This window comes from Streptomyces xanthochromogenes, assembly GCF_014650455.1.
Taxonomy (GTDB): domain Bacteria; phylum Actinomycetota; class Actinomycetes; order Streptomycetales; family Streptomycetaceae; genus Streptomyces; species Streptomyces xanthochromogenes.
On the sequence record NZ_BMUZ01000001.1, the window covers coordinates 735107 to 792777 of the forward strand.

53 protein-coding genes (2 of these 53 running past the window's edge) are annotated in these 57671 nt (G+C 70.1%); 11 read left to right on the forward strand and 42 right to left on the reverse strand.

The genetic code is table 11. From position 1 onward, the window contains the following. A protein-coding gene (locus IE267_RS03390; protein WP_229860608.1) for an FAD-dependent oxidoreductase crosses the window boundary here: on the reverse strand, window positions 1-1102 show its 5' portion. It extends 104 nt beyond the left edge of the window; only the first 1102 of its 1206 coding nucleotides appear in the window; its start codon is at window positions 1100-1102; the stop codon falls past the left edge of the window. 44 nt (window positions 1103-1146) lie between these two features. Then, window positions 1147-2382: a carboxylate--amine ligase gene (locus IE267_RS03395; RefSeq protein WP_167159616.1), complete on the reverse strand. Its 1236-nt coding sequence runs from the start codon at window positions 2380-2382 to the stop codon at window positions 1147-1149. 221 nt (window positions 2383-2603) lie between these two features. On the opposite strand from IE267_RS03395, the gene fahA reads away from it, so the two are divergent. Beyond that, on the forward strand, window positions 2604-3830 hold the full coding sequence (fahA, locus tag IE267_RS03400) for a fumarylacetoacetase (protein WP_189762084.1): 1227 nt from the start codon (window positions 2604-2606) through the stop codon (window positions 3828-3830). A gap of 302 nt (window positions 3831-4132) precedes the next feature. Here fahA and recQ read toward each other — a convergent pair whose 3' ends face one another. From recQ to IE267_RS03475, 15 genes are all read right to left on the reverse strand, one after another. Continuing rightward, window positions 4133-5986, reverse strand: a complete 1854-nt coding sequence (gene recQ / locus IE267_RS03405; RefSeq protein ID WP_189762085.1) for a DNA helicase RecQ — start codon at window positions 5984-5986, stop codon at window positions 4133-4135. Window positions 5987-6381: 395 nt separating this feature from the next. Next, window positions 6382-8034, reverse strand: coding sequence for an NADH-quinone oxidoreductase subunit NuoN (gene nuoN / locus IE267_RS03410; RefSeq protein ID WP_189762086.1), 1653 nt, complete (start codon window positions 8032-8034; stop codon window positions 6382-6384). After that, window positions 8031-9626: an NADH-quinone oxidoreductase subunit M gene (locus IE267_RS03415; protein WP_189762087.1), complete on the reverse strand. Its 1596-nt coding sequence runs from the start codon at window positions 9624-9626 to the stop codon at window positions 8031-8033. Before IE267_RS03415 ends, nuoN begins: the two co-directional genes overlap by 4 nt. A 4-nt stretch (window positions 9627-9630) precedes the next feature. Beyond that, a complete protein-coding gene (nuoL, locus tag IE267_RS03420) occupies window positions 9631-11577 on the reverse strand; it encodes an NADH-quinone oxidoreductase subunit L (protein WP_189762088.1) in 1947 nt (648 codons plus the stop codon). Between the two features lie 14 nt (window positions 11578-11591). Then, window positions 11592-11891, reverse strand: a complete 300-nt coding sequence (gene nuoK / locus IE267_RS03425; protein ID WP_100578793.1) for an NADH-quinone oxidoreductase subunit NuoK — start codon at window positions 11889-11891, stop codon at window positions 11592-11594. Then, window positions 11888-12712: an NADH-quinone oxidoreductase subunit J gene (locus tag IE267_RS03430; protein ID WP_161254216.1), complete on the reverse strand. Its 825-nt coding sequence runs from the start codon at window positions 12710-12712 to the stop codon at window positions 11888-11890. Before IE267_RS03430 ends, nuoK begins: the two co-directional genes overlap by 4 nt. Further along, entirely contained in the window at window positions 12709-13392 is a 684-nt protein-coding gene (nuoI, locus tag IE267_RS03435; protein ID WP_167157744.1) for an NADH-quinone oxidoreductase subunit NuoI, read from the reverse strand. The genes IE267_RS03430 and nuoI overlap by 4 nt, the downstream gene beginning before the upstream one ends. Next, window positions 13385-14737 (reverse strand): NADH-quinone oxidoreductase subunit NuoH, encoded by a 1353-nt coding sequence (gene nuoH, locus IE267_RS03440; RefSeq protein WP_373304452.1) that lies wholly within the window; start codon window positions 14735-14737, stop codon window positions 13385-13387. Before nuoH ends, nuoI begins: the two co-directional genes overlap by 8 nt. Then, entirely contained in the window at window positions 14734-17235 is a 2502-nt protein-coding gene (locus IE267_RS03445) for an NADH-quinone oxidoreductase subunit G (protein WP_167157748.1), read from the reverse strand. Before IE267_RS03445 ends, nuoH begins: the two co-directional genes overlap by 4 nt. Further along, window positions 17232-18593: an NADH-quinone oxidoreductase subunit NuoF gene (nuoF, locus tag IE267_RS03450; protein ID WP_161249781.1), complete on the reverse strand. Its 1362-nt coding sequence runs from the start codon at window positions 18591-18593 to the stop codon at window positions 17232-17234. The genes IE267_RS03445 and nuoF overlap by 4 nt, the downstream gene beginning before the upstream one ends. Next, a complete protein-coding gene (gene nuoE, locus IE267_RS03455; protein ID WP_189762168.1) occupies window positions 18593-19420 on the reverse strand; it encodes an NADH-quinone oxidoreductase subunit NuoE in 828 nt (275 codons plus the stop codon). Before nuoE ends, nuoF begins: the two co-directional genes overlap by 1 nt. A gap of 17 nt (window positions 19421-19437) precedes the next feature. Then, window positions 19438-20760 (reverse strand): NADH-quinone oxidoreductase subunit D, encoded by a 1323-nt coding sequence (locus IE267_RS03460; protein ID WP_189762089.1) that lies wholly within the window; start codon window positions 20758-20760, stop codon window positions 19438-19440. Beyond that, window positions 20760-21485, reverse strand: coding sequence for an NADH-quinone oxidoreductase subunit C (locus IE267_RS03465; RefSeq protein WP_167157753.1), 726 nt, complete (start codon window positions 21483-21485; stop codon window positions 20760-20762). Before IE267_RS03465 ends, IE267_RS03460 begins: the two co-directional genes overlap by 1 nt. Then, window positions 21482-22036, reverse strand: coding sequence for a NuoB/complex I 20 kDa subunit family protein (locus IE267_RS03470; RefSeq protein WP_100578785.1), 555 nt, complete (start codon window positions 22034-22036; stop codon window positions 21482-21484). The genes IE267_RS03465 and IE267_RS03470 overlap by 4 nt, the downstream gene beginning before the upstream one ends. A 17-nt stretch (window positions 22037-22053) precedes the next feature. Beyond that, window positions 22054-22413 carry an NADH-quinone oxidoreductase subunit A gene (locus tag IE267_RS03475; RefSeq protein ID WP_030494815.1) on the reverse strand — a complete coding sequence of 120 codons (360 nt, stop codon included), beginning with the start codon at window positions 22411-22413 and terminating at the stop codon, window positions 22054-22056. A 721-nt stretch (window positions 22414-23134) separates the two neighbouring features. Here IE267_RS03475 and IE267_RS03480 point away from each other — a divergent pair. Both IE267_RS03480 and IE267_RS03485 read left to right on the forward strand, forming a co-directional pair. Further along, window positions 23135-23971, forward strand: a complete 837-nt coding sequence (locus IE267_RS03480; protein WP_167157755.1) for a C40 family peptidase — start codon at window positions 23135-23137, stop codon at window positions 23969-23971. Window positions 23972-24117: 146 nt separating this feature from the next. Beyond that, entirely contained in the window at window positions 24118-24660 is a 543-nt protein-coding gene (locus IE267_RS03485; protein WP_167157757.1) for a hypothetical protein, read from the forward strand. Window positions 24661-24734: 74 nt separating this feature from the next. Here the strand turns inward: IE267_RS03485 and IE267_RS03490 are convergent, their stop codons facing one another. After that, window positions 24735-26018, reverse strand: a complete 1284-nt coding sequence (locus IE267_RS03490; protein ID WP_161249771.1) for a geranylgeranyl reductase family protein — start codon at window positions 26016-26018, stop codon at window positions 24735-24737. Between the two features lie 101 nt (window positions 26019-26119). Between IE267_RS03490 and IE267_RS03495 the strand changes: the two genes are divergently transcribed. Then, window positions 26120-26665, forward strand: a complete 546-nt coding sequence (locus tag IE267_RS03495; protein ID WP_161249769.1) for a GNAT family N-acetyltransferase — start codon at window positions 26120-26122, stop codon at window positions 26663-26665. A 39-nt stretch (window positions 26666-26704) separates the two neighbouring features. Here the strand turns inward: IE267_RS03495 and IE267_RS03500 are convergent, their stop codons facing one another. Further along, window positions 26705-27397, reverse strand: a complete 693-nt coding sequence (locus IE267_RS03500; RefSeq protein WP_167157761.1) for a demethylmenaquinone methyltransferase — start codon at window positions 27395-27397, stop codon at window positions 26705-26707. Window positions 27398-27522: 125 nt separating this feature from the next. On the opposite strand from IE267_RS03500, the gene IE267_RS03505 reads away from it, so the two are divergent. Beyond that, window positions 27523-28596, forward strand: coding sequence for a chitinase (locus IE267_RS03505; protein WP_229860609.1), 1074 nt, complete (start codon window positions 27523-27525; stop codon window positions 28594-28596). A 190-nt stretch (window positions 28597-28786) separates the two neighbouring features. Here the strand turns inward: IE267_RS03505 and IE267_RS03510 are convergent, their stop codons facing one another. The 4 genes from IE267_RS03510 to IE267_RS03525 form a co-directional block, all read right to left on the reverse strand. Next, window positions 28787-29422 (reverse strand): imidazolonepropionase-like domain-containing protein, encoded by a 636-nt coding sequence (locus IE267_RS03510; protein ID WP_189762090.1) that lies wholly within the window; start codon window positions 29420-29422, stop codon window positions 28787-28789. A gap of 15 nt (window positions 29423-29437) precedes the next feature. Further along, complete coding sequence (gene mqnC, locus IE267_RS03515) at window positions 29438-30637, reverse strand: cyclic dehypoxanthinyl futalosine synthase (protein WP_189762091.1); 1200 nt, start codon at window positions 30635-30637, stop codon at window positions 29438-29440. Window positions 30638-30731: 94 nt separating this feature from the next. Then, window positions 30732-31472: a prepilin peptidase gene (locus IE267_RS03520; RefSeq protein WP_229860611.1), complete on the reverse strand. Its 741-nt coding sequence runs from the start codon at window positions 31470-31472 to the stop codon at window positions 30732-30734. Window positions 31473-31573: 101 nt separating this feature from the next. After that, the gene (locus tag IE267_RS03525) at window positions 31574-33232 is read right to left on the reverse strand and encodes a serine/threonine-protein kinase (RefSeq protein ID WP_189762170.1); all 1659 of its coding nucleotides are present in this window, start codon (window positions 33230-33232) and stop codon (window positions 31574-31576) included. A 247-nt stretch (window positions 33233-33479) separates the two neighbouring features. Here IE267_RS03525 and IE267_RS03530 point away from each other — a divergent pair, with 247 nt between their 5' ends. Continuing rightward, window positions 33480-34544 (forward strand): alpha/beta hydrolase, encoded by a 1065-nt coding sequence (locus tag IE267_RS03530; RefSeq protein ID WP_167157768.1) that lies wholly within the window; start codon window positions 33480-33482, stop codon window positions 34542-34544. Window positions 34545-34597: 53 nt separating this feature from the next. On the opposite strand, the gene IE267_RS03535 is transcribed toward IE267_RS03530, so the two are convergent. Next, entirely contained in the window at window positions 34598-35464 is an 867-nt protein-coding gene (locus IE267_RS03535; protein ID WP_189762092.1) for a menaquinone biosynthetic enzyme MqnA/MqnD family protein, read from the reverse strand. A gap of 307 nt (window positions 35465-35771) precedes the next feature. On the opposite strand from IE267_RS03535, the gene IE267_RS03540 reads away from it, so the two are divergent. After that, on the forward strand, window positions 35772-35975 hold the full coding sequence (locus tag IE267_RS03540; protein WP_003967102.1) for a cold-shock protein: 204 nt from the start codon (window positions 35772-35774) through the stop codon (window positions 35973-35975). Between the two features lie 159 nt (window positions 35976-36134). Here IE267_RS03540 and IE267_RS03545 read toward each other — a convergent pair whose 3' ends face one another. Then, entirely contained in the window at window positions 36135-37889 is a 1755-nt protein-coding gene (locus IE267_RS03545) for an AMP-dependent synthetase/ligase (protein WP_189762093.1), read from the reverse strand. Between the two features lie 95 nt (window positions 37890-37984). On the opposite strand from IE267_RS03545, the gene IE267_RS03550 reads away from it, so the two are divergent. Continuing rightward, complete coding sequence (locus IE267_RS03550) at window positions 37985-38992, forward strand: AraC family transcriptional regulator (RefSeq protein ID WP_189762094.1); 1008 nt, start codon at window positions 37985-37987, stop codon at window positions 38990-38992. A gap of 178 nt (window positions 38993-39170) precedes the next feature. After that, the gene (locus tag IE267_RS03555; RefSeq protein WP_161252348.1) at window positions 39171-40322 is read left to right on the forward strand and encodes a lipase family protein; all 1152 of its coding nucleotides are present in this window, start codon (window positions 39171-39173) and stop codon (window positions 40320-40322) included. Window positions 40323-40631: 309 nt separating this feature from the next. On the opposite strand, the gene IE267_RS03560 is transcribed toward IE267_RS03555, so the two are convergent. The 8 genes from IE267_RS03560 to IE267_RS03590 all read right to left on the reverse strand — a co-directional run bounded on the left by IE267_RS03560 (window position 40632) and on the right by IE267_RS03590 (window position 47193). Then, window positions 40632-41669, reverse strand: a complete 1038-nt coding sequence (locus IE267_RS03560; RefSeq protein ID WP_189762095.1) for an ALF repeat-containing protein — start codon at window positions 41667-41669, stop codon at window positions 40632-40634. Window positions 41670-41748: 79 nt separating this feature from the next. Further along, entirely contained in the window at window positions 41749-41877 is a 129-nt protein-coding gene (locus tag IE267_RS40070) for a hypothetical protein (protein ID WP_267907221.1), read from the reverse strand. A gap of 165 nt (window positions 41878-42042) precedes the next feature. Then, window positions 42043-42591, reverse strand: a complete 549-nt coding sequence (locus IE267_RS03565; protein ID WP_161252354.1) for a Uma2 family endonuclease — start codon at window positions 42589-42591, stop codon at window positions 42043-42045. Between the two features lie 189 nt (window positions 42592-42780). Then, a complete protein-coding gene (locus tag IE267_RS03570; RefSeq protein WP_189762096.1) occupies window positions 42781-44142 on the reverse strand; it encodes a dicarboxylate/amino acid:cation symporter in 1362 nt (453 codons plus the stop codon). A gap of 461 nt (window positions 44143-44603) precedes the next feature. Beyond that, entirely contained in the window at window positions 44604-44900 is a 297-nt protein-coding gene (locus tag IE267_RS03575) for a DUF4229 domain-containing protein (protein WP_161248467.1), read from the reverse strand. An 89-nt stretch (window positions 44901-44989) separates the two neighbouring features. Then, window positions 44990-45514, reverse strand: a complete 525-nt coding sequence (locus IE267_RS03580; protein ID WP_167157786.1) for a GNAT family N-acetyltransferase — start codon at window positions 45512-45514, stop codon at window positions 44990-44992. Between the two features lie 10 nt (window positions 45515-45524). Beyond that, entirely contained in the window at window positions 45525-46688 is a 1164-nt protein-coding gene (gene mqnE / locus IE267_RS03585) for an aminofutalosine synthase MqnE (protein ID WP_161252338.1), read from the reverse strand. 55 nt (window positions 46689-46743) lie between these two features. After that, window positions 46744-47193, reverse strand: coding sequence for an Lrp/AsnC family transcriptional regulator (locus IE267_RS03590; RefSeq protein WP_100578735.1), 450 nt, complete (start codon window positions 47191-47193; stop codon window positions 46744-46746). Between the two features lie 142 nt (window positions 47194-47335). Between IE267_RS03590 and IE267_RS40075 the strand changes: the two genes are divergently transcribed. Then, window positions 47336-47461, forward strand: coding sequence for a hypothetical protein (locus IE267_RS40075; RefSeq protein ID WP_268251523.1), 126 nt, complete (start codon window positions 47336-47338; stop codon window positions 47459-47461). Here IE267_RS40075 and IE267_RS03595 read toward each other — a convergent pair. From IE267_RS03595 to IE267_RS03605, 3 genes are all read right to left on the reverse strand, one after another. Further along, window positions 47458-48174, reverse strand: coding sequence for a UbiX family flavin prenyltransferase (locus IE267_RS03595; RefSeq protein ID WP_167159623.1), 717 nt, complete (start codon window positions 48172-48174; stop codon window positions 47458-47460). The two genes, IE267_RS40075 and IE267_RS03595, sit on opposite strands and share 4 nt — an antisense overlap. A 76-nt stretch (window positions 48175-48250) precedes the next feature. Continuing rightward, entirely contained in the window at window positions 48251-49153 is a 903-nt protein-coding gene (gene mqnP, locus IE267_RS03600; protein ID WP_189762098.1) for a menaquinone biosynthesis prenyltransferase MqnP, read from the reverse strand. Between the two features lie 82 nt (window positions 49154-49235). Beyond that, window positions 49236-50693 carry a menaquinone biosynthesis decarboxylase gene (locus tag IE267_RS03605; protein ID WP_167157789.1) on the reverse strand — a complete coding sequence of 486 codons (1458 nt, stop codon included), beginning with the start codon at window positions 50691-50693 and terminating at the stop codon, window positions 49236-49238. Between the two features lie 88 nt (window positions 50694-50781). Between IE267_RS03605 and IE267_RS03610 the strand changes: the two genes are divergently transcribed. After that, window positions 50782-51060, forward strand: coding sequence for a PLD nuclease N-terminal domain-containing protein (locus tag IE267_RS03610; protein ID WP_167157791.1), 279 nt, complete (start codon window positions 50782-50784; stop codon window positions 51058-51060). Between the two features lie 306 nt (window positions 51061-51366). Here the strand turns inward: IE267_RS03610 and ccsB are convergent, their stop codons facing one another. The 6 genes from ccsB to IE267_RS03640 form a co-directional block, all read right to left on the reverse strand. Further along, window positions 51367-52458, reverse strand: a complete 1092-nt coding sequence (gene ccsB, locus IE267_RS03615; RefSeq protein WP_189762099.1) for a c-type cytochrome biogenesis protein CcsB — start codon at window positions 52456-52458, stop codon at window positions 51367-51369. Then, entirely contained in the window at window positions 52455-54158 is a 1704-nt protein-coding gene (gene resB / locus IE267_RS03620) for a cytochrome c biogenesis protein ResB (RefSeq protein ID WP_161252310.1), read from the reverse strand. Before resB ends, ccsB begins: the two co-directional genes overlap by 4 nt. 3 nt (window positions 54159-54161) lie before the next feature. Beyond that, the gene (locus IE267_RS03625; protein ID WP_100578729.1) at window positions 54162-54923 is read right to left on the reverse strand and encodes a cytochrome c biogenesis CcdA family protein; all 762 of its coding nucleotides are present in this window, start codon (window positions 54921-54923) and stop codon (window positions 54162-54164) included. 7 nt (window positions 54924-54930) lie between these two features. Further along, window positions 54931-55539, reverse strand: coding sequence for a TlpA family protein disulfide reductase (locus IE267_RS03630; RefSeq protein ID WP_167157798.1), 609 nt, complete (start codon window positions 55537-55539; stop codon window positions 54931-54933). Window positions 55540-55616: 77 nt separating this feature from the next. Next, window positions 55617-56876: a polysaccharide deacetylase family protein gene (locus tag IE267_RS03635; protein WP_167159628.1), complete on the reverse strand. Its 1260-nt coding sequence runs from the start codon at window positions 56874-56876 to the stop codon at window positions 55617-55619. A gap of 406 nt (window positions 56877-57282) precedes the next feature. Continuing rightward, window positions 57283-57671: the 3' portion of a histidine phosphatase family protein gene (locus tag IE267_RS03640; protein ID WP_373304453.1), read on the reverse strand. It continues 319 nt past the right edge of the window; 389 of the gene's 708 nt are visible here — the last part of the coding sequence; its start codon lies off the right edge, out of view; it ends in the stop codon at window positions 57283-57285.

The following is a 57671-nucleotide window of genomic DNA, read 5'->3' on the forward strand; positions in this document are numbered from 1 at the left end:
AGTAGAGCCCCCGCACCGAGGACTGGTAGCCCGCGTCCAGGACCGGCGCCCCCCGGGACGTCAACAGCTGCGTACGCACCCCGTGCCCGAGGAAGCCGAGCGCCGCCACGTCCATGCGATACCCCGTCGCCGCCATGACATGGTCCGCCGAAAGCTCCCGCTGGGCCCCCGCACCCCCGCTCAGCGTGAGCACGGGCCGCCCCCCGACGACCTGGGCCCGCACCACCCGGCGCCCCTCCGTCACCGCCACCCGCCCGGTGAACCGCTCGCGCAACCACCAAGCCCCCAGCGGACCGAGGACGTTGCGGACCAGCTGGTGGCGGGCCGCCGCGGGCAGATGCCGGAAGTGGGTCGCGTGGTACGAGAGGGCGTACAGCGACCAGGCCTTCCCAAAGGGCGAGTTGGGCCTGAAGCGGGGCTGGAGGTCGGGCGCCGAACCGAAGCGGACCGCCCCCGCACCGCGCGCGACGACCCGTACGCTCGCCCCCGCCTCGGCCATCAACACCGCGTTCTCCAGGGCGGATTGGCCCGCTCCGATCACCAGGACCTCACGCCCGGCGAAGCCGGAGAGGTCGTGGTGCTGGGCGGCGTGCGAGACGGGGCCCGTCGCCGAGGGGCCGTCCGGCACGGCCGCGGCCAGCTCGCGCGGCAGCCGGGCCAGGCCCGAGAGCCCGGTGGCCACCACGACCGCCCGCGCCTCGAAGGCCTCCCCGGAGTCCAGCTTCAGCGCGAACGCGCCGCCCGGCACCCGGTCCACCGATACCACCCGGACCTGCTCAAGGTCGGGGAAGAGTTTTTCCGCGAACCACTGCCCGTACGCCGAGAACGCCTCCACCGGGATCAGGTCCCAGTCCGACTCCAGACGCCGCGCACCCGTGTCCGCACAGAAGTCGAGCAGCGAGAGCCCCCGCTGCGGCGCGTCGATGCTGGACGCGGCCGGCGTCGACTTGAGGACCATGCCCACCGGCATGTGCTCGCGCCAGCTCGCCATCAGCGAGCCGAAGACGCGGACCGGTATGCCGCGGGCGCGCAGATGGGCGGCGGTGGACAGGCCGAACGGCCCCGCGCCGATGACCGCCACCGGACGTGTCGCAGTACTCACTCGCATCCCCTTCTCGGATTCTCGGCATACGGCTCGGGGCCGGGTCACTTCGTCACCGCGCGGCGGGAACTCCGCCAGAGCCGGTACAGATGCTGTGCACCGGGGCGCACGAAACGGGCCAGCATCGTGAAGAAGGGGCCCAAATCGTCGCCCGCCGCCCAGGCGAACTCGGTGCCGGCCGGGCGCTCGGGCGCGTGCGGGGTGGTGTAGCCGCTGCGCCGGTAGGCGAGCAGCGCGGGCAGGTCGATGTTCTCCACCACATAGCGGCGCCCGGCGCGCTGTTCACCCTCCGGCACCCGGCGCCCGGTGAGGTGAAGGTGCTGGGCGCGGACGACGTCGACGCCCGCCTCGTTCTCGAACAGGCGGAACTGCGCGCCCATCCGGGGGTTGAAGTCGAGGAGCTTGTAGCGCCCGTCACGCCGGTCGAAGCGCAGATCGAGGTCGACCATGCCGGTGAAGCCGATGCGCTTGACGAACTGCTCGGCCAGCGCGGCCAGTTCGGGGTTGTCGACGACGTACGCGTTCGCCGTCATCCCGGCGTGCGGCGGCCAGGAGCGCACCTTCACCCCGGTGAACAGGGCGAGCGGGATGGAGTTCTCGTCGAAGTACGCATGCACGATCCAGTCCTCGGCCTGCTCGCGCGGCAGGTACTCCTGGAGGATCACCCCGGGCCGCTCGCCCCAGCCGCGGGCGAGCGCGAGCAGGTGCGCCCGGCTCCCGATCCGGGTGGTGCCGGGCACGGCCGGGCTGTGCCGCCGTACGAAGGCCTCCCGGTTCTTGGCCACCACCGGAAAGCGGGCGTGCCGCGCGAAGTCCTCGACATCGGCGTACGTGTCGGGGAAGGCGGCCGCCGGGGACGGCACCCCGTGCTCCACGCAGAGCTCGTGCAGCCCCTGCTTGCTGGCGAGGCGGCGGGGCAACTCCGGTGCCACGGGCGGAAAGAGGAAGAGTTCGCCCAGTTCCTTCTGGTGCTCGGCGATCAGCACCGCGGCCTCTTCGTCGGTGGGTATGAGGACGGCGGGCCGCCCGATCCGACGGCCGATCCCGAGCAGCCCGTCCACCAGCGCGTCCGGCTCCTCGGTGCCGGTCGTCGGCCAGGGGAACGCTCCCGTCAGGAAGCGGGAGTGGGCCGCGGGCGTCCAGCGGTCCTCGGTGATCGCATACATCGGCACCCCGAGCCTGCCGAGGCTGCGGATCGCGCCGACTCCCCCGTGGTGCAGCGGATAGTTCCCGAACTTCACGATCAGTCCCGGTACGTCCCGGTCCGCCCTGAACAGCACGCTACTGCCCGCCACCAGTCCCCCCTCGGGACACGAAGCCCCCACAGTCCCGCGGGGGCACGCGGCCCCCTCGCCTGACGCGCCCCGGCAGAGACGCTAAGGGGCAACACCCGCTCCCGCAGACGGAATTTCCGGACATTACGAACTCTTTAGGCACTGCCGCCCCGAGCACCGCCCACGTAACGTGTGACGCACACCCGTGGAAAGCGAGGCAGGCACCGATGTCCGAGCAGAGCCCGCTCGAACTGGCCGAAGGCGACCCCTTCGGCCCGCACAATCTCCCCTACGGCGTCTTCTCCACGCCGGGCCATCCCGAGGACCGCCGGGTCGGCGTCCGGATCGGCGACCACGTCCTGGACGCGGGGGCGGCGGCGCACGCGCTGGGCTCCCCGTACGCGGCGCTGCTCGCCAAGCCGAGCCTCAACCCGCTGCTCGCCGCGGGGCGCACGGCCTGGCGCGATGTGCGCCGGGCCCTCACCGCCTGGGTGACCGTGCCCGCGCACCGCCCGGTGATAGAGCCACTGCTCCACCCGCTCTCCGACGTCGAGCTGCACCTGCCGTACGAGGTCGCCGACTACGTCGACTTCTACGCCAGCGAGCACCACGCCACCAACGTGGGCCGGATCTTCCGCCCCGACGGAGACGCGCTCACCCCCAACTGGAAGCACCTGCCGATCGGTTACCACGGCCGCTCCGGCACGATCGTGGTGTCCGGCACCGAGGTCGCCCGCCCGCAGGGCCAGCGCAAGGCACCCTCCGACCCGGCGCCGGTCTTCGGTCCGTCGGTGAAGCTGGACATCGAGGCCGAGGTCGGCTTCGTGGTGGGCACCCCGTCCGCGCTGGGCGAGTCCGTGGACCTGGCCTCCTTCGAGGACCACGTCTTCGGCCTGTTCCTGCTCAACGACTGGTCGGCGCGGGACATCCAGGCCTGGGAGTACGTCCCGCTCGGCCCCTTCCTCGGCAAGTCCTTCGCGACGTCCGTCTCGGCGTGGGTCACTCCGCTCGAAGCCCTGACCGCGGCCCGGGTCTCCCCGCCCGCACGGGACTTCCCGCTCCTCCCCTACCTGGACGACTCCGCCGAGGAGGTGCCTGGCGGCTTCGACCTGCGCGTCTCGGTGTCGATCAACGGCACGGTCGTCGCCGAGCCGCCGTTCGCCTCGATGTACTGGACGGCGGCGCAGCAGCTCGCCCACATGACGGTGAACGGGGCGTCGCTGCGTACGGGGGACGTGTACGGTTCCGGCACGGTGAGCGGTCCCGAGCGCGACCAGCGGGGCTCCCTCCTGGAGCTCACCTGGAACGGCTCCGAGCCGCTGGAACTCCCCTCCGGCAAGCGGGCGTTCCTGGAGGACGGCGACGAGGTGACCCTCACGGCCTGGGCCCCCGGCCCCCACGGCATCCCGGTCGGCCTGGGCGAGGTACGGGGCCGCATCACCCCGTCCCCCTGAGCATCCCCCGCCACCCGGGACCGGTCGGTTCCGGCGAAACGGGTTCTAGGGGCGCGAGGAACCGCGCTACCAGCCACACACGGTGGACGGACGAAAACGGGTTGTAGGGGCGCGGGGAACTGCGCACCCAGCCACACACGGTGGACGGACAAAACCGGGTTTTAGGGGCGCGGGGAACTGCGCACCCAGCCACACACGGCCCGCAGCCGAACCGGGGGCCGGGGGCCCGGGGGCCCAGCCCCTGCGCACCCCGGGCCCGCCCCACCCCGTCCCGCTCCGCCCCGCAAGGGGCAACCCCCTCCCTAGGAAAGGGAGTTGAGAACGGACAGCACCCCCTCGCCCCACGTGGCGAGCTTCTTCTCCCCCACTCCCCCAATCGTTCCGAGCTCCTCCAAGGACCCCGGCCGAGCCACCGCGATCTCCCGCAACGTCGCGTCATGGAAGATGACGTACGCCGGAACCCCCGCCTCCTTCGCCTGCGCCCCCCGCCACGCCCGCAGCGCCTCGAAGACCGGAAGCACCTCGGGCGGCAGGTCGGCCGCCACGGCGGACTTCTTCGCCGAGCCACGCGCCGCCCGCGCCGGCTTCTCCGGCTCCGTCCGCATCCGGACCTCGCGCCGGCCGGCCAGGACCTCCCCGCTCGCCTCGGTCAGGACCAGCGTCCCGTACTCACCCTCCACCGCGAGCAGCCCCTGCGCGAGCAACTGCCGTGCCACGCCGCGCCATTGGGGCTCGGACAGGTCCTCGCCGATGCCGAACACGGACAGCTGGTCATGGTCGAACTGGATGATCTTCGCGGTCCTGCGCCCGAGCAGGATGTCGATGATCTGGCCCGCTCCGAACTTCTGTCCCCGCTCGCGCTGCAGCCGCACGACGGTGGAGAGCACCTTCTGCGCTGCCACCGTGCCGTCCCACGTCTGCGGCGGGGTCAGACAGGTGTCGCAGTTGCCGCAGTTCTCCGCCGCGGCCTCCTGGCCGAAGTAGCCGAGCAGCTGGGCCCGTCGGCACGAGGCGGTCTCGCAGAGCGCCAGCATCGCGTCCAGGTGGGCGGCCGCCCGGCGCCGGAACGCCTCGTCCCCCTCGCTGCCCTGGATCAACTTCCGCTGCTGGACGACGTCTTGGAGCCCGTACGCCATCCACGCCGTCGAGGCGAGCCCGTCCCGCCCGGCGCGGCCGGTCTCCTGGTAGTAGCCCTCGACGGACTTGGGCAGGTCGAGGTGGGCCACGAACCGGACGTCCGGCTTGTCGATGCCCATGCCGAACGCGATGGTCGCCACCACCACGAGCCCGTCCTCCCGCAGGAAGCGGGACTGGTTGACCGCACGCGTCCCCGAGTCGAGGCCCGCGTGGTACGGGACGGCCCGCACGCCGTTGTCGCTCAGGTACTGCGCGGTCTTCTCCACGGAGGCCCGCGAGAGGCAGTAGACGATGCCCGCGTCCCCGTCGTGCTCCTCCTTGAGGAAGGAGAGGAGCTGCTTCTTCGGGTCGCTCTTGGGCACGATCCGGTACTGGATGTTGGGCCGGTCGAAGCTCGCCACGAAGTGCCGGGCTTCGGGCATGCCGAGGCGCTGGGTGATCTCGCGGTGGGTGGCGTCCGTGGCGGTGGCGGTGAGCGCGATGCGCGGGACGTCGGGCCAGCGCTCGCCGAGCAGGGAAAGGGCGAGGTAGTCGGGGCGGAAGTCGTGGCCCCACTGCGCGACGCAGTGCGCCTCGTCGATCGCGAAGACGGAGATCTTGGCGCGGGACAGCAGGTCGAGGGTGGCCTCTACGCGCAGCCGCTCGGGTGCCAGGTAGAGCAGGTCGAGCTCGCCGGCGAGGAGCTCGGCCTCGACGGTGCGGCGCTCGTCGAAGTCCTGCGTGGAGTTGATGAACCCGGCACGCACGCCGAGGGCGCGCAGCGCGTCCACCTGGTCCTGCATCAGGGCGATGAGGGGGGAGACGACGACACCGGTACCGGGCCTGACCAGGGCCGGGATCTGGTAGCAGAGCGACTTTCCACCGCCGGTGGGCATGAGCACCACGGCGTCGCCGCCCGCCACGACGTGCTCGATGACCTCGCCCTGGGCACCGCGGAAGCTCTCGTAACCGAAGACCCGATGCAGTGTCGCCAGGGCCTCGGACTCCGTGTCCACCGCCTGCGTGCCGGTTGCGCTCATCGCTCTGTCCCCCGTACTGGTCCGTCGACTGCCTCACCATTCACGCAAGCAACGGTAGCCGCCCCCGCCGACACTCCACGAAGTTATCCACAACCCCGGGGTCTTCCCGACCGGCCCCGGGTGCACGGGGGCTGCGCCCCAGCCCCCGGGTTCGGGCCCTTGGTGGGCTTCCGGGGGGCTGCGCCCCGGGTCCCGTTCGTCCGGGTGCGGATCGTGAGTGGCTGGTCGCGCAGTTCCCCGCGCCCCTGTAGGTTCCCCTGAACGCCTCGGTGCCGGCCCGCACAGGCATCCCCAGCCCGTCCGGCGATTGAGGACGAGCGCCGTCAAGGCGGGGCGGGGAAAAGCAAGGGCCCCGGCGCCACCCACCCGCGCCGAGGCCCCACCGCGACCGTCCGCTACCGGACGAACACGCTCGCGTTGTGTGCCAGATCGAGGAAGTACTGCGGGGCGACGCCCAGCACGAGCGTCACCGCCACCCCCACCCCGATCGCCGCCGTCGTCAGCGCGGACGGCACCGCCACCGTCGGGCCGTCCGCCTTCGGCTCGCTGAAGAACATCAGCACGATCACCCGGATGTAGAAGAACGCCGCGACAGCGGAGGAGATCACACCGACCACGACCAGCGCCCCGGCACCCCCTTCCGCCGCCGCCTTGAACACCGCGAACTTCCCGGAGAAGCCGGACGTCAGCGGGATGCCCGCGAAGGCGAGCAGGAAGACCGCGAACACCGCTGCCACCAGGGGCGAACGGCGGCCGAGGCCGGCCCACTTGGACAGGTGCGTCGCCTCGCCGCCCGCGTCCCGCACCAGCGTGACGACCGCGAACGCGCCGATCGTCACGAATGAGTACGCCCCCAGGTAGAACAGCACCGATGAGATGCCGTCGGCGTTGGTGGCGATGACACCGGCCAGGATGAACCCGGCGTGCGCGATCGAGGAGTACGCGAGCAGCCGCTTGATGTCGGTCTGGGTGATCGCGACGACCGCGCCGCCCAGCATCGTGATGATCGCGACGCCCCACATGACCGGGCGCCAGTCCCAGCTCATGCCGGGCAGCACCACGTACAGGAGGCGGAGCAGCGCGCCGAAGGCCGCGACCTTGGTGGCCGCCGCCATGAAGCCCGTGACCGGGGTGGGCGCACCCTGGTAGACGTCCGGCGTCCACATGTGGAACGGCACCGCGCCGACCTTGAACAGCAGGCCCATCAGAATCATGGCGCCGCCGATGAGCAGCAGCGCGTCGTTGCCCATGGTTCCGGCGAGCGCCGGGTCCACGTTCTGGACCGAGCCGCTGACGACGTCCGCGATCGTGGCGTACGAGACGGAGCCCGCGTAGCCGTACAGGAGCGCGATGCCGAAGAGCAGGAAGGCCGAGGAGAACGCGCCGAGCAGGAAGTACTTGACCGCCGCCTCCTGCGACATGAGCCGCTTGCGGCGGGCCAGGGCGCACAGCAGGTAGAGCGGGAGCGAAAAGACTTCCAGGGCCACGAACAGGGTCAGGAGGTCGTTCGCCGCCGGGAAGACCAGCATCCCGGAGACGGCGAACAGGGCGAGCGGGAAGACCTCTGTGGTGGTGAACCCGGCCTTGACCGCGGCCTGCTCGCTGTCGCTGCCCGGCACGGAGGCGGCCTGGGCGGCGAAGGAGTCCACCCTGTTGCCGTGCGCCTCCGGGTCCAGGCGGCGCTCGGCGAAGGTGAAGACCGCCACCACGGAGGCCAGCAGAATGGTGCCCTGCAGGAAGAGCGCGGGGCCGTCGACGGCGATCGCGCCCATCGCCGCGATGTGCGCCTTGGTGGTCCCGTAGCCGCCGGCCGCGAGGCCGACCACCGCCGCGAAGGCGGCGGCGAGCGCGACCACCGACAGGAACACCTGGACGTAGTAGCGGCTGCGGCGCGGGACGAAGGCCTCGACGAGGACGCCGATCAGCGCCGCGCCGAGCACGATCAGCGTGGGTGCGAGCTGGGCGTACTCGATGTGCGGCGCGGGGATCTTGTCGAGCTTCCCCTCGGCCGCCGTGGTCCACAGGCTGTGGACAGCTGATGAGCTCACTTGGCCGCCTCCACCACCGGGTTGGGGTCCTTCTTCTGTACGTCCGACATGGTCTGGCGGACCGCCGGGTTGACGATGTCGGTCAGCGGCTTCGGGTAGACCCCGAGGAAGATCAGCAGGCCGATCAGCGGGGCGACCACGAGCAGCTCGCGGACCTTGAGGTCGGGCATGCCCTGGACCTCGGCCTTGACCGGCCCGGTCATCGTCCGCTGGTAGAGGACGAGGACGTAGAGCGCGGCCAGGACGATGCCGAGGGTGGCGACCACGCCCGCCGCCGGGTAGCGGCTGAACGTGCCGACCAGGACCAGGAATTCGCTCACGAAGGGAGCGAGGCCCGGCAGGGACAGGGTGGCGAGGCCGCCGATCAGGAAGGTGCCGGCGAGCACCGGGGCGACCTTCTGGACGCCGCCGTAGTCCGAGATGAGCCGGGAGCCGCGCCGCGAGATCAGGAAGCCGGCCACCAGCATCAGTGCGGCCGTCGAGATCCCGTGGTTGACCATGTAGAGCGTGGCGCCGGACTGGCCCTGGCTCGTCATGGCGAAGATGCCCATGATGATGAAGCCGAAGTGCGAGATCGACGCGTACGCCACCAGGCGCTTGATGTCGCGCTGGCCGACGGCCAGCAGTGCCCCGTAGATGATGCTGATCACGGCGAGCACCACGATCACCGGCGTCGCCCACTTGCTGGCCTCGGGGAAGAGCTGGAGGCAGAAGCGCAGCATCGCGAAGGTGCCGACCTTGTCGACGACCGCGGTGATCAGCACGGCGACCGGCGCGGTGGCCTCACCCATCGCGTTGGGCAGCCAGGTGTGCAGCGGCCACAGCGGGGCCTTCACCGCGAAGGCGAAGAAGAAGCCGAGGAACAGCAGGCGCTCGGTGTTGGTCGCCATGTGGAGCGAGCCGCTCGCGCGGGCCGCGGCGATCTCGTTCAGCGAGAACGAGCCCGCCACCACGTACAGACCGATGACGGCGGCCAGCATGATGAGCCCGCCGACCAGGTTGTAGAGCAGGAACTTGACGGCCGCGTACGAGCGTTGGGTCGCCGCCGCCTCGTCGCCCTGGGCGTGCGCCCGGTCGCCGAAGCCGCCGATGAGGAAGTACATCGGGATGAGCATGGCTTCGAACAGGATGTAGAAGAGGAAGACGTCGGTGGCCTCGAAGGAGAGCACCACCATCGCCTCGACGGCGAGGATCAGGGCGAAGAAGCCCTGGGTGGGCCGCCAGCGCCCCGCAGCGAAGCTGCTGTCGGGCCCGGCGCTGGTCTCCAGGGGGTCGGCGTCGTGCCAGCCGGCCGCGATGATGAACGGGATGAGCAGCGCGGTGAGCCCGATGAGGGCAACGCCGATGCCGTCCACGCCCAGTTCGTAGCGGACTCCGAAGTCCTTGATCCAGGCGTGCGACTCGGTCAACTGGTAGCGGGCGCCGCCCGGTTCGAACCGTACGAGCTGGATCGCGGCGAGCACCAGGGTGCCCACCGAGACCAGCAGGGCGAGCCACTTGGCGGCGGTCCGCCGTGCGGCCGGCACGGCCGCGGTGGCGATCGCGCCGAGCGCCGGAAGGGCGGCCGTCGCGGTGAGGAGGGGGAAGGACATTGCTTTACACCGCCCTCATCAGCAGAGTCGCGGCGATGATCACCACAGCACCTCCGAACATCGAGACCGCGTAACTGCGGGCGAAGCCGTTCTGCAGCTTGCGCAGCCGGCCGGAGAGCCCGCCGACCGAGGCGGCGGTTCCATTGACGACTCCGTCGACCAGGCTGTGGTCGAGGTAGACGAGCGAGCGGGTGAGGTGTTCGCCGCCGCGGACCAGGACCACGTGGTTGAAGTCGTCCTGGAGCAGGTCGCGGCGGGCGGCCCGGGTGAGCAGCGAGCCGCGCGGGGCGACGGCCGGAACGGGCTTGCGGCCGTACTGGGCGACCGCGAGGCCCACGCCGATCAGCAGGCAGACGATGGTGGCGGCGGTGACCGTCCACTCCGCCACCGGCGAGTTGCCGTGGTCGAAGGACGTGACCGGCTCCAGCCACTTCACGAACCGGTCGCCGATGCCGAAGATGCCGCCCGCAAAGACCGAGCCGAAGGCCAGGACGATCATGGGGATCGTCATGGACTTCGGGGACTCGTGCGGGTGCGGCTCGTCGTGGGCGCCGTGCGTCTGGGCGGCGGGCTCCACGCCCGGCTGGTCCGGCGCGGGGGTCTTCGCGTGCTTCCAGCGCTCCTCGCCGAAGAACGTCATCACCATCACGCGCGTCATGTAGTACGCGGTGATCGCGGCGCCGAGCAGGGTGACCGCGCCGAGGATCCAGCCCTCGGTGCCGCCCTTGGCGAACGCCGCCTCGATGATCTTGTCCTTGGAGAAGAACCCGGACAGGCCCGGGAAGCCGATGATCGCGAGATAGCCGAGGCCGAAGGTGACGAAGGTGACCGGCATGTACTTGCGCAGGCCGCCGTACCTGCGCATGTCGACCTCGTCGTTCATGCCGTGCATCACCGAGCCGGCGCCGAGGAAGAGCCCGGCCTTGAAGAAGCCGTGCGTCACCAGGTGCATGATCGCGAAGACGTAGCCGATCGGGCCGAGACCGGTGGCCAGGACCATGTAGCCGATCTGCGACATGGTCGAGCCGGCGAGGGCCTTCTTGATGTCGTCCTTGGCGCAACCGACGATCGCACCGAACAGGAGCGTGACCGTGCCGACGATCACGACGACCGTCTGGACGTCGGGCACCGCGTTGAAGATCGCGCCGGAGCGGGTGATCAGGTAGACGCCCGCGGTCACCATGGTCGCCGCGTGGATGAGGGCCGAGACCGGGGTCGGACCCTCCATCGCGTCGCCGAGCCAGGACTGGAGCGGCACCTGCGCCGACTTGCCGCAGGCGGCGAGCAGCAGCATCAGGCCGATGGCCGTGTTGCGGCCCGAGCTCGCACCGCCCGTCTCACCGAGGACGGTGGAGAAGGCGAACGAGCCGAACGTCGTGAACATCACCATGATGGCGATCGAGAGGCCCATGTCGCCGACCCGGTTGACCAGGAAGGCCTTCTTGGCGGCGGTCGCCGCGCTGGGCTTGTGCTGCCAGAAGCCGATGAGCAGGTAGGACGCGAGGCCCACGCCTTCCCAACCGACGTACAGCAGAAGGTAGTTGTCGGCGAGGACCAGGAGCAGCATCGCCGCGAGGAACAGGTTGAGGTAGCCGAAGAAGCGCCGGCGGTTCTCGTCGTGCTCCATGTAGCCGATCGAGTAGATGTGGATCAGCGTGCCCACACCGGTGATCAGCAGGACGAAGGTCATCGACAGCTGGTCGAGCTGGAAGCCGACGTCGGCCTGGAAGCCTTCGACCGGGATCCAGCTGAACAGGTGCTTGGTCACCGTCCGATGGTCGGCCGAGCGGCCCAGCATGTCGACGAAGAGCACCGCGCCGATCACGAAGGACGCGCCGGCGAGCAGCGTGCCCAGCCAGTGGCCGGCCTTGTCCAGTTTCCGTCCGCCGCACAGCAGTACGGCCGCTCCGAGCAGAGGCGCCGCGATGAGCAGCGCGATGAGGTTGTCCACGATTCAGCGACCCCTTACAGCTTCATCAGGCTGGCGTCGTCGACCGAGGCCGAGTGGCGGGAACGGAAGAGCGACACGATGATCGCGAGCCCGACCACGACCTCCGCGGCGGCGACGACCATCGTGAAGAACGCGATGATCTGGCCGTCGAGGTTGCCGTGCAGCCGGGAGAAGCAGACGAACGCGAGGTTGCAGGCGTTGAGCATCAGCTCGACGCACATGAAGACCACGATCGCGTTCCGCCTGATGAGCACTCCGGCGGCGCCGATGGTGAACAACAGGGCCGCCAGATAGAGGTAGTTGACCGGATTCACTTGACCGCCTCCTCGTCCCGGCCGAGCCGTTCCTCGGAGCGCTGCTCCAGGGCCTTGAGGTCGGCGATCGCCTCGCTGGACACGTCCCGGATCTGACCGCGGCCGCGCAGCGTCTGGTTGACGGTGAGCTCGGACGGGGTGCCGTCGGGGAGCAGGCCCGCGATGTCCACCGCGTTGTGCCGGGCGTAGACGCCGGGGGCGGGCAGCGGAGGCAGGTGCTTGCCGCGTACGCGCTCCTCGGACATCTCCCGCTGGGTCTTGGCGCGCTCGGTGCGCTCCCGGTGGGTGAGCACCATCGCGCCGACCGCCGAGGTGATCAGCAGGGCGCCGGTGATCTCGAAGGCGAAGACGTACTTGGTGAAGATGAGGGCGGCGAGCCCTTCCACGTTCCCGTTCGCGTTGGCCGCGCCGAGACCGGTGAAGGTCGTGAGCGAGGCGTTGCCGATGCCCGCGACGAGGAGCACCCCGAAGCCGAGCCCGCAGGCCGCGGCCCACCAGCGCTGGCCCTTGATGGTCTCCTTCAGCGAGTCCGCGGCCGTGACGCCGACCAGCATGACGACGAAGAGGAACAGCATCATGATCGCGCCGGTGTAGACGACGACCTGGACGATGCCCAGGAAGTACGCCCCGTTGGCGAGGTAGAAGATCGCGAGGATGATCATGGTCCCGGCGAGGCAGAGCGCGCTGTGCACGGCCTTCCTCATGAGGATCGTGCACAGGGCGCCGATCACCGCGACCGTGCCGAGCACCCAGAACTGGAAGGCCTCACCGGTGGAGGTGTGCGAAGCGGCCGCGGCGAGCAGCTCGGTGGGCGCGCTCATGCCCCCACCACCTTCCCGGAGGCCGGCTCGTCCTCACCGAAGGTGGAGGCCGCCTCCTGGGGCCGCTCCCCCTTGCTGAGCGCCACTTGGCGGACGGTGCCCGGCGCGGCTTCGGTGACCAGGCCGCGGTAGTAGTCCTGCTCGTCCATGCCCGGGTAGATCGCGTGCGGGCTGTCGACCATGGTGTCGTCGAGCCCGGCGAGCAGCTGCTCCTTGGTGTAGATCAGGTTCTCGCGGGAGGAGTCGGCCAGTTCGAACTCGTTGGTCATCGTCAGCGCCCGGGTGGGGCAGGCCTCGATGCACAGGCCGCACAGGATGCAGCGGGCGTAGTTGATCTGGTAGACGCGGCCGTAGCGCTCGCCCGGCGAGTAGCGCTCCTCGTCCGTGTTGTCGGCGCCCTCCACATAGATGGCGTCGGCGGGACAGGCCCAGGCGCACAGCTCGCAGCCGACGCACTTCTCCAGGCCGTCCGGATGGCGGTTGAGCTGATGGCGGCCGTGGAAGCGCGGCGCGGTGACCTTCTGCTGTTCCGGGTACTGCTCGGTCAGCCGCTTCTTGAACATGGCCTTGAAGGTCACGCCGAAGCCGGCCACGGGATTGAGGAACTTGTCCTCCGACTCCCCCGCCTGGTCCGGCTTCCCCGGCCGGCCCGACTTCCCGGCCGATGACTTGTCAGACACCGTCGTCCTCCCTTCCTTCTCCGTCACTCTGAGTATCCGCCCCACCACTGACAATCAACTCGCGCTCGTGGCGCGGCCGTCGGCGGGGTACGGGCGAAAGGGTCTGACCGGGCAGCGGCGGTACCGGGAAACCGCCGGCCATCGGGTCGAAGGCGGCGGGCGGCGCCTTGTCCTCAGCGTCGTCCTTCTTGCTCCGGAAGATGTCCGCGACGAAGGAGAGCAGCAGCACCGCGACGACCGCGCCGCCGACGTACAGCACGATCTTCGAGAAGTCGTAGCCGTCGTTGCGCAGCGCCCGCACGGTGGCGACCAGCATCAGCCAGACCACCGACACCGGGATGAGGACCTTCCACCCCAGCTTCATCAGCTGGTCGTAGCGGACCCGGGGCAGCGTGCCGCGCAGCCAGATGAAGAAGAAGAGGAGCAGCTGGACCTTGATGACGAACCAGAGCATCGGCCACCAGCCGTGGTTCGCGCCCGCCCAGAAGCCGCTGATGGGCCAGGGGGCGCGCCATCCGCCGAGGAAGAGGGTGGTCGCGACGGCCGAGACGGTGACCATGTTGACGTACTCGGCGAGCATGAACATCGCGAACTTGATCGACGAGTACTCGGTGTTGAAGCCGCCGACCAGGTCGCCCTCGGACTCCGGCATGTCGAACGGCGCCCGGTTGGTCTCGCCGACCATCGTGATGATGTAGATGATGAAGGAGACCGGCAGCAGCACGATGTACCAGCGGTCGCCCTGCGCCTCCACGATCTTCGAGGTCGACATCGACCCCGAGTAGAGGAACACCGAGGCGAACGCCGCGCCCATCGCGATCTCGTACGAGATCATCTGCGCGCAGGAGCGCAGGCCGCCGAGCAGCGGATACGTCGAGCCGGATGACCAGCCCGCGAGCACGATGCCGTAGATGCCGACCGAGGCGATGGCCAGCACGTACAGCATGGCGATCGGCAGGTCGGTGAGCTGCATCGTGGTGCGGTGGCCGAAGATCGACACCTCGTTGCCCGCGGGCCCGAACGGGATCACGGCGATCGCCATGAACGCCGGGATCGCGGCGATGACCGGGGCCAGGACGTAGACGACCTTGTCGGCCCGCTTGACGATGACGTCTTCCTTCAGCATCAGCTTGATGCCGTCGGCGAGCGACTGGAGCATGCCCCACGGGCCGTGCCGGTTGGGGCCGATGCGCAGCTGCATCCAGGCGACGACCTTGCGCTCCCACACGATGGAGAACAGCACGGTCACCATCAGGAACGCGAAGCAGAAGACGGCCTTGACGACGACGAGCCACCAGGGGTCGCGGCCGAACAGGGAGAGGTCCTCCGCAGCGAGCGTGATCACGCCTCCACCACCTCCGTGGGAGCTTCCGTAACGGCCGGGCCGATGCGGACGACCTGTCCGGGGACCGCGCCGGTGTCCGCGGTGACCCCGTCGCCGACGGAGTTCAGCGGCAGCCACACCACCCGGTCGGGCATCTCGCTCACCCGGAGCGGGAGTTGGACGCCGCCGGCCGGCCCGGTGACCCGCAGGAGGTCGCCGTCCTTGATCCCGGCCTCGGCCGCGGTGGCCGCCGAGAGCCGGGCCACGGCCGCGTGCCGGGTGCCGGCCAGGGCCTCGTCGCCGACCTGGAGGCTGCCCTGGTCGAGCAGCATCCGGTGTCCCGCGAGGACCGCCTCGCCCTCGGCGGGCCGGGGCAGTTGCTGCGCCGACTCCAGGGGCTCGCTCGCGCGCGGCCCGTCCCAGGTCCCGAGCCGCGTCATCTCACCGCGTACGGAACGGACGTCGGGCAGCGCGAAGTGGACGTCCAGGACGTCGGCCAGCATGTGCAGCACACGGGCGTCGGTGGGTGCCAGGTTGCGGGTCAGCTGCTCCGGCTTGAGCGCGGCCTCGAACAGGCGCGCCCTGCCTTCCCAGTTGAGGAAGGTGCCGGGCTTCTCGGCGACGGCCGCCACCGGGAAGACCACGTCCGCGTGGGCGGTGACCTCGGTCGGCCGCAGTTCCAGGCTGACCACGAAAGCCTCGGCGAGGGCCTCGCGGGCCCGCGCCGGGTCGGGCAGGTCCGCCGGGTCGACGCCCGCGACCAGCAGCGCGCCCAGTTCGCCGGTGGCCGCGGCCTCGACGATCTGGCCGGTGTCGCGCCCGTAGCGGTGCGGGAGTTCGCGTACGCCCCAGGCCGAGGCGACCTCTTCGCGGGCCCGCGGGTCGGTGGCCGGACGGCCGCCGGGCAGCAGCGACGGGATCGCGCCCGCCTCCACCGCGCCGCGTTCGCCGGCCCGGCGCGGAATCCACACCAGTGCGGCGCCGGTCGCCGAGGCCGCGCGGACCGCGGCGGTCAGCGCGCCGGGCACGCCCGCGAGCCGCTCGCCGACGACGAGGACCGCGCCCGGGGAGCGCAGCGCCTCGGCCGCCTTCGCGCCGTCCGCGTCCAGGCCGACCCCGCCCGCGAGCGCGTCCAGCCACTCCGTCTCGGTGCCGGGCGCGGCGGGCAGCAGTGTGCCGCCCGCCTTGTGCAGGCCGCGGGTCATGTGGGTGGCGAGCGAGAAGGTGCGCTGGCCGTGCTTGCGCCAGGCCTTGCGCAGCCGCAGGAAGACGCCGGGCGCCTCCTCCTCGGACTCGAAGCCGACGAGGAGGACGGCGGGTGCGTTCTCCAGGGAGGTGTAGGTGGTGCCCCGCCCGTCGAGGTCCCGGCCGTGTCCGGCGACCCGGGCGGCCAGGAAGTCGGCCTCCTCCGCGGAGTGCACCCGGGCCCGGAAGTCGACGTCGTTGGTGTCGAGGGCGATCCGGGCGAACTTGGCGTAGGCGTAGGCGTCTTCCACGGTCAGGCGACCGCCGGCCAGCACCCCGGCCCGGCCGCGCGCGGCGGCGAGGCCGGCGGCTGCCGCCTCAAGTGCCTCGGGCCAGCTCGCCGGTTCGAGGACGCCGTCCGCGTTGCGGACCAGCGGAGTGGTGAGGCGGTCGGGCTGCTGCGCGTAGCGGAAGCCGAACCGGCCCTTGTCGCAGAGCCACTCCTCGTTGACCTCGGGGTCGTCGGCGGCCAGGCGCCGCATGACCTTGCCGCGCCGGTGGTCGGTACGGGTCGCGCAGCCGCCCGCGCAGTGCTCGCACACCGACGGCGACGACACGAGGTCGAAGGGCCGGGAGCGGAAGCGGTAGGCGGCCGAGGTCAGCGCGCCGACCGGGCAGATCTGGATGGTGTTCCCGGAGAAGTACGACTCGAACGGGTCGCCCTGTCCGGTGCCGACCTGCTGCAGGGCGCCGCGCTCGATCAGCTCGATCATCGGGTCGCCGGCGATCTGGTTGGAGAAGCGGGTGCAGCGCGCGCACAGCACACAGCGTTCGCGGTCCAGGAGCACCTGGGTGGAGATCGGGACCGGCTTCTCGTAGGTGCGCTTCTTGCCTTCGAAGCGCGAGTCCGTGTCGCCGACCTGCATCGCCTGGTTCTGCAGCGGGCATTCGCCGCCCTTGTCGCAGACCGGGCAGTCCAACGGGTGGTTGATGAGCAGGAGTTCCATGACTCCGCGCTGGGCCTTCTCGGCGACCGGCGAGGAGAGCTGGGACTTGACCACCATGCCGTCGGTGCAGGTGATGGTGCAGGACGCCATCGGCTTGCGCTGGCCCTCCACCTCGACGATGCACTGGCGGCAGGCGCCGGCCGGGTCGAGCAGGGGGTGGTCGCAGAACCGCGGGATCTCGATGCCGAGCTGTTCGGCGGCGCGGATCACCAGGGTGCCCTTGGGGACGCTGATGTCGATGCCGTCGATGGTCAGCGAGACGAGATCCTCCGGCGGCACGGCCGCCTCGCCGCCCCCGGAGGAAGCGCTACTCGTCGTCACAGTCATGCGTTCACCTCCGTGCTGTCGTCCGCCCAGGCGGTGGACCTGGCGGGGTCGAAGGGGCAGCCGTTGCCCGTGATGTGCTGCTCGTACTCGTCACGGAAGTACTTGAGCGAGGAGAAGATCGGCGAGGCCGCGCCGTCGCCGAGCGCGCAGAACGACTTGCCGTTGATGTTGTCGGCGATGTCGTTCAGCTTGTCGAGGTCGCCCATCGAGCCCTTGCCGGCCTCGATGTCGCGGAGCAACTGGACCAGCCAGTACGTCCCTTCACGGCACGGCGTGCACTTGCCGCAGGACTCGTGGGCGTAGAACTCGGTCCAGCGGGTGACCGCCCGCACCACGCAGGTGGTCTCGTCGAAGCACTGGAGCGCCTTGGTGCCGAGCATCGACCCGGCCGCGCCCACGCCTTCGTAGTCCAGCGGCACATCGAGGTGCTCGTCGGTGAACATCGGCGTCGAAGAGCCGCCCGGCGTCCAGAACTTGAGCCGGTGGCCCTTGCGCATGCCGCCGCTCATGTCGAGCAGCTGGCGCAGGGTGATGCCGAGCGGCGCCTCGTACTGGCCGGGGCTGGTGACGTGCCCGCTGAGCGAATACAGCGTGAAACCCGGGGACTTCTCGCTGCCCATCGACTTGAACCAGTCCTTGCCCCGGTTCAGGATCGCGGGAACCGAGGCGATGGATTCGACGTTGTTCACCACAGTGGGGCACGCGTACAGACCGGCGACCGCGGGGAAGGGAGGTCGCAGCCGGGGCTGGCCGCGACGGCCTTCGAGGGAGTCGAGGAGTGCGGTCTCCTCGCCACAGATGTACGCGCCCGCGCCCGCGTGCACGGTGAGTTCGAGGTCCAGGCCGCTGCCCAGGACGTCCTTGCCGAGGAAGCCCGCCTCGTACGCCTCACGCACGGCCTCGTGCAGCCGCCGCAGTACGGGGACGACCTCGCCGCGCAGATAGATGAAGGCGTGCGAGGAGCGGATCGCGTAACAGGCGATCACGATGCCCTCGATGAGGGAGTGCGGGTTGGCGAACAGGAGCGGGATGTCCTTGCAGGTCCCGGGCTCCGACTCGTCGGCGTTGACGACCAGGTAGTGCGGCTTGCCGTCGCCCTGCGGGATGAACTGCCACTTCATTCCGGTCGGGAAGCCGGCGCCGCCGCGGCCGCGAAGGCCGGAGTCCTTGACGTACGCGATGAGGTCGTCCGGGGTCATCGCGAGCGCCTTGCGCAGGCCCTCGTAGCCGTCGTGGCGCCGGTAGGTCTCCAGGGTCCAGGATTCGGGCTGGTCCCAGAAGGCGGAGAGGACCGGCGCGAGCAGCTTCTCCGGGCTGCTGCCGTTGCCGTTTCCGTCGATCTCGGTGGCCAAGGTCATCACTCCCCCTCCTCGGCGGCGGGCCCGGCGGGGTGGGCCGGATCGGACGCTGAGGTCTGCTGCGGTGCGTCGTGCGAGCTCAAGTGCTGGGCGCCCGGCTGGGGTTCGTCCCGCGAGCCTTCGCCGCCGCGGCCCTCGCCGCGCGGGTGCACCACGCGCGCACCCGGGGTCTCGCCCTTGGCGAGCCGGAGCCCGGCGAGCGAGGCGGGTCCGGCGCCGCCGGTCGCGGCGACCGCGCCGGGGCGCTCGTCGGGGAAGCCGGCCAGGATGCGCGCGGTCTCCTTGTAGGTGCACAGCGGCGCACCCCGGGTGGGCTCCACCGGGCGGCCGGCGCGCAGGTCGTCGACGAGGCGCTTGGCGGTGGCGGGCGTCTGGTTGTCGAAGAACTCCCAATTGACCATCACCACCGGAGCGAAGTCGCAGGCCGCGTTGCACTCGATGTGTTCGAGCGTCACCTTGCCGTCGTCGGTGGTCTCGTTGTTGCCGACCGCCAGGTGCTCCTTCAGCTCCTCGAAGATGGCGTCGCCGCCCATCACCGCGCAGAGCGTGTTGGTGCACACGCCGACCTGGTACTCGCCGGAGGGCTTGCGGCGGTACATGGAGTAGAACGTGGCCACGGCCGTGACCTCGGCCGTCGTCAGCTCCAGGAGGTCCGCGCAGAAGGCCATGCCGGTGCGCGTGACGTAACCCTCCTCGGCCTGGACGAGGTGGAGCAGCGGCAGCAGCGCGGAGCGGCTGTCGGGGTAGCGGGCGACGATCTCCTTGCCGTCCGCCTCCAGCCGGGCGCGCACATCGGCCGGGTAGTCGGGCGCGGGCAGTTGAGGCATGCCCAATTGGATGTCTGTCACCGGTCGACGCCTCCCATCACGGGGTCGATGGACGCGACGGCGACGATGACGTCGGCGACCTGGCCGCCCTCGCACATGGCCGCCATGGCCTGCAGATTGGTGAACGACGGGTCGCGGAAGTGGACCCGGTAGGGGCGGGTGCCGCCGTCGGAGACGACGTGCACGCCGAGCTCGCCCTTGGGTGACTCGACGGCCACGTAGGCCTGCCCGGCGGGGACCCGGAAGCCCTCGGTCACCAGCTTGAAGTGGTGGATGAGGGACTCCATGGAGGTGCCCATGATCTTCTTGATGTGGTCGAGGGAGTTGCCGAGCCCGTCCGGGCCGAGCGCGAGCTGCGCGGGCCAGGCGATCTTCTTGTCCTCGACCATGACCGGGCCCGGCTCAAGGCGGTCCAGGCACTGCTCGACGATCCTGAGCGACTGGCGCATCTCCTCCAGGCGGACCAGGAAGCGGCCGTAGGAGTCGCAGGTGTCGGCCGTCGGGATGTCGAAGTCGTAGTTCTCGTAGCCGCAGTACGGGTCGGTCTTGCGCAGGTCGTGCGGGAGACCGGCCGAGCGCAGGATCGGGCCGGTGGCGCCCAGCGCCATGCAGCCGGTCAGGTCGAGATAACCGACGTCCTGCATACGGGCCTTGAAGATGGGGTTGCCGGTGGCGAGCTTGTCGTACTCCGGCAGGTTCTTCCGCATCGTCTTCACGAACTCGCGGAGCTGGTCGACCGCGCCCGCGGGCAGGTCCTGGGCGAGTCCGCCGGGGCGGATGAACGCGTGGTTCATGCGCAGACCGGTGATCAACTCGTAGAGGTCGAGAATGAGTTCACGATCGCGGAAGCCGTAGATCATGATCGTGGTGGCGCCGAGCTCCATGCCGCCGGTGGCGATGCACACCAGGTGCGAGGAGAGCCGGTTGAGCTCCATGAGCAGCACCCGGATGACCGAGGCCCGGTCCGGGATCTGGTCGGTGATGCCGAGGAGCTTCTCGACGCCGAGGCAGTACGCCGTCTCGTTGAAGAACGGCGTCAGGTAGTCCATGCGCGTGACGAAGGTGGTGCCTTGCGTCCAGGTGCGGAATTCGAGGTTCTTCTCGATGCCGGTGTGCAGATAACCGATTCCGCAGCGGGCCTCGGTGACCGTCTCGCCCTCGATCTCCAGGATCAGTCGGAGCACGCCGTGCGTGGAGGGGTGCTGGGGGCCCATGTTGACGACGATGCGCTCGTCGTCGGCCTTGGCCGCGGACTGGACGACCTCGTCCCAGTCGCCGCCGGTGACCGTATATACAGTCCCCTCGGTCGTTTCCCGAGCGGACGCGTGTGAAGTGCTCATCAGCTGTACGACCTCCGCTGGTCCGGAGCCGGGATCTGGGCGCCCTTGTACTCGACCGCGATGCCGCCGAGGGGGTAGTCCTTGCGCTGCGGGAAGCCCTGCCAGTCGTCCGGCATCATGATCCGGGTGAGGGCGGGATGGCCGTCGAAGACGATGCCGAAGAAGTCGTACGCCTCGCGCTCGTGCCAGTCGTTGGTCGGATAGACCTCGACGAGCGAGGGGATGTGCCGATCGCTGTCGGGGGCGCTCACTTCGAGCCGGATCAGCCGGCCGTGGGTCAGGGACCGCAGGTGGTAGACGGCGTGCAGTTCACGCCCCTTGTCACCGAGGAAGTGGACGCCGCTCACGCCCGTACAGAGCTCGAAGCGCAGGGCGGGGTCGTCGCGCAGGGTGCGCGCGACGCGCAGCAGGTGCTCGCGCGCGATGTGGAAGGTGAGCTCGCCGCGGTCGACGACCGTCTTCTCGATGGCGTTCTCGGGAAGCAGGTCCTGCTCCTCAAGGGCCCCTTCGAGTTCGTCGGCCACCTCGTCGAACCAGCCGCCGTACGGCCGTGAGGTGGCGCCGGGCAGCGTGACCGTCCGCACCAGACCGCCGTAGCCGCTGGTGTCACCGCCGTTGTTGGCGCCGAACATGCCCTTGCGTACGCCGATGACCTCGCCGGTGTCCTCGCGCGGGGCGGGGACGCCGCTCTGTTCGGGGGTGTCCGGAGTATGGGGAGAGCTCACCGCAGCAGCCCCTTCATCTCAATGGTGGGGAGCGCCTTGAGGGCCGCCTCCTCCGCCTCGCGGGCCGCCTCCTCCTGGTTGACCCCGAGCTTGGAGCCCTGGATCTTCTGGTGGAGCTTGAGAATGGCGTCGAGCAGCATCTCGGGCCGGGGTGGGCAACCGGGCAGGTAGATATCAACCGGGACAATGTGGTCAACACCCTGAACAATTGCGTAATTATTGAACATTCCGCCCGATGAAGCGCAAACCCCCATGGAGATGACCCACTTGGGGTTGGGCATCTGGTCATAGACCTGTCGCAGCACCGGCGCCATCTTCTGGCTGACCCGGCCGGCCACGATCATCAGGTCGGCCTGGCGCGGGGAGCCGCGGAAGACCTCCATGCCGAACCGGGCCAGGTCGTAGCGGCCCGCGCCCGTCGTCATCATCTCGATGGCACAGCAGGCGAGGCCGAAGGTGGCGGGGAAGACGGACGCCTTGCGCACCCAGCCCGCGGCCTGCTCAACAGTGGTCAGTACGAAGCCGCTAGGCAGTTTCTCTTCGAGTCCCATAGGTGCCCCTCAGCCCCTCAGTCCCATTCCAGGCCGCCGCGCCGCCACACATACGCGTAGGCGACGAAGACGGTGAGCACGAAGAGCAGCATCTCCACGAGCCCGAAAAGCCCCAGGGCGTCGAAGGTGACCGCCCAGGGGTAGAGGAAGACGATCTCGATGTCGAAGACGATGAAGAGCATCGCCGTCAGGTAGTACTTGATGGGGAAGCGGCCGCCGCCGGCCGGCGTGGGAGTGGGTTCGATGCCGCACTCGTACGCCTCAAGTTTCGCCCGGTTGTACCTTTTTGGGCCGATTAGCGTGGCCATGACCACGGAAAAGATCGCAAACCCTGCCCCGAGGGCGCCGAGCACGAGGATGGGCGCGTAGGCATTCACGCTCCTCGCTCCTTCCAGTCGTCCTTGACCGTTGGACCGCACACGGGTCTCGCGAACACCTCGCCACCTCCCACATCTGCGCGAAGATCGCGTACATGTGAGGCAGTTCACAAGCCCGACTGCCCCGCATCCTATGCCCGCCGGTCTGTGATCTGCGACACGGGGTACGCCAACGTCTTTGTGATCTCCACCACCTGACGAAGGATCATGAAGTCGGATGAGCGGTGATCTTCATACGCGAAGCGCCTGAGTGATCACGAGACGTGACATCTTCCGGTGTTACCGCTGGTCGGCGGCGGTCTGGCATTATCAAGACATGTGCGCTACAGGCAAATTGGCAAGGAAAGCGCATCCAGTGATAAGTGGCCCGCCGTCACTCGCGGGAGGGACTTCGGCGTCCCGAAATGGACGCGTGCGCGCATTCACGAGAGCGGCACCACCCCTTCCGTCGACTCGATCTCTCCACACTGTGACCTGCGTCACCCGTCAACGGTCGTGGAATCAACGGGGCTTGGCCATCGACGTGAGGGGATGGTAAGCGCCGGGCAATTCGGGCTTTTCATGGAAAACCCATGATCACAGCCCTGATCGGGCGTGCCAGTTTTGTCCGTTACGGCGTCAATAAGTGCTGGCAAGAAGCGGATTCAGCCCCTCCGGCATCAACTGTGGCGCAGCACACGTTTCTTGAAGGGAACCCCGAACCCCTGATAGCGGTTGTCCCATGTCCCACACCGCTCACATACCCAGCCACCGGAAGCCCCGCCGCAGCGCCTCGAAGGTCTCGCTCCGGGCCGGAGTTGCCGGTGGCGTACTCAGCACCATCGCGCTGGCAGGTGCGGCCGCCCCGGCCATCGCCGCTCAGCCGGTCAACGAGACCATCGAGATGCCCACGCTGACGGGCGACCTCGCGACCACCGCCGCCGCGACCGCTCAGGCCACCAAGGCAGTTGCCGCCGACCTCCAGCTCCAGGCCGCACAGGACGCCGCCGCGTCCAGCGCCGCCAAGGACGCCAAGAAGGCCAAGGACGACGCCGAGAAGAAGGCCGCCGAGGCCAAGGCGAAGGCCGACGCCGAGGCGAAGGCCAAGGCCGACGCCGCCGAGCGCGCCTCCCGCTCGGCCGAGCGCACCTCGCTCAAGTCGTCGTCGTCCTCCACCGGCGGCACGTCCACCGGCACGACCTCGTTCAAGGCGTCCAACGCCACGGGTTCCGCCGCCGCCATCGTCAACTTCGCGCTTGCCCAGGTCGGCAAGGCCTATGTCTCGGGCGCCACCGGCTCCAGCGCGTACGACTGCTCAGGTCTCGTGCAGGCCGCCTACCGCCAGGCCGGCATCGACCTGCCGCGCGTCTCGCAGGACCAGTCGACGGCCGGCACCGATGTGTCGCTGTCCAACCTCCAGCCGGGCGACATCCTTTACTGGGGCGGCAAGGGCTCCGCGTACCACGTGGCGATCTACGTGGGCGGCGGCAACTTCGTCGGCGCGCAGAACCCCTCCACCGGTGTTGTCGAGCGCAGCCTGGACTACGACTCCCCCTCGGGCGCCGTCCGCGTTCTCTGAGGCGCACAGCGGCCTTCTGAGCCGTACCCGCACCGTCCGCAAGGGCCGTTGCTCCCCCGCTCGGGAGGAACGGCCCTTCGGCATGCCCGGAATGTGTTGAACTCTGCCCGTTCCCGGGCAGAGTTCACCTATCAGGGGGTGGGCGCATGGACGAGCAGGTGCGTGACGCGGAACCGCAGCCGTACGAGGTCTACGCCGACGGACTCGGCATGTTCGCCGCCATCGGGATCGTGTTCATCGTGCTCGGGCTGTGGATGCTCACCGGCATCCGCCCGTGGCACGGCCCGGTCGACTGGGCCAAACTCGCCTTCGGCTGGGGCTTCGCGCTGTTCGTCATCGGCGCCGGCGCGTTCCTGGTGCTGGCCTGTGTGTACGGGGCGGTGCGCCCGGTCATCCGCGCGGACGCGGCCGGCATACACCTGGCCACCCGCTTCGACGCGCCCTGGTCGCAGGTGCGCGAGATCGAGGTCGGCACGGTGGCGATCTGGGAGCTCGGGGACGAGGGCACCGCGGGCGGCTACGAACACCACCGCGCGGTGTGGGTGACGCTGCACGACGGCAAGCGGCACGAATACATCGCCCGCCGCCAGGACGGAGGCCTCTCACCGGACGAACTGCGCACCGGTCTGTCCCGGTTCGCCGGAGAGGTCCCCGTCCGCTGGACCGACGAGGTGGAGCGCCGCTGTTAGCGCCGCTGTTGGCGCCGCTGTTGGCGGCGCTGTTGGCGGCGCTCCGGATCAGGCCGTCGGGTCAGGCCTCCGGGTCAGGCCTTCGGGGCCACCTTGGAGAGGCCGTTGATGATGCGGTCCATCGCGTCGCCGCCCGTCGGGTCGGTCAGATTGGCCAGCATCTTCAGCGTGAACTTCATCAGCAGCGGGTGGGTGAGCCCGCGCTGGGTGGCGATCTTCATGACCTTCGGGTTGCCGATGAGCTTCACGAAGGCACGGCCCAGCGTGTAATAGCCGCCGTAGGTGTCCTTGAGGATCTTCGGGTAGGCGTGCAGCGCGAGTTCGCGCTGCGACGGGGTCGCGCGGGCGTGCGCCTGGACGATGACGTCGGCGGCGATCTGCCCCGATTCCATCGCATACGCGATGCCTTCGCCGTTGAACGGGTTCACCAGACCGCCCGCGTCACCGACCAGCAACAGGCCCTTGGTGTAGTGCGGCTGACGGTTGAAGGCCATCGGCAGGGCGGCACCGCGGATCGGGCCCGTCATGTTCTCGGGGGTGTAGCCCCAGTCCTCGGGCATGGACGCGCACCACGCCTTGAGGATCTCGCGCCAGTCCAGCTCCTTGAAGGCGGAGGAGGAGTTGAGGATGCCGAGGCCGACGTTGGACGTGCCGTCGCCCATGCCGAAGATCCAGCCGTAGCCGGGGAGCAGCCGCTCCTGGGGACCGCGCCGGTCCCACAGTTCGAGCCAGGACTCCAGGTAGTCGTCGTCGTGCCGCGGCGAGGTGAAGTACGTCCGCACGGCCACACCCATCGGGCGGTCCTCGCGCCGGTGCAGGCCCATGGCGAGCGAGAGCCGCGTCGAGTTGCCGTCGGCCGCCACCACGAGCGGGGCGTGGAAGGTGACCGGGGTCTTCTCCTCGCCGAGCTTGGCGTTGACGCCGGTGATGCGGCCGGTGCGCTCGTCGATGATCGGGGCGCCGACGTTGCAGCGCTCGTACAGCCGGGCCCCGGCCTTCTGGGCCTGCCGGGCGAGCTGCTCGTCGAAGTCGTCGCGCTTGCGCACGAGTCCGTAGTCCGGGTACGAGGCGAGGTCCGGCCAGTCGAGCTGGAGCCGGACGCCGCCGCCGATGATCCGCAGACCCTTGTTGCGCAGCCAGCCCGCCTCTTCGGAGATGTCGATCCCCATCGAGACCAGCTGCTTGGTGGCGCGCGGGGTAAGACCGTCACCGCACACCTTCTCGCGCGGGAAGGCGGTCTTCTCCAGTAGCAGCACGTCGAGTCCGGCCTTGGCCAGGTAGTACGCGGTCGTCGATCCGGCCGGACCGGCCCCGACGACGATCACGTCCGCGGTGTGTTCGGAGAGCGGCTCGGTCACAGCGGGATCTCCCGAAGACTCGAATTAGCGTGCCGAGAAGCACAGGACACATGCAGTCTATGGGTGGCTGTTGATCGACATCGCGAAGGGTTGCCCACGCCATGAGCTCTGTGTCCCCCGAGTCCTCGGTACCGGAGAAGTCCCTGCCCGCAGTACGGCTGCGGGTCCCCACGGAGGAGGACGCGTACGCCTGGCACCGGGTGTTCGACGACCCGGAGGTGATGGAGTTCCACGGGGGCCGTGCGGCGGAGGTCTCCGTGTACGAGGAACTGACCGCCCGCCAGCGCAAGCACGACGCCGAACACGGCTTCTGCCTCTGGACGATGCTCGACGAGGACGACGAGGTCATCGGCTTCACCGGCGCCCAGCCCTGGCCCCTGGACGACTGGGGCCCGGTCGGCGAGATCGAGATCGGCTGGCGCCTGGCCCGCACCCACTGGGGCCGCGGCTACGCGACGGCGGCGGCCCGCACGACCCTGACCCGCGTACGCGCCGCGGGCGTCCCGCAGGTGGTGGCGATGGTCCATCCCGGGAACGCCCGTTCGGTGGCGGTGACGGAGCGCCTGGGGATGACGCTGTCCAGGACGTACCCGTCCCAGAGGCTGGGGGTGGATGCGCTGTGCTTCCGCCTGGGGCTGGGTGGTTGAGACGCGGGGCTCCGGGGGCAGCGCCCCCGGCCGCGCCCGTTACGCCTTGAAGCCCCGGTGCAGGGCGACGACCCCGCCCGTCAAGTTGCGCCATGCCACCTTGGACCAGCCGGCACCCTGCAGCCGGGCGGCGAGCGCGTCCTGGGCGGGCCATGCCCGGATGGACTCCGCGAGGTAGACGTACGCCTCCGGGTTGGAGGACACGGCCGTCGCGACCGGCGGCAGCGCGCGCATCAGGTACTCCGTGTACACCGTCCGGAACGGCTTCCACGTGGGCTGCGAGAACTCGCAGATCACGACGCGGCCGCCCGGCTTCGTCACCCGGTACATCTCGCGCAGCGCGGCGTCCGTGTCCTGCACGTTCCGCAGCCCGAACGAGATCGTCACCGCGTCGAACGTGTCGTCGCGGAACGGCAGCTTCGTCGCGTCGCCCGCCGTGAACGGCATGTGGGGCTGGCGCTCCTTGCCGACCTTCAGCATCCCGAGGGAGAAGTCGCACGGCACCGTGTACGCCCCGGCCGCGGCGAAGGGCCGCGAGGACGTGGCCGTGCCGGCCGCGAGGTCGAGCACCTTCTGCGCGGGCCGCGCGTCGACCGCCTGCGCGACCGCCTTGCGCCAGAGCCGGGCCTGGCCGAGGGAGAGCACGTCGTTGGTGAGGTCGTAGTGTGCCGCGACGTCGTCGAACATCGAGGCGACTTCGTGCGGCTGCTTGTCCAGGGATGCGCGGGTCACGCCGCCCATTCAAGCAGTACCCGGGCCCCATCCCGGCGCCCGGGCCTCACCGGCACAGCCGGGCCACGTACATTCTGCTTTCCGTGCCACGGGGGCCCGGAACCACGAGAGCGGGAGCACACGACATGCGGAGTTTCCTGAGGGTGCCGGTCGCCGGGGCAGGCGCCTTGGCCGCGCTGGTGTGCGCGGGGTGCTCCTCGACTCCGGGCGCCCCGGCCGAGTCCGCCGCGACGGCTTCGGCGGCCACCCCGGGCGCGCTGACGGACACGTACTCCCCCTACGTGAGCGCCACCACCCCCGCCGCGACCGACGCGGTCGGCAACCCCGCCGTCTACAACCTGGCCTTCGTCGTCGCCCACGGCAGCACCTGCCGTGCGGTGTGGGACGACGACACCGCGATCGTGGACCGTGACGTGAAGGACCGCGCGGCCGCCCTGAAGAAGTCGGGCGCCGCGGTGCGGGTGTCGTTCGGCGGGCAGGCCGGCAAGGAACTGGCGCTCACCTGCCGTACCCCGGCCCAACTGGCCGCCGCCTACGGCTCGGCCCTCGACGCGGCCGGCTCCGCCGAGGCCGACTTCGACGTCGAGGGCGCGGCCCTCACCGACCGGGCCGCGCTCGCCCGGCGCGCCGAGGCGATAGCCCTGCTCCAGAAGCAGCGCGCCGGGCTCAAGGTGACCTTCACGCTCGCGGCGATGCCGACGGGGCTCACACCCCAGGCGACGGCGTTGCTCAAGTCGGCCGAGGAGCACGGCGTACGGATCTCGACGGTCAACGTCATGACGATGAACTACGGCACGTCGTTCGGCGGGAACATGGGCGACTACGCGGTTCGGGCCGCCACCGCCGCCCAGGGACAGCTCAAGGCGGTCCTGGGGCTTTCGGACCGCGCGGCCTGGCAGGGCCTCGGGGTCACCTCGATGATCGGCGTCAACGATGTGAAGGGCGAGACGTTCACGCTCGACGATGCCGCGAAGGTACGGGAGTTCGCCCGGGACAAGGGCGTGGGACGGCTCTCGATGTGGGTGACGTACCGCGATCAGAAGTGCGGCGGCGGGGTCGACTCGGCTGTGGCGCAGGCCAATTGCAGCGGCGTCGACCAGGAGCCGGGCGCCTTCGCGAAGGCCCTGTCCCAGCGGGGCGCGGCCACCGGGGCTCCGCCGCGGACCCCTGGAGATGGCCCCACCCCGCCCCTTCCCTAAACCCTCCGGGGGGTGAAGTGCCCCTGGGGGCTCCGCCCCCAGACCCCCGTTCGCGCCTGAACGGCGCTCGTCCTCAATCGCCGGACAGGCTGAAATGCCCTAGGTGCCGGCCGGCACCAGGGCATTTCGGGGCGCGAGGAACTGCGCAAAAAGCGGCGGCCCCGGCACGCGGACACGCCCCCGAGCGGAGCTAAGCGCGGCGATGCCGCAGTCGCCCGCCGATGACGGTGGCGATACACGTCCCGGCCCCCCGCGCGGCGAGCGCCACCGCGTCCGGTGCGGCGAAGACGGCGAAGCGGGCGGGACCGTCCACCGCGAGCGGCGCCCGGAAGGCGTCGGCGGGCTCGGCGTCGGCGAACGGGTCGAGGGCGGCCGGGCCCTCGGCGTCGGGCATGGGGACGACCTCAAGTCCCGCCCGGTGCACGGCAGTTCGCACCGCAGGCGTGGTGAGCCGCGCCGCCACCGCCACCACACCGCGGGCCAGGAGCTTCTGGGTGCAGCGGCGGGCGCTGTTGCCCCGGCGGGACTCGCCGGGCGCGAGGTCGGCGAGCGCGGCACCGGTGATCGGCTCGCTGCCCAGCTCGTCGAGCTCGAAGGGGTCGTCCGGGAAGTAGGTGTGCTCAAGGAGGGCCGTGCCGTGCCGGTTGAGCAGGCCGGGCGTGAGCACGCCGGGCCAGCGCCGGACGCGGGCGGCGGGGTGCGCGGCGGCCACGTCCTCGTACGGCCCGATCATCGCGATCCGGTCGCCGTCGACGAGGACCGCGCCGCCCGGGACCGGCTCGCGGTCCCCGGGCAGCAGCAGCTCGGCGGCGTGGATCGTCAACACCTCAGGACCACAGCCTCAGTTGGAGGCGAGGAGCTTGAGCTCCGGGTGGGCGGTGCCGCCCTCGATCGCGGTCGAGGAGATGTGCGACTGGACACGGGTGTCGACCGGGTCGTTCGCCGGGTCCTCGTGCACGACGAGGTGTTCGTAGGTGGTGGCGCGCTGGGCGGGCACCCGGTCCGCCTTCCGGATCATGTCGATCATCTCGATGAGGTTGGAGCGGTGCTTGGCACCGGCCGACGAGACGACGTTCTCCTCCAGCATCACCGAGCCGAGGTCGTCGGCGCCGTAGTGCAGCGACAGCTGGCCGACCTCCTTGCCGGTGGTGAGCCAGGAGCCCTGGATGTGGGCGACGTTGTCGAAGAAGAGCCGCGCGATGGCGATCATGCGCAGGTACTCGAACAGGGTCGCCTGGGTGCGGCCCTTGAGGTGGTTGTTCTCGGGCTGGTAGGTGTACGGGATGAAGGCGCGGAAGCCGCCCGTACGGTCCTGCACGTCCCGGATCATGCGCAGGTGCTCGATGCGCTCGGCGTTGGTCTCGCCGGTGCCCATCAGCATGGTGGAGGTCGACTCGACACCCAGACCGTGCGCGGTCTCCATGATCTCCAGCCAGCGCTCGCCGGACTCCTTGAGCGGGGCGATCGCCTTGCGCGGCCGCTCGGGCAGCAGCTCGGCACCGGCCCCGGCGAACGAGTCGAGCCCCGCGGCGTGGATGCGGCTGATGGCCTCCTCCACGCTCACCTTGGAGATGCGGGCCATGTGCTCGACCTCGGACGCGCCGAGGGAGTGGATGACCAGCTGCGGGTAGGCCTTCTTGATCGCCGAGAAGTGTTCCTCGTAGTACTCGACGCCGAAGTCCGGGTGGTGGCCGCCCTGGAACATGATCTGGGTGCCGCCGAGCTCGATCGTCTCCGCGCAGCGGCGCAGGATGTCGTCGAGGTCGCGGGTCCAGCCCTTGGCAGTGTCCTTGGGGGCGGCGTAGAACGCGCAGAACTTGCACGCCGTCACGCAGACGTTCGTGTAGTTGATGTTCCGCTCGATGATGTACGTCGCGATGTGCTCGGTACCCGCGTACCTGCGGCGGCGCGCCGCGTCGGCGGCGGCGCCGAGCGCGTGCAGCGGCGCGGACCGGTACAGGTCGAGCGCTTCCTCCGGGGTGATCCGCCCACCCTCAGCGGCACGGTCGAGAACGGACTGAAGATCGGCCTTCTCAGTCACCGGGGGTGTCCCTTTCTAGGGGTTACGGGCAGACCGATCCAGCGTACGCCAGCCGTATCGGCCCGCTGCCCGGGGTCCGCGACGCACCCCGGTCTCACCCGGCGGCCCCGCCGAGCAGCAGCCCGCCGAGTGCCCCGGCGATCAGGAACGGACCCAGCGGGAACGCGGCCTTGCGGCTCGCCCGGCGGAACAGCAGGAGCCCCACCCCGTACACCGCGCCGAGCACGAGCCCGAGCAGCGCCCCGGCGAGCAGGACGGGCCAGCCGTACCAGCCCAGGGCGGTGCCGAGCCCGAGTGCGAGCTTCACATCGCCGAAGCCCAGGCCCGCCGGGTTGATCAGGAAGAGCACGAGGTAGCCGCCGCCGAGCGCGAGCCCGCCGAGCAGCGCGGTGGACCAGGACCCGGCGTGCCCGGGCAGCAGTGCGGCGAGGCCGAGCAGGGCGGCTGCGGCTCCGGCGAGCGGGAGGGTGAGGACGTCCGGGAGTCTGCGTACGGCCAGGTCGACGAGGCAGAGCAGCACCGCGCAGGGGGCGAGCAGCAGCCAGACCGCGAGTTCCGGACGGGCCCCGGTGGCGGCGGCGAGCGCGGCGCAGGCGAACGCGCCGACCAGCACCGCGCGCAGCGGCCGCCCGTGGACCGCCCCCGCGTCACAGTCCCGGCACCGGGCGGGGCCGAGCCATCCGGCCAGCGGATGCCCGGCCGGGCAGTCGTCCCGCCAGGGCTCACCGGGTTCGACGGAGAGCCGGTAGCGGGGGCGGCCCAGCAGGTATCCCGCGCCCGCGCCCCATGCGGCGGCGGCGAGGGTGAGCGTCGTGTGCACCGGAGTCGTGTTCACGGGACCAGGGTGCCCGGCGGCGCGCCTGCCCGGCAGCCCGTCCTGCCGTCGGGGCGCCGCGAGCGCCCACCGGACACCGCCGTCCTCATCGCGGGCCCGGGTCAGCCGCCCGCCTTCGTCAGTGTCGCGGTGGGCCGCCCCGCGGCCGCCTCCTGGGACTCGAAGCGGAGTCTGCCGTCGGCCTGGAGGGTGTACGTCATCGTCGCCGTGGCGCCGGTGCAGCCGATGGTGCCGGGCTTCGCGGGGTCGGCGCGCTCGGTGATGTGCAGGACCTGGCCGGTCGCCGAGTCCAGTCGGCCGACGCCGTGGCATTCGAGCGGGCCGAGGGTGGTCGTCGTGTGCACGACGTCCGCGCCCGTGGCGCCCCTGCTGATCACCGCCGTGTACAGGTACCCGGAGGTGCCGTTGTCCTGGGTGAGTTCACCCTTCCACGTGCCGATGAACCCGCTTGGCACGGCGGCCTGTTGGGAGCCGGCCGTCGAGGTGGAGGCGGGCGGCTGAGCGCCCGTGTTGGTGGCGTCGCCGCCGTGGCCCGGCAGCAGGTCGAAGAGGAACGCGGAGCCGACCGTGACCGCGGCGAGCGCGCCCGCGACGGCGAGGGCCACCGTGCAGCTGACCCGGCGTCCGCGGCCCTGCTCACCCGGTTCGGCGGCGGTCGCCACGGACAGGGCCACGCGCGGCGGGGCCGTGGGCGGCGGGGGTGTGCGGGGGCCGGGCAGGGGGCCCGCCGCCCGGCCGTAGGAGGCGTCGGGCGGCCCGAAGACGCCGACGGAGGCGGAGGCCGGGCCGGTATCCGGCTCCGCGACTGCCCCAACTGACGCGCTGCTGAAGGGAATCGGGCCCGAGCCGCCCTCCGGCTCCTCGGGCTCCAGGTCGAGCAGCCGCACCGCGGACCGGCTGACCTCCTCGACCAGCGGGCCCGGCAGCCAGCCGTCCTGGACCAGTGCGGCGGCCCCCGCCGGGGCCAGGCGGGCCGCGAGTGCGGCCGGCGCCGGGCGGGCGGCCGGGTCCTTGGCGAGGCAGGCGGCGACCGTCTCGCGCAGCTCGCCGGTGAGACCCGCGCCGAGCTCGGGCGACCCGTGCACCACTTTGTAGAGCAGGGCCGCCGAGGAGTCGCCGGGGAACGGCGGCTCACCGGTCGCCGCGTACGCGAGGACCGCGCCGAGCGAGAAGACGTCGGCCGCGCCGGTCACGCCCCGGCCCAGGATCTGCTCGGGCGACATGTAGCCGGGCGAGCCGATGGAGACGCCGGAGGCGGTGAGGGATGCGGTGCCGTCGGTGGCGCGGGCGATGCCGAAGTCGATCAGGCGGGGCCCGTCGAGGGTGAGCAGCACGTTCGACGGCTTCACGTCCCGGTGGACGAGGCCGAGCGCGTGCACCGCGGCCAGCGCCTCGGCCAGGCCCGCGCCGAGCACGCGTACGGAGTGGGCGGGAAGCGGGCCGCGGTCCTGGACGGCCTGGGTGAGCGAGGGGCCGGCGACATAGCCCGTCGCCACCCACGGGACCGGTGCGTCCGGGTCCGCGTCCAGGACCGGGGCGGTCCACAGGCCGCCCACCCGCCGGGCCGCCTGGACCTCGTGCCGGAAGCGCGCCCGGAACTGCTCGTCCAGGGCGAAGTGCGGGTGCACCACCTTGACCGCGACCGTGCGGCCGCCCGCGCTGCGGCCCAGATAGACCCGGCCCATGCCGCCCGCACCGAGCCGGCCGAGCAGCCGGTAGGCACCGATCGTGCGTGGTTCGCCCGCTTCCAGCGGCTGCAACGACTGCATCCGGTGTTCCCCCAACGTCCCCCTGGTCAAGCCGGTCGCACAGCAGCGTAGAGGCGTACGTGCGCGGGATCACCCTCGAACGAGACCGATCCGATGCGCGCATGAGCGAACCTGGTGGCTTGTTCCGCCCTCTTGAATGGCGTAGTTCGTGCGCAATCACCCGAAACACCGCTCGTACGCCGCCCTCGCTCAGCCCGGAACGCCCGTGCCCAGAACCACAGATCACCGGAGCCCCAGAATGAACCGTCGTCGTCCCGCCGCCCTGATAGCGGCCGCCGTCACCGGCGCGGTCCTGCTGGTCACCGGCTGCTCCGACGAGGGCAAGCCGGTCAGCTTCGACTCGGGCCCGAGCAGCCCGTCGGCCGGCGCCTCGGCGCAGGGCGGCCAGAAGAACGGCGCCGCATCGGCGAAGGACGACCCGGCCGGGAAGAACGGGGCCGCGGCCCAGACCCAGCTGCCGACCGGGCCGAAGGCCGAGTTCACCACGCAGAGCAGTCTCGGTGACGGCACCAAGATCGGCGTGACGACGCTCAAGGGCGCGAAGTCCGGCTTCACCGGCAAGGTGTGGGTGTGGGCGCCCAAGCAGTACTTCGACGAGAAGTACCGGAACAGCGGCTTCCCGGTGCTCATCGCGCTGCCCGGCGGAAACGGTTACCCCAAGAACTACTGGATGGGCACCGACCTCAAGCTGCAGAGCAGCATCTCCGAGTGGTCCAAGACCGGCAAGAGCCTGCCGTTCATCGTCGTCATGCCGGTCCTCAACCCGGACGCCAAGCACTACTACGACGGCAGTGACATCCCGGGGCAGCCGAAGATGGGCACCTGGATGACCGAGGACGTGCCGGACCTGGTGCGGGCCAACTTCCGCACCTTCAAGTCCCGCGACGGCTGGGCGTTCATGGGCTCGTCGTCGGGCGGCTTCGTCGGCCTGAAGTCGGTGCTCAAGCGGCCCGATCTGTTCAAGGCCGCGATCGCCTCGGGCCCGGACATCGTGCCGGACTCCCCGCTGTGGGCGGGACACGACGCGGAGAAGCAGGCGAACAACCCGGAGAAGCTCGCCCAGGACCTCATCGACAGGAAGGGCCCCGAAGTCGCGCTCGCCTTCCAGGTGGGCACCAAGGAGGGCACCGTCGTGCCCAAGGTGAAGCAGTTCATCGCCACCTACGGCAAGGGCCCGGTGAAGACCCGCCTCCAGGTGATCCCGGACGGCACCCACAACGCCCACACCTACGTGAAGGGCATGGGCGAGGGAACCATGGAGTGGATCAGCAAGCAGATGCTCGCCCCGGTCCCCTCCTCCTGACCGGGGCCGGGCCCGCTCCCGGAACCGCGTGCGGCGGCGTGCCCGCACGCCGGTTACGGCGCGAGCAGCTCCACGTCGACGTCCGCGGCGAACCCGGTCGTCGGCCCGGTGCGGCGGGCGAACTCCCGCACGCCTTGCAGCTGTTGGGCGCCGAAGCGGAAGTCGAGCGTCGTGAAGTAACGCTCCAGGAGCTCGGCGTCGAAGACCTCCCAGCGGGCGGCCTGCTCGGCGACCTTGGTGACCTCTTCGAGCGAGAGGTCGCGCGAGGCGAGGAACGCCTCGTGCACCTGCTGGACGAGCTCGGGCTCGCGGGCCAGGTAGTCCTTGCGGGCCGCCCACACCGCGAAGACGAACGGCAGACCCGTCCACTCCTTCCACATCGCGCCCAGGTCGTGCACCTGGAGCCCGAGCCGCGGGGCGTCGTGCAGCGAGGCCCGCAGCGCGGCGTCCCCGATCAGCACCGCCGCGTCCGCCTCGCGCATCATCAGGCCGAGGTCGGGCGGGCACGTGTAGTAGTCCGGGGTCACCTCGTACCGCTCGGCGAGCAGGAGCTGCGCCAGACGTACGGAGGTCCGCGAGGTGGAGCCGAGCGCCACCCGCGCCCCGTCCAGGTCATCCAGGGGCCGCTGCGAGACGATCACGCAGGACATGACGGGCCCGTCGCAGCCCACCGCGATGTCGGGGAAGGCGACCAGGTCGTCCGCGTTGCGCAGGAACTCCACGAGGGTGATCGGCGCGATGTCCAGCTCGCCCTTCACCAGCTGCTCGCTGAGCTTCTCCGGGCTGTCCTTGGTCAGCTCCAGGTCGAGCAGCGTGCCCGTCCGTGCCAGGCCCCAGTACAGGGGCAGACAGTTGAGGAACTGGATGTGACCGACGCGCGGCCGGCCGCCTTGACGCTGGGGGCTGGTTGAATTGTCCACATGGCGAGGCTAGACCCGTCCCACTTCGTGGACCGCGCCGGGCCCTGTCCGGCCCCTCCCGGGAGTGCCGCGCGGTGCCTCCGGGAAGCGTGATTGATCACCCGCCCGGCCCCGGGCCAAACGTGCGGCCGAAGTGATCTTTCCCTCTACCGCCGCGGCTGAGCTGCGTGCTACGCTCAGCGCAAGTTGCAGTTTGGTTTCCCTTGCAGTACAGAGCCTGCGGAGCATGTAACCCGCAGGCTTTTGTAGTTTTCAGACTTGTTTGCAGGTTCTGGAGCAGGGCAACCCTTTGGCCCAAGGAGGGCTTATGGCTACCGGAACCGTGAAGTGGTTCAACGCTGAAAAGGGCTTCGGCTTCATCGCCCAGGACGGCGGCGGCCCGGATGTCTTCGTCCACTACTCCGCGATCAACGCGTCTGGTTTCCGCTCCCTGGAGGAGAACCAGGTCGTGAACTTCGACGTCACCCAGGGCCCGAAGGGCCCGCAGGCGGAGAACGTCACCCCGGCCTAACTTCTCCGGGTTGGCGATCGCTGACTTAGCAGTACCCAAGGAGCCCCGTCCGCGAGGACCGGGGCTCCTGCCTTTTGCTCCACGCGCCCGTGCCTCGCGCGCCCGTGGCTCGCGCGCCCGTGGCTCCCGGCGGCCCCTGGCCGCCCGGTACGGAGCCGCTCAGCGGTACAGGCCCTCGATCTCGGCCGCGTACCGCTCGATGACCACCCGGCGCCGCACCTTGAGCGTCGGGGTCAGCTCCCCGCTCTCCACGGTGAAGTCCTGCGGAAGGACCGCGAACTCCCTGATCCTCGCCGGCCGGGACACCGCGGCGTTGGCGGCCTCGACGGCCTCGTGGACCAGCTCGCGGACCTCATCCGGCCGCCGCCCCGCCGTCTCCTGCCCGTCCACCGTGATCAGCGCGACCGGATACGGGCGCCGGTCGCCGACCATCACCGCGTGCGAGACGAATCGGGACCGCTCGATGGCCAGCTCGACGTGCGAGGGGGTCAGGTTCTTCCCGGCGGACGTGATGATCAGGTCCTTCTTGCGGCCGGTGATCGTCAGGTAACCGTCCGCGTCGAGTGCCCCCAGGTCCCCCGTGTGCAGCCACCCTTCCGCGTCCAGTGCCTCGGCCGTGCCCAGGGCGTTCGCGTGGTAGCCCGGGAAGACCATCGGGCCCCGGGCGAGCACCTCCTCGTCGTCCGCGATCCTCACCTCGCATCCCCGCACCGGCCGCCCCACCGTGCCGTACCGCACGGCCCCCGGGTGGTTCAGCGAGATCACGCCGGCGGACTCGGTCATGCCGTAGCCCTCGAAGACCCGGATTCCGCAGGCCCGCAGGAAGTCCAGGACCGTCGGGTCGATCGGGGCGCCGCCGGTGAGTGCCCAGCGCAGGCGCCCGCCGAAGGCCGCCCGGACCAGGCCGAACAGCGAGGCGTCGGCGGCTTCGTACTCCTCCTGGCGTTCGGACGGAAGCCGGCCATCCGCCGCGAGGACGCCGATGGCGACCGCCGCGTCGAAGCGCTCCCCGCCGCCCTCCTTGGCCTCCGCGAGCGAACGCACCACGGAGTAGACCTTCTCGAACAGCCTTGGTACGGAGGGCAGATGGGTGGGCTGTGCCTCGGCCAGCTCGCCGACGACGTCCTCGATCCGGCCGCCGAAGTAGCAGAGCTCGCCCCCGTACAGGAGCGTGGAGAACTGGATGAGCTGGGCGAGCAGATGCGCGAGGGGCAGATAGAGGTACGTGCGGTCGCCGTGACCGCCCTCGATGAGGTGCAGCGTGGCGTCCTGGACCGCGCCCATGTTCCCGTGCGTGAGCCGGCAGCCCTTGGGCAGGCCGGTGGTGCCGGAGGTGTAGACGAGCTCGGCATCGTCGTCGGGACGCACGGCTTCGGCGCGGGCCAGCAGATCGGGGAGCGGCACCGCCTCGGCCCGGGCCGCGAGGCCGGCGAGCGGCCCGGCCGGCCCTTCCGGCGCTCCCTCCCCCGTCATCAGAAGGACGTGGTAGAGCGCGGGCAGCTTCCCACGCAGCCCCTCCACCCGGGCCGCCTCCGCCGGACCCTCGCAGATGACGGCCTTCGCGGCGGAGTCGGCGAGCACCCAGGCGGCCTCCTCGTCGCCCGCCGTCGGATACACCGGCACCACCACCGCGCCCGCCGCGAGACAGGCGAAGTGCGCGTACGTCCACTCCGGGCGGGTCTCGGAGAGGATCGCCACCCGGTCCCCGGCCCGGATGCCGAGCGCGAGCAGGCCGCGCGCGGTGCGCCGCACGGTGTCGCGCAGCTCGGTGTAGCCGACCGAGACCCACTCCCCGCCCGCGTCGCGGTACCGCAGGGCCGGCTGGTCCGGGTGGCGCCCGGCCGCCCACTCGGTGAACACGGCGAGCGTCGAAGGACGCGGGGACGGCTCCTGGTGCGGGCTCTGGAGGGTCATGTACCCGACGGTAGGTTCAGCTCGGGGCGCGGCGGGATGACGGGAAACGTCACCCCGGCTGACCTCAACGCTCAACCCGGCTAACGTCGTTGACCATGGCGAAGCCGACGATCACCGTGCACCACGTGCGGGCCGTGCTGCGCGGCGCCGAGCGGCACGGCATCGACACCGTGCCGCTGCTCCAGGCGTCCGGCATCCCCCCGCTGCTGCTCGGCGACGACCGGGCGCGGGTCACCCCGGCCCAGTTCGCCCAGCTCTTCCGGGCCCTGTACCGGGCGACCGGGGACGAGTTCCTCGGGCTCGGCGGCGCCCCCAGCCGCCCCGGCACCTTCGCGATGATGTGTTACGCCGTGCTCGGCTGCCCCGACCTCGGCGGTGCGATGCGGCGCGGCACCACCTTCTACGGCCTGTTCGCGGGTGGCCCCGACCTCGCCCTCGAAGTGACGGACGCCGAGGCGGTGTTCGCGGTGCGGGGCGACCTCGGGGGCCGGGACGAGGACCGGTTCCTGACCGAGTGCCTCGTCATCATCTGGCACCGGCTGTGCAGCTGGCTGGTGGGCCGCCGCATCCCGCTGGCCCGCGCCTCCTTCGGCTATCCGCCGCCCCCGCACCAGGAGGAGTACGAGTCGCTGTTCGGCTGCCCGGTCCGGTTCGGGGAGGCCCGCACCCAGGTCACGTTCGACGCGCGCTGGCTGACCGCGCCGCTCGTGCGCGACGAGGCCGCGCTCGGGCAGATGCTGCGCCGCTCCCCGTTCGAACTGCTCAGCCGGCGGGCGTACGGGACGACGGTGGGCGAGCAGGTGGGCCGGGCCCTGGCGGCCGCCCTGCGCGCCTCGCCCCGGCTGCCCACCCTGGAGGAGACGGCGGGGCGCCTCGCCATGTCCCCGGCCACCCTGCGCCGCCGCCTCGCCCGCGAGGGCACCTCGTTCCAGCAGCTCAAGGACGAGGTGCGGCGGGACGCGGCGATCGCGGGCCTGGCCGAGGGCCGCGATCCGATCGCGGAGATCGCTGCCCGGCTCGGCTTCTCGGAGGACACCAGTTTCCACCGCGCCTTCCGCCGCTGGACGGGCACGACCCCGGGCGCGTACCGCCTCGACCACTGACGCCATCGGGTCGGCGGGGCCAGTGAAGGTGAGCGGTGTCGTCGGCGGGGCCAGTGAAGGTGAGCGGTGTCGTCGGCGGGGCCAGTGAAGGTGAGCGGTACGGTCAGCTCCGTATCTACCGGTCAGTCACTACCTTCTCCTCAACTGCCCCGCCCCACCGGACCGTTGGGAGAGCCGCATGCACGTCCGTACCAGAGTGGCCGGTGCCATCACCGCCGCACTCCTCCTCTCGGCAGCCACCCCCACCGCGTTCGCCGACGACACGGCGACCGCCTCGCCCGGCGACATCGTCAGCCAGTCCCCCACCGAGTTCCACCCGCTGCCCGGCCAGTGGACCAACACCCGTGCCTGGCACGTCACTTACCGCTCCACCACCGCCAAGGGAACCCCGAACACCGTCTCCGGCACGGTCATCGTGCCCAACGACGGCCGCACCGGCCCGCGCCCGGTCGTGACGTACGCCGTCGGCACGGTCGGGCTCGGCGACTCGTGCGCGCCGAGCGCCAACTTCCCGTACGGAACGGCCGTCGAGGCCACCCTGATCAACCAGGTCGTCCAGCGCGGCTGGGCGGTCGCGGTCACCGACTACGAGGGCCTCGGCACGCCCGGCGACCACACCTACACGGTCGGCCGCGCCGAGGGTACCGCCGTCCTGGACGCGGCCCGCGCCGCCGAGCGCCTCGGCATCCCCGGCGTCGACGCCAACTCCCCGGTGGGGATCATGGGTTACTCGCAGGGCGGCCAGGCCAGCAGCTGGGCCGCCGAACTGCACGACTCGTACGCGCCGGACCTGAAGGTGAAGGGCACCGCGACCGGCGGCGTACCGGCCGACCTGATGAAGGTCGCCTCCTCCAACGACGGCGGACTCGGCTCCGGCCTCATCTTCATGGCGGCGGCCGGCCAGGACGCGGCCTTCCCCGAGCTGAACCTGAACTCGTACCTGAATCCGGCGGGCAAGGCGCTCGTCGACTACTTCAAGAACAACTGCGTGGCCATCGACACGACGGTGGGCTCGTTCAAGCACATCACCGACATGACGGTGAAGAACCCGCTCCAACAGCCCGACTGGCAGGCCCGGTTGGCCGAGTCCAAGCTCGGCACGCACCGCCCGGACGCGCCGGTGTACCTGTACCACGGCACGATCGACGAACTCATCCCGTACGCGGTCGGCCAGCAGCTCCGCACCGACTGGTGCGCCAAGGGCACGAACGTGGAGTGGCACGCGCTGCCGCTGCTCGGCCACATCGGCGGAGTGACGGTGGGCGGAATCCCGGCCGCGAACTGGCTGGCGGACCGCTTCGCGGGCAAGTCCACGCACCCCAACTGCTAGGCCTGGCAACCTGATCGAAAGCCGCCCGCCGACCTGGACTCACAGTCCATACCGGCGGGCGGCCTCTTCCTGTTCATGCCCCCGTTCGGCCTGGCCGCCGCGGCGGGAGTCCTGCCGATCGAGGCCCGGGGGCACAGCGCGGCGGAACGGCTTGGGCGGCGGTCGAAGACCCCGGCCGCCTCGAAGAATCCCCAGAACCCTCAACCGGCGGTGACGCCAGAGGCGCGGGCGGCGTTCACGGCGTTCGCCACGGAGTGGCGCGCGCCCGTACCGGCCCGCGCCCGGAACACCCGCACCCCCGGCGGAGCGCTACGCGCGGCGACGGCGGGCGGCGACCAGCAGCCCCGCACCACCTGCGAGGGCGACAGCCGTGCCGCCCGCGGCCCACGGCAGCGCGGAGCCCGCACCGGTCGAGGCGAGCGAGGAGCCGGCGGTGGCCTGGGCGTTGGCGTCCGCGGCCGTCACGGGCTTGGCACCGGCGTCGGTGGTGACGGTACCCGTGCCCTTGTCGGTGCCGGTGGCCGTCCCCTTGGAGGCCTCGGGCTCGGGCTTGCCCTTGCCCTCGTCCTTCTTGCCGGAGTCCTTGTCCTTGTCCTTTTCCTTGTCCTTTGCAGCCGCGGCATCCGCCTCGTCCTGCTTGCGCGCCTCGAACTGGCCCTTGTCCAGGAAGGCCTGGACATCCTCGGGGGTGCCGCGAAGCGCCTTGATGCCGGCCGCCTTCACCTTCGGGCCGCCGTCGTTGATGAGACTGGTGACCGCCACGCGGTTGTCGATGTTGTGGGCCTTGAACTGGCCGACCTTGATGAACTGCTCAAGCGCGTCCAGGGTGTTGGCGTTGAGCGCCTCGGAGCCGGCTTCCTTCACCGAGACCCCGCCCTTGTACATGATCTGCAGCGTCTCCACCCGGTAGTCGTCGAAGCGGGCCTTGAACTGGCCGACTTCAAGGAACTCCTTGATGGCCTCGGGCGTGCCCACGTTCAGCGCCTTGCGTGCGGCCTGCTGCACCGAACGCCCGCCGACGCTGGCGATCTGCGCGACCCGCACCCGGTCGTCCTCGAACCGGGCCTTGTACTGGCCCTCTTCGAGGAACTTCCGCATCGCGGCCGGTCCGGCGTCGATGGCCTGGGTGCCGCGCTCCTTGATGACCGACCCGGCGCCGTCGGCCGCCATCAGCCGCCGGATCTCCTCGCGGTCCGCAACGGCCTGCTCCTCGGCGGTCTTCGCCCCCGCGTCCGGCGCCGAAACAGCGGGCGCCTTCGCGTCGGCGGCGAACGCCGGAGAGGCGAACAGCACGGCGGGCGCGATGGCGGCGGACGCGACAAGTGCGGATATGCGCGTGAACTTCAAGTGATTCCCCGGTTGTCGAAGAAGGGCCGAAATGGTCGTCTACATCGTAGGAGGGCCTTGACTTTCCCTTTACATGGGGTCAGCCCTTCATCAAGGCGTCCATATACTCGTCCCAGGTGAGCACCGCCGAGGCGGGCGGAGCCTGCTCGGTGAGATGGCCGTTGACGGTCTCCTCGCCGACTCGCTCCGTGGCCGAGGCAAGGAGCACTGCCAGGCGGTCGGAAGCCAGGCCCTCAGTCCGGTTCGGATCGGTACCGGCCTTGGTCTCGATCTTGAACCAGCTCTTGCCGGACGCCGGGACCCGGCCGGTCTTGGTGTAGACGGCCCCGTGAGTCGGAACAAGGCAAAGGGGCTGCCGGACCAGATAACTCCTTTACGGGACCAGGCCGTTGAGGTCGAGGTCCAGAGCGAAGGGCACCGAGACCGTCAGCCGGGCCCGGTGGATGCCCGTGGGTACGTACGTACTGGTCATCGCGTCCAGTTCGTAGGTGTGGACGGCGGGCCCCCCGGCCTCGTCCTCGATGCGCCAGAAGTGGGTGATGCCGGCCTGGGCGTACTTGAACGGCTTGAGGGAACGGTCCCGGTCGGCCGATTCCTCGGAGACGACCTCGACGACCAGTGCGACATCTTCCGGCGCGTACCAGGTGCGGTCCGGGTCGTAGGCGACGGTGGCGATCAGAATGTCGGGCTCGGGACGGCTCTTCTTGTCGAGCCGGACGGTCATCTCCCGCTCGACCTCGAATCCTTCGGGAGCGGCCTGCCGCAGGGCAAAAGTCGTGTTCTCCACCAGCCGGGAGTGCCAGGAGCGCTGCGGCGACATCATGAAGATCAGTGCTCCGTCGATGAGTTCGGTGTGCCGCGGCGCCTGGGAGAGGTGGTCGAGGTCGTCGGCCTCCCAGCCACTGGGCCGGGGCGGGATCATCCAGTCGGGGAGTTCGGCGGTCAAGGCTTCCTCCGGTGGTGCAGTCAGGGACCTTGGTTCCACATCATGGCACCGGTCGCCCGGCCAGAAGCTTCACGCGCACGCGTGGGTGCTCCCGTCGCGAACAGTCACACGCCGACGCCCGCGCCCCCGGCAGGCGGGGCGCGGGCGTCGGGTGGTGCGGGGTGGTCAGACGGTGGCCGGGACCGGAGTCTTCTCCTCCGCCTGCTCCGGCGTCGTGCGGGACTCGTACTCGTCGTCCACGGGCGACAGGTGCACCGAGTCGAACGCGTCGCGGTTCAGGATGTTCTCCCGGGCCGACACGATGACCGGGACCAGCGCCTGGCCCGCCACGTTGGTGGCCGTGCGCATCATGTCCAGGACCGGGTCGATGGCCATGAGCAGGCCGACGCCCTCCAGGGGCAGGCCCAGGGTGGAGAGGGTCAGGGTCAGCATGACCGTGGCACCGGTGAGGCCGGCCGTGGCGGCGGAGCCGATGACCGACACGAAGGCGATCAGGACGTAGTCACCGATGCCGAGGTGCACGTCGAAGATCTGGGCGATGAAGATCGCCGCGAGCGCCGGGTAGATCGCGGCGCAGCCGTCCATCTTGGTGGTGGAGCCGAACGGCACCGCGAAGGAGGCGTACTCCTTGGGGACGCCGAGGCGCTCGGTGACCTTCTGGGTCAGCGGCATCGTGCCCACCGAGGAGCGGGAGACGAAGGCCAGCTGGATCGCGGGCCAGGCACCCTTGAAGAACTGCAGCGGGTTGACCTTGGCGACGGTGGCGAGCAGCAGCGGGTACACGCCGAACATCACCAGGGCGCAGCCGATGTAGACGTCCGCGGTGAAGGTGGCGTACTTGCCGATGAGGTCCCAGCCGTAGTCGGCGATGGCGAAGCCGATGAGGCCGAGGGTGCCGAGCGGGGCGAGCCGGATGACCCACCACAGGGCCTTCTGGAGGAGTTCGAGGACGGCCTCGCTGAGCGTGAGGATCGGCTTGGCCTTCTCGCCGAGCTGCAGCAGGGCGATGCCGGCGACGGCGGCCATGAACACGATCTGCAGGACGTTGAGTTCGGTGAACGGCGTCACCACGTCCGTCGGGATGATGCCCGTCAGGAAGTCCAGCCAGGAGCCCGTGTGCTTGGGCAGCTTGCCGTCCTTCGGGGTCAGGCCGGTGCCCGAGCCGGGGTTGGTGAGCAGCCCGATGGCGAGGCCGATGGCCACCGCGATCAGCGACGTGATCATGAACCAGAGCAGCGTGCGGGTGGCGAGCCTGGCGGCGTTGTTGACCTTGCGCAGGTTGGTGATCGACACCAGGATCGCGAAGAAGACGAGCGGCGCGACGGCCAGCTTCAGGAGCTGGACGAAGATGTCGCCGATCTGCTCAAGGGTGTCCTTCAGCCAGCTGACGTCCTGGCTGCGGGCGAGCCAGCCGAGCAGGCCGCCGAGCACGAGACCGGCGATGATCTGGGCCCAGAAGGGGAACTTCGAGGATATGGAGAAGCCGGACTTGGGCTTCTCCTCGGTGGTCGCGGAGGACACGGACACACTCCCGGTGCGCGAGGACGGAGACGTTCAAGGGGGTTGAGCGCGGCGCCCGTTCACAGGGGACTGGTCACATGGACCGGTCACTCAAGGCTGGGAAACACCGCCGCATGATGCCGGGGTCAGACGTCGCGGCAACAGACCGCGGACATGCAGCGGCAGAGGTCGACATGCAGACGCGCCACGAGCGGAACGGCTCCGCCGGTGGGGTGCTGGTGCACTGCTGCTGTCTTCATGTCGAACACGTTAACACTTGAACTTTGGGGACCTCAAAGCAGTTCTTTTACCCCGGGATGACCGGCGGCTCCGCGACAAGGGCCCCGACGTCCCGGCAACGCCCTTGCCCGGGCCCGGGAACGGCGACGGCCCGGGCCCGGAGCGATGTGCTCCGGGCCCGGGCCGACCGGGATGTGTGAGGTGACTAACGCGGGGCGTCTCACCTGGTGGGCGTGGTGCGGGCGGGCCTACGGGGCGAGGCCGTCCTCCTGGGTGCGGTTCGCTTCCAGCTTCGCCTTGGCGCTCGCCACCTTGGTGACGATCTGGGCGGACATCGCGTCGCGCTGCTTGCGCAGCAGGACGAAGCTCAGCGGCGCGGAGATGACGAGCGCGAGCAGGATGATCCAGACGATGTTCGAGTTGCCGTTGCCCTTGGGCACGATGCCGAACTGGACCAGCAGGCCGACGAACACCAGACTGCCGATGAAGATCCCCACGCGCAGCATGGTGTACCAGATGGTGGCGCTCGGCTTTGCGGCGTTCACGACAGACCTTCTCTCTACGGTGGCCCCTGCCCGACTAGTGAAGCACGCCCACAATTGGATCAGTTAGGCGGGCGGGAAGCCGCCCGGGCTCAGGTCAGGGGCAGCAGCATGATGATGTCGTCCCGGTCGTCGCCGACGGCGACCCGGATCGCGTCGGGCACCCGCCCGACCTCCTTGTAACCGCACGAGCCGTAGAACCGGTCGACGCCGGTGCCGCCCCGGCAGGTGAGCCGGATCGCCTCGATGCCGTCGATTCCCCGTACCGCGTCGGCGGTCGCCGCCATGAGGTCGCGGCCGTACCCGTTGCCCTGGTGCCGGGGGTGCACCATGACGGTGTAGAGCCACACCCAGTGCGTCATCAGGCGGTGGGTGTTGAACGCGATGAACGCGGTGGCGGCCACCCGCCCGTCCTCGTCGAACCCGACGACCAGCCGCATCCGCCCCTCGGCCATCGCCGCGAAGTGCTTGACCAGTTCGGGGCGTACGTCCTCGACGGAGACCGGCGGTACGAAGCCGACGGCCCCGCCCGCGTTGGACACCTCCGCCCACAGGGCGAGGAGTCCGTCGCGCAGGGCGGGGGTGACCGGCGGGTCGAGCCGGAACGTCAGTGCCACGGGACCTCGCTCAGAAGCGCATGGCCTGGGGCGCTTCGCGCAGCCCCGCTTCCGGGCCCGGGTACTCGCGGATGATCTCGTACCGCGTGTTGCGCTCGACCGGGCGGAAGCCGGCCTCGCGGATGAGGTCGAGCAGGTCGTCCCGGGTGAGCTTGTTCGGGGTGCCGTAGTTGTCGGCGTCGTGCGTGATCTTGTACTCGACGACCGAGCCGTCCATGTCGTCGGCGCCGTGCTGGAGCGCGAGCTGGGTGGTCTGCAGACCGTGCATGACCCAGAAGCACTTCACGTGCGGCACGTTGTCGAACAGCAGGCGCGAGACCGCGAAGGTCTTCAGGGACTCCGCGCCGGTCGCCATCGTGGTGCGCGCCTGGAGCTTGTTGCGGACCTTGCCGTCCTGCATGTCGACGAAGTCGTGCTGGTAGCGCAGCGGGATGAAGACCTGGAAGCCGCCGGTCTCGTCCTGGAGCTCGCGCAGCCGCAGCACGTGGTCGACGCGGTGTCGCGGCTCCTCGATGTGCCCGTACAGCATGGTCGCCGGGGTCTTGAGGCCCTTCTCGTGGGCGAGGCGGTGGATGCGCGACCAGTCTTCCCAGTGCGTGCGGTGGTCCACGATGTGCTGGCGGATCTCCCAGTCGAAGATCTCCGCGCCGCCGCCGGTCAGCGATTCAAGGCCCGCGTCGATCAGCTCGTCGAGGATCTCGGAGGCGGTCAGGCCGGAGATCGTCTCGAAGTGGTGGATCTCGGTCGCCGTGAACGCCTTGAGCCCGACGTTCGGCAGCGCCTCCTTGAGGGCCTTGAGCGAGCGCGGGTAGTAGCGCCAAGGGAGCGTCGGGTGGAGCCCGTTGACGATGTGCAGCTCGGTGAGGTTGTCGTTCTCCATCGCCTTGGCGAGGCGGACGGCCTCCTCGATGCGCATCGTGTACGCGTCCTTCTCGCCCGGCTTGCGCTGGAACGAGCAGTACGCGCACGAGGCCGTGCACACGTTGGTCATGTTGAGGTGGCGGTTCACGTTGAAGTGGACGACGTCGCCGTTCTTCCGCGTGCGCACCTCGTGGGCGAGCCCGCCGAGCCAGGCCAGATCGTCCGACGCGTAGAGCGCGACGCCGTCCTCGCGGCTGAGCCGCTCACCGGCGCGGACCTTCTGCTCCAGCTCGCGCTTGAGTCCCGCGTCCATCTAGGCCGCCTCCCATACGTGTGTCTTTCAGGCTCCACCAAAGGTACGCCCCGCCCTACTCGGGAAGTTCCCCGACCCGGTTCTCCCACTTGGTGGAGAGCACGATCGTGGTACGGGTGCGGGAGACGCCCTTGGTCGAGCCGAGCCTGCGGATCGTCTTCTCCAGGCCGTCCACGTCACCGGCCCGGATCTTGAGCATGTACGAGTCGTCGCCCGCGATGAACCAGCAGTCCTCGATCTCCGCCAGATCGCGCAGCCGCCGTGCCACGTCCTCGTGGTCGGCGGCGTCCGAGAGGGAGATGCCGATCAGCGCGGTGACGCCGAGGCCGAGCGAGGCGGAGTCCACGGTGGCGCGGTATCCGGTGATGACACCGGCGGCCTCCAGACGGTTGATGCGGTCGGTGACGCTGGGGCCGGAGAGCCCGACGAGCCGGCCCAGTTCCGCGTACGAGGCCCTGCCGTTCTCGCGCAGTGCCTGGATGAGCTGCCTATCGACGGCGTCCATATGCCTGAAGCCTTCCATTGTTCAGCGATACCGCGAGTTTACGTGTAGAATCTAAGGCATGCAGGGCCAACACCCTGCGAATCATTCAGCTGCTTGCATAATTTTCCAGCAGATCAAAGACGATCTTTCAGGAGTTGTCACCGTGTACACGATCGAGATGGCCTACGCCCGGATGCGCGAGCTTCAGGACCTGGCCAACCGGTCCCGTGCCCACCAGCCGTCCGCGACGAAGCCCCGCGCCGCCAAGCGCGCCGCCAAGAAGCGCTAGTCCTCGCGGGGGCCTCCTCCGAGGTCTCGGCTTCGCTCGGCTCCGGGACGTCCCGAGCCGAGCTCTCCCTCCCAACGGCGGTACAGGCCGTGCGGCACCCCTGCCGCATCCAGTACGCGCCCCGCGACGAAGTCCACCAGATCCTGGATGTGCGTCGCCCCCGCGTAGAACGCCGGAGAGGCGGGCAGCACCACGGCGCCCGCCTCGTCCAGTGTCACCAGGTGCCCGAGCGTCTGACCGTTCAACGGCGTCTCGCGCACCGCGACCACCAGCTTCCGCCGCTCCTTGAGCGTCACGCTCGCGGCCCGCTGCAACAGGTCCTTCGAAAGCCCGAGCGCGACCCCGGCCACACAGGCCGTCGACGCCGGCACGATCAGCATCCCCTGCACCGGATACGAGCCCGACGAGGGCCCCGCCGCCAGATCCCCCGCCGCCCAGTGCCGTACGTCCGAGACGTCGAGCGCGCCGAAGGTGTCCGGCTTGCCGTCGGCGCCCCGCGCCAGCCAGGTCCGCAGGTCCTCCTGCCAGTGCGCGTCGCGGAACGCGATGCCCGTCTCGTCGAGCAACGTCAGGCGCGATGCGCGCGAGACCACCAGGTCGACGCTCTCGCCCGCGGCGAGCAGTGCGCGCAGCACCGCCGCCGCGTACGGCGTCCCCGACGCGCCCGACACCCCGACGATCCAGGGGGTGCGCTGCTGACTGTGTACGTTCACGTGCTCCACGTGTCCGAGCCTATCCGGCGGGCCCCGGGCGGGACCGGGCCAGGTGTCGCACCTGGCCGGTCAGGCACTACACCGTCAGGCCTCGCACCAGCAGGTCGAGCAGCGCGCACACGAAAAGCGCGATTCCGATGAACCCGTTGACCTGGAAGAACGCCCGGTTGAGGCGGGACAGGTCGTGCGGCTTGACCAGGGTGTGCTCGTAGAGGAAGGCGGCGAGCACGATGAGCAGACCCAGCCAGAAGAAGAACCCGGCGCCGGTCGCGAGCGCGTACCAGACGAGCAGCGCCATGGTGACGGAGTGGCAGCCGCGCGCCCCGTAGATCGCCGCCGGGATGCCGAAGCGGGCCGGCACCGACTTCACGCCGTGGCCGCGGTCTGCCTCGACGTCCTGGCAGGCGTAGATCAGGTCGAAGCCGCCGATCCAGATGCCGATGGCGAGACCCAGGATCACCGCGTCCCACGACCACGAACCGGTGACCGCGATCCAGGCGCCGACCGGGCCCATCGCCTGCGCGATGCCGAGGATGGCCTGCGGGAAGTTGGTGAACCGCTTCCCGTACGGATAGACCACCATCGGGATCACCGCGACCGGCGCGAGCGCCAGGCACAGCGGGTTGAGGGCGGCGGCGGCGCCGAGGAAGACGACGAGCGCGATGGCCGCGCCCGTCCAGGCCGAGCGCACCGACACCGCGCCGGTGACCAGCTCGCGGCCCGCGGTGCGCGGGTTGCGGGCGTCGATCTCGCGGTCGATGATCCGGTTGCAGGCCATCGCGAAGGTGCGCAGGCCCACCATGGCGACGGTGACCAGGAGCAGCCGCTCCCAGTGGATGTTCCGGTCGAGCTGGAACATCGCGGTCAGCGCGGCGGTGTAGGCGAAGGGCAGCGCGAAGACCGAGTGCTCGATCATGACCAGGCGCAGGAAGGCCTTGGTGCGGCCCGGCTGCGGGACTGCTGCGGCTGAGGCGCTCACGAGAGTCCGTACTCCGGTTCATCCCCGCGGCGGCGGGGAAACCCGCGCTCCGCGCTGCCGTTGTCCATCATCTGCCAGCACCTCACAGTCCGTATTCCTTCCAACGCCTTGTCACCCGTGCGGCCGTCTCCGCGTCCGACTCGACCATGGCGGGCCAGCCGCCGTCGCGCGTGTAGCCCTCCTCGGGCCACTTCGCGGTCGCGTCGATGCCCGCCTTGCCGCCCCAGAACTGCTGGTAGGAGGCGTGGTCGAGATGGTCGACGGGTCCTTCGACGACGGTGAGGTCGCGGGCGTAGTCGGTGTTCCCGAAGGCCCGCCAGGACACTTCGTGCAGGTTGTGGACGTCGCAGTCGGCGTCCACGATCACGATGAGCTTGGTCAGCGACATCATGTGCGCGCCCCAGATGGCGTGCATCACCTTCTGGGCGTGCTTGGGGTACTTCTTGTCGATCGAGACGATCGCGCAGTTGTGGAAGCCGCCCGACTCCGGCAGGTGGTAGTCCACGATGTCCGGCACGATGATCTTGAGGAGCGGCAGGAAGAACCGCTCGGTGGCCCGGCCGAGGGGCCCGTCCTCGGTCGGCGGGCGGCCGACGACGATGGACTGGAGCAGCGGGCGCCTGCGCATCGTGACGCAGTCGATCGTCAGCGCGGGGAACGGTTCCTGCGGGGTGTAGAACCCGGTGTGGTCGCCGAACGGGCCCTCGGGCAGCATCTCGCCCGGCTCCAGCCAGCCCTCGATGACGACCTCGGCGTTGGCCGGAACCTGGAGCGGCACGGTCTTGCAGTCGACCATCTCGATCCGCTTGCCCTGGATGAACCCGGCGAAGAGGTACTCGTCGATGTCGCCCGGCAGCGGCGCGGTCGAGGCGTACGTGACGGCCGGCGGGCAGCCGAAGGCGATCGCGACCGGCAGCCGCTCGCCGCGTTTGGCGGCGACCGCGTAGTGGTTGCGGCTGTCCTTGTGGATCTGCCAGTGCATGCCGATGGTGCGCTTGTCGTGGCGTTGGAGGCGGTACAGACCGAGGTTGCGCACGCCCGTCTCGGGGTGCTTGGTGTGCGTGAGGCCGAGGTTGAAGAACGAGCCGCCGTCCTCGGGCCAGGTGAACAGCGCGGGCAGCTGGTCCAGATCCACGTCGTCGCCGGTGAGCACGACCTCCTGGACGGGGGCCGCCTCCTGCTTCACCTTCTTCGGCGGCACGTGCACCATCGAGCCGAGCTTGCCGAAGGCCTCGCGGATGCCGACGAAGCCCTGCGGCAGCTCCGGCTTGAGCAGGCCGCCGATCTTGTCGCTGATCTCCTCGTACGACGTGAGGCCCAGCGCCTTGAGCAGTCGGCGGTCGGTGCCGTACACGTTCATGGCCAGGGGCATGGAGGCGCCCTTGACGTTCTCGAAGAGGAGGGCCGGGCCGCCGGCCTTGTTGACCCGGTCGACGATCTCGCCGACTTCGAGGTACGGGTCGACCTCGGCCTTGATGCGCTTGAGGTCGCCCTCGCGCTCCAGTGCCCTGAGCAGGGATCGGAGATCGTCGTAAGCCATGGGGTCAAGTATCGGGCACCGGATACCCTGGGCCGGTCACCGGGGCCGAGGCACGGCCCGCAACCGTTCCCGGGGGGACCGCCCAACCATGCTGAGGTATCTGCCGTTCCTGCTGGTCCTGGCGCTGTGGATCTACGCGTTCATCGACTGCCTGAACACGCCGGAGGCGGAGGTCAAGGGCCTCCCCAAGGTGGTGTGGATCATCATCGTGCTGCTCTTCGGCGAGGTTCTGGTCGGCCCGGTCGCCTGGTTGATCGCGGGCAAGGTCCGCCGGGCCCCGACCCGCTGGACCGCGCCGGACGACAACCCGGAGTTCCTCGCGTCCCTGGAGGACCGCAAGCGGCGCGACCTGGGCGAGGAGGCGTAGCCCGGGGTGCCTCCTGGGGCTCCGCCCCAGACCCCGTTCGCGCCTTGAGGGCACTCGTCCTCAAACGCCGGACGGGCTGAAATGCCCGATGCCGGCCAGCACCGAGGCATTTAGGGGCGCGGGGAACTGCGCGACCAGCCACGCACGATCCGCACCCGAACTCGCACCCGGCACCTCCTGTCCCCCGGAGGCCACGCGGCGGAGCCGTACACGTCACAGCGGGAAGGGGCGGGGAGGGGCGAGCTCCGGGGTCTGGGGCGGAGCCCCAGGGGGCCCGCCCCAGCCGTACCGGGCAACCCGAAACGGTCAGACGCCCGCGTAGGAGTGCTTGCCGTTGACGAAGATGTTCACGCCGTAGTAGTTGAACAGCCAGCACCCGAACGCGATCAGGGCCAGCGTCGCCGCCTTGCGACCCTTCCAGCCGGCCGTGGCACGGGCGTGCAGGTAGCAGGCGTACGCGACCCAGGTGATGAAGGACCAGGTCTCCTTCGGGTCCCAGCCCCAGTAGCGGCCCCACGCGTCGCCCGCCCAGATCGCGCCCGCGATGATCGTGAACGTCCACAGCGGGAAGACCGCCGCGTTCACGCGGTAGGCGAACTTGTCGAGCGAGGACGCGGCGGGCAGGCGCTCCATGACGGAGGTCGCGAAGCTGCCCGGCTTGCCGCCCTCGGCCAGCTTCGACTCGTACCGGTCGCGGAAGAGGTACAGGATCGTGGCGACCGCGCCCACGTAGAACACCGCGCCGCAGAAGATCGCGGTGGAGACGTGGATCCACAGCCAGTACGAGTGCAGCGCGGGCACCAGCTGGTCGCTCGCGGTGTAGAGCACGGTCACGGCGAGCCCGAGGTCGAGCAGGACCGTGGTGACCAGCGGAAGGCCGAGCCAGCCGACGTTCTTCTTCAGGGCCAGCAGCGCCAGGTACACGCCGACCGCGACCGTCGAGAAGGTCAGGTTGAACTCGTACATGTTGCCCCACGGCGCCCGCTGCACGGACAGCGCGCGGGTGAGCACACCGCAGAACTCGATGAGGAAGGCGAGCACCGTCAGGGAGACGGCGATGCGGCCGTAGAGGTCGCCCTTCTCGTCACCGCCCGAGGCACCGGGACCGTCCGGCACGTCACGCGTTCCGGCGGCCGAGCGGGTCACGACCCTGGGGTGCTCCAGGACCGCGGTGCCGCCGTTCTTCGTGGCGACCTCGACCTTCACGGTGCCCGTGTCCTTGGCCTGCTGACCGGTGCCGGTCAGCGCGGCGGCCGTGCGGGCGACCTTGCTGCGACTGCCGAAGAGCCACTCGGCCATGTTGGCGAAGAAGGCCAGCAGATACACGGCCATCGACGAGTAGATCAGGTAGTTGCTGGTGTGGGCCAGGCTCTCATTGGTGGTGGCGGCGAGATTCACTTCTCAGCCCCTTCGGCAGGAACAACTGAGGGTTCGGGTTCTGGATCCGGCGCGGTCGGCGCCTGCGGGATGAGCGTGACCGCGAGATCGGCCAGCTCCTCGGGAAGCTTCGCGGACTCACTGCGGCCGAGCCCGGCCATCTCGACGACGGTCACGCCGTCGTCGCCCCGGACGGCCCGGACCCAGATCCGGCGCCGCTGGATGAACAGCGAGCCGGCGAGCCCCGCGATGGCACCGATCGCGCCGGTGAGGGCGAGACCGTTGCCGGGCTGGTGGGAGATCTGGAAGCTGGCCCACTGCTTGATGGGGCCCTTGTCGAAGGTGATCGACCCGGCGCCGTCGGGCAGTTGGAGGGTCTCGCCCGGCAGCAGCAGCTTCTTGAGGATCTTGCCCTGGTCGTCCTTGAAGGGCTGGATCGAGCGGCTGCTGGTGTCCAGCTGGTACACGTTCTTCGGCAGCCCCGAGTTGAGCCCGAGGTCGCCGTGGTAGGCACCGATGTTGAGGACCGGGAAGTCGGGCGCCGGGAACTTGGAGAACATCTGGGTCGCGCCGGTGCCCTTGCCGCCGAACGTCGGCACGAAGAACGCGGCGAAGCCGAGCTGGTCCTTGTTCCCCTTGGCGTCGCGGTAGCCGTCGAGCACCTTGATGGCGCCGCTGGAGGTCAGGTTGTTGTCCATCGGCAGCAGTGGCGTCGCGCCGTGGAAGACGACGTTGCCCTTGCCGTCCTTGACGGTGACCGACGGCGCGTAGCCGTGCGAGAGCAGGTAGACCTTGGAGCCGTCGACCACGAGCGGCTTGTTGACCTCGACGGTCTTCTGCTGCGACTTGCCTTCGGCGCCCTCGGAGTAGGTCAGGTGCGCCTTGAACTCGCGGGCCGTGCCCAGCTCCGGCCCGCTGCGCTCGTACGTGGCGTCGAAGCGGTCCAGGGTGAAGCTGAACGGCGCCAGGTCCTCGGTGTTGAAGAGCGAGCCCGACCGGAAGTCGTCGTACTGGGTGAGGGTGTTGGAGAACCCGTCGCCCTGGACGATCAGCTTGCCGCCCTCGGACTTGAAGAGCTGGCCGGTGGCGAACGCCACCAGGATCACGATCAGCGAGACGTGGAAGATCAGGTTGCCGGCCTCGCGCAGATAGCCCTTCTCGGCGGCGACCGCGTCCGAGCTGATCCGGGCGCGGAAGCGGCGCTTCTTGAGCATGGCGAGCGCGGCCTCGCGGACCTGCTCGGGGTCGGCCTCGGTGCGCCAGGTCGTGTACGCGGGCAGCCGGGTCAGACGGCCGGGCGCGGCCGGCGGCCGGCCGCGCAGCTGGCCGACGAACTGCCAGGTGCGCGGCACGATGCAGCCGATGAGCGAGACGAACAGCAGGATGTAGATCGCGGAGAACCACACCGAGCTGTAGACGTGGAACAGGCCGAGCTTCTCGTAGATCGGCGAGAGGGTGTCGTGCCGCTTCTGGAAGTCGGCGACCTTCATCTCGTCGACGCTGGTCTGCGGGATCAGCGAGCCGGGGATGGCGCCGAGCGACAGCAGGAACAGCAGGATCAGGGCGACCCGCATCGAGGTCAGCTGCCGCCAGAACCAGCGGAACCAGCCGATCACGCCGATGCCGACGGGGCCGTTGGACCGTTCCTCGGTGGGGGCGGTGGAGAGCTGCGCCCCGGCCTCGCCGAGGTCGGGCTCCGGAGTCGATTCGGTCTTGCTCATGCGTCAGACACCCACCTGAAAGCCTTGGGACCAGCCCTGTACCTGCTGGACGAGCTCCGCCCAAGCGCCGGTGAGCAGCAGCACGCCGGTCACGATCATCATGCCGCCGCCGATCCGCATCACCCATACGTAGTGCTTCTTGACCCAGCCGAAGGCGCCGAGCGCCTTGCGGAAGGCGACCGCCGCGAGCACGAACGGCAGCCCGAGGCCGAGACAGTACGCGACCGTCAGTATGGCCCCGCGGCCGGCGCTCGCCTGGTCCATCGCGAGCGCGTTCACCGAGGTGAGCGTGGGGCCGAGGCACGGCGTCCAGCCGATGCCGAAGAGCGCGCCGAGCAGCGGTGCTCCGGCGAGCCCGGTCACCGGCCGTCTGTGGAAGCGGAATTCGCGCTGGGTCATCCAGGGCATGAGCCCCATGAAGAAGACGCCCATCAGGATCATCAGCACGCCGAGGATCTTGGAGAGCGTGGTGCTGTGGTCCTGGAGGTTCTGGCCGAAGTAGCCGAACAGCGCGCCGCCGGAGACGAAGACCGCGGTGAAGCCGAGGACGAACAGACCCGCTCCCGCGACCATCCGGCCGCGCCGGGCCTCGGCCAGGTCGGTGCCGGTGACTCCGGTGACGTACGAGAGATAACCGGGGACCAGGGGCAGTACGCAGGGCGAGAAGAACGAGACGAGGCCGCCGAGTACGGCGACCGGCAGGGCCACGAGCAGGGCCCCGCTGAAGACCGTTTCGTTCATCGAGCCGACGGCGGCCAGTGCCATCACGCGATCACTTCTCCGCGATCAGCGGGTCGATCATCTGGTGCAGCTTGGTGTCGTCGAGCGCCATCAGGGCGCGGGCGGCGATTTTGCCGTTCCGGTCGAGAACGATCGTCGACGGAATGGCCTGCGGATTCAGGCTGCCCTTCGGGAAACGCAGAATGAGCTTCCCGATCGGGTCGTAGAGGCTCGAATAGTCGACGCCGAATTCCTGCTCGAACTTCTGGGCCGGACCCTTGTCGGTGTCGCGGGTATTGATCCCGACGAACTCGACGCCCTTGGACTTCATCTCCTTGGAGACCTTGGCCAGATACGGCGCCTCGGCCCGGCAGGGCGCGCACCACGAGCCCCAGACGTTCAGCACGACGATCTTGCCCTTGAGCGAGGCGACGTCGAGCTGCTTGCCGTCGACGGTGGCACCGGACAGCTCCGGGGCGTTCTGACGGTCGCCCTTGGCGACGGTGGCGATGCCGCCGGTGCCGGTGACGAACTTGGTGTCACCGGAACCACCGGACGTACCACCGGAACCGCAGGCCGTCAGGGTCAGCGCACCGGCGGCCGCGGCAGCCGCGGCCAGCGTCAGGGTGCGACGGCGTCGGAAGGCAGGACTCACGGACATGTGAAAAGTTTCGCATGTCTGTTTCGGGGATCTTCCGCGCCCCCCTGACTGCCCGTAAAGCCCCTTGTCAGGAACGCCTAAACGGCCTTGAGGAACGCGTTCCAGCCACCGGCGGGGGCCTGTCCCACGCCGAGCGTGCGCAGCTTGGCGAGCACCTTCGGGTCCTGGACGTCGAGCCAGTCGCAGTACTGCTTGAAGGAGACGAGCCTCACATCCTTCTTCTCGTCCCGCTTCGCGACGATGCCCTTGAAGGCCTCTTCGACGGCGTCCATGTAGATGCCGCCGTTCCACTCCTCGAAGTGGTTTCCGATGTAGAAGGGCGCGCGATTCGTTTCGTAGGCCCGCTTGAATCCGGCGAGATAGGCCTCGGTGGCCTGCTTGCGCCAGCCCGGGTAGTTGGCCGGCGGCGCCTTGGTCGAATTCTTCGACTGGTTGGCGAGGATGTTGTAGTCCATCGAGAGGACCTGGAAGGAATGCCCGGGGAAGGGTATTTGCTGGAGCGGCAGGTCCCACAGGCCGTGCCGCTTGACCGGCCAGACCTGGGTGCCGCCGGGCGAGGAGGCGTCGTAGCGCCAGCCCAGCTTCTGAGCGGTGGGCAGCAGGTTGTCCTGACCGAGCAGGCAGGGGGTACGGCCGCCGGCGAGCTCGCGCTTGTAGTCGAACGGGAGCGGGTCCTCGTCCGTCCAGCCGGTGTTCGTCTTCCACTTGGTGACGAAGTCGATCGCCTGGTCTATCTCGCTCTGCCACTGGGCGGCGGTCCAGTGCTCGACCGTGCCGCGTCCGGTGCAGAAGTGACCGTTGAAGTGCGTGCCTATCTCATGGCCTTCGGTCCAGGCCTGGCGGACGTACTTCAGCGTCTCCTTGATGTGCGGGTCGGAGAGGTAGCCGATGTCGGAGGCGCCGACGGCGTTGTTCGGCGGCCGGTAGAGGCGCTTCTTGGCCTCGGGCAGCAGATACAGGCCGGAGAGGAAGAACGTCATGCCCGCGCCGTGGTCCTTGGCGAGCTGGAGGAAGCGCGGGAAGAGGCCGTTGCCGACCTCGCCGGCGCCGTCCCAGGAGAAGATGACGAACTGGGGCGGTGTCTCGCCGGGCTGGAGCGGAACGGGCTTCTCGGGCTGGTGCGGCTGCTTGCCGGTGTCGGCCGTGGAACCGTCGCCTATCAGTTTCGCGTCGGCCTTCTTGGCGGCCGCGTCACCGCTTTCACCGCCGCCCTTGCCACTGGAACCGCTACCGCTGCCGCCCGACGTTCCGCAGCCGGCCAGGCCGGCCGCCGCTGCGGCCCCCAGACCAAGCCCCAGCATGCCCCGTCGGCTGACGTTCCGGCCGATCTCCCGCATAAGCCCGTCCGTTCCCATCGCTTCGCACCGTCGTCTCGTCGTCCTCGAACCCCAAGCGCGTCACCGCAGTTGGGCGATCTGTGAGATGTCGGGTGAAACCTGGCCGGTTCCACACAGCTCGCACAAATCTTCGTAAACCGTACGAGATGTGGGTGCGGGTCGAGGGGGCGGGGGGTGAAGGTCGTGCGAACGGTGTCGCTGGACGGGCTGGTGGGGCGGCCGGGTCGGATGCCAATGCCGGGGCCGACGGCCGGCCGGGACGATCCGGCCGACCGGGACCATCCGGCCGGCCGGGACCATCCGGCCGGCCGGAGACGTCGGCCCTGAGACGCCGGGCCGACCCCGAGACCTCGGGCCGGGCGCCTCGGGCCGGAGACGTCAGGTGAGGGACATCAGGTGAGGGACATCAGGCGCCGAAGGCCTTCGACTTGCCCTTGACCGGCTTGGCGCCGGCCAGCAGATGCGCCGGTACGAGATCGCGGGCGGGCTCGCTGTAGCCCACGGACACGATCCGGTCGCCCCGGTAGGTGAAGCTGGTCAGCGAGGCCAGCGTGCACTGCCGCTTGCGCGGGTCGTGCCACAGGCGCCGCTTCTCGACGAAGCTGCGCACGATCCAGATCGGCAACTGGTGGCTGACGCACACCGCCTCGTGCCCCCGCGCCGCGTCGCGCGCCGCGTCCAGGGCGCCCATCATCCGCACGACCTGCTCGACGTACGGCTCGCCCCAGGACGGGCGGAACGGGTTCGTCAGGTGTTTCCAGTTGGCGGGCTTGCGCAGCGCGCCGTCGCCGACGC

Excerpts from the sequence above, each read along its gene's own strand:
- fahA (WP_189762084.1), top strand. The coding sequence starts at position 2,604 with ATGTCCGAGCAGAGCCCGCTCGAACTGGCCGAAGGCGACCCCTTCGGC.
- recQ (WP_189762085.1), bottom strand. The coding sequence starts at position 5,986 with ATGAGCGCAACCGGCACGCAGGCGGTGGACACGGAGTCCGAGGCCCTG.
- IE267_RS03415 (WP_189762087.1), bottom strand. The coding sequence starts at position 9,626 with ATGTCCTTCCCCCTCCTCACCGCGACGGCCGCCCTTCCGGCGCTCGGC.
- IE267_RS03430 (WP_161254216.1), bottom strand. The coding sequence starts at position 12,712 with ATGAGCGCGCCCACCGAGCTGCTCGCCGCGGCCGCTTCGCACACCTCC.
- IE267_RS03445 (WP_167157748.1), bottom strand. The coding sequence starts at position 17,235 with ATGACTGTGACGACGAGTAGCGCTTCCTCCGGGGGCGGCGAGGCGGCC.
- nuoF (WP_161249781.1), bottom strand. The coding sequence starts at position 18,593 with ATGACCTTGGCCACCGAGATCGACGGAAACGGCAACGGCAGCAGCCCG.
- nuoE (WP_189762168.1), bottom strand. The coding sequence starts at position 19,420 with ATGCCTCAACTGCCCGCGCCCGACTACCCGGCCGATGTGCGCGCCCGG.
- IE267_RS03460 (WP_189762089.1), bottom strand. The coding sequence starts at position 20,760 with ATGAGCACTTCACACGCGTCCGCTCGGGAAACGACCGAGGGGACTGTA.
- IE267_RS03470 (WP_100578785.1), bottom strand. The coding sequence starts at position 22,036 with ATGGGACTCGAAGAGAAACTGCCTAGCGGCTTCGTACTGACCACTGTT.
- IE267_RS03480 (WP_167157755.1), top strand. The coding sequence starts at position 23,135 with ATGTCCCACACCGCTCACATACCCAGCCACCGGAAGCCCCGCCGCAGC.
- IE267_RS03485 (WP_167157757.1), top strand. The coding sequence starts at position 24,118 with ATGGACGAGCAGGTGCGTGACGCGGAACCGCAGCCGTACGAGGTCTAC.
- IE267_RS03495 (WP_161249769.1), top strand. The coding sequence starts at position 26,120 with ATGAGCTCTGTGTCCCCCGAGTCCTCGGTACCGGAGAAGTCCCTGCCC.
- IE267_RS03505 (WP_229860609.1), top strand. The coding sequence starts at position 27,523 with ATGCGGAGTTTCCTGAGGGTGCCGGTCGCCGGGGCAGGCGCCTTGGCC.
- IE267_RS03530 (WP_167157768.1), top strand. The coding sequence starts at position 33,480 with ATGAACCGTCGTCGTCCCGCCGCCCTGATAGCGGCCGCCGTCACCGGC.
- IE267_RS03540 (WP_003967102.1), top strand. The coding sequence starts at position 35,772 with ATGGCTACCGGAACCGTGAAGTGGTTCAACGCTGAAAAGGGCTTCGGC.
- IE267_RS03545 (WP_189762093.1), bottom strand. The coding sequence starts at position 37,889 with ATGACCCTCCAGAGCCCGCACCAGGAGCCGTCCCCGCGTCCTTCGACG.
- IE267_RS03550 (WP_189762094.1), top strand. The coding sequence starts at position 37,985 with ATGGCGAAGCCGACGATCACCGTGCACCACGTGCGGGCCGTGCTGCGC.
- IE267_RS03555 (WP_161252348.1), top strand. The coding sequence starts at position 39,171 with ATGCACGTCCGTACCAGAGTGGCCGGTGCCATCACCGCCGCACTCCTC.
- IE267_RS03565 (WP_161252354.1), bottom strand. The coding sequence starts at position 42,591 with ATGATCCCGCCCCGGCCCAGTGGCTGGGAGGCCGACGACCTCGACCAC.
- mqnE (WP_161252338.1), bottom strand. The coding sequence starts at position 46,688 with ATGGACGCGGGACTCAAGCGCGAGCTGGAGCAGAAGGTCCGCGCCGGT.
- IE267_RS03590 (WP_100578735.1), bottom strand. The coding sequence starts at position 47,193 with ATGGACGCCGTCGATAGGCAGCTCATCCAGGCACTGCGCGAGAACGGC.
- IE267_RS03605 (WP_167157789.1), bottom strand. The coding sequence starts at position 50,693 with ATGGCTTACGACGATCTCCGATCCCTGCTCAGGGCACTGGAGCGCGAG.
- IE267_RS03610 (WP_167157791.1), top strand. The coding sequence starts at position 50,782 with ATGCTGAGGTATCTGCCGTTCCTGCTGGTCCTGGCGCTGTGGATCTAC.
- resB (WP_161252310.1), bottom strand. The coding sequence starts at position 54,158 with ATGAGCAAGACCGAATCGACTCCGGAGCCCGACCTCGGCGAGGCCGGG.
- IE267_RS03625 (WP_100578729.1), bottom strand. The coding sequence starts at position 54,923 with ATGGCACTGGCCGCCGTCGGCTCGATGAACGAAACGGTCTTCAGCGGG.
- IE267_RS03630 (WP_167157798.1), bottom strand. The coding sequence starts at position 55,539 with ATGTCCGTGAGTCCTGCCTTCCGACGCCGTCGCACCCTGACGCTGGCC.
- IE267_RS03635 (WP_167159628.1), bottom strand. The coding sequence starts at position 56,876 with ATGCGGGAGATCGGCCGGAACGTCAGCCGACGGGGCATGCTGGGGCTT.